Raw genomic sequence first — 54021 nt, forward strand, 5'->3', positions numbered from 1 at the left:
CCACCACCCGGCCAGCTGCCGCGCCAGCGGCCGCGATCCACAATCTTCACATTCACCCCCACGCGGAGGAGACACCTGTGGCACAAGACGTGCTCACCGACCTGAGTAAGGTCCGCAACATCGGCATCATGGCCCACATTGATGCTGGCAAGACCACCACCACCGAGCGCATCCTGTTCTACACGGGTGTCAACCACAAGCTGGGCGAGACCCACGATGGCGCCTCGACCACCGACTGGATGGAGCAGGAGAAGGAACGCGGCATCACGATCACCAGCGCCGCGGTGACCTGCTTCTGGAACAAGAACCAGATCAACATCATTGACACCCCCGGCCACGTTGACTTCACCGTTGAGGTGGAGCGCTCGCTTCGCGTGCTCGATGGTGCCGTTGCGGTGTTCGACGGCAAGGAGGGCGTGGAGCCCCAGTCGGAGACCGTCTGGCGTCAGGCCGACAAGTACGGTGTGCCCCGCATCTGCTTCGTCAACAAGATGGACAAGATGGGCGCCGACTTCTACTTCACGGTCGACACCATCATCAACCGACTCGGTGCACGGCCGCTCGTGATGCAGCTGCCCATCGGTTCGGAGTCGGAGTTCACCGGCGTCGTTGACCTGCTCACGATGAAGGCCTTCGTCTGGGAGGGTGACTCTAAGGGTGATGTCACCCTGGGTGCGAACTACGAAACCCAGGAAATCCCGGCCGACCTGCAGGAAAAGGCCGAGGAATACCGCGCCAAGCTCGTCGAGACCGTCGCCGAGACCGACGACGCGATGCTTGAAAAGTACTTCGGTGGAGAAGAGCTGTCGATCGACGAACTGAAGGCGGGCATCCGCAAGATGGTCGTCAACAGCGAGATCTACCCGGTCTTCTGCGGCTCCGCCTTCAAGAACCGCGGCATCCAGCCGATGCTCGACGCCGTGGTGGATTACCTCCCGAACCCGCTCGATGTGGGTGCGATCGAGGCACACGATCCCCGCGACGAGTCGATCGTCATCGAACGCCGCCCCTCGTCAGAGGAGCCGTTCTCTGCGCTTGCGTTCAAGGTCGCAGTGCACCCCTTCTTTGGTCGTCTGACCTACGTGCGCGTGTACTCCGGTTACGCGGAGTCGGGTGCCCAGGTCGTCAACACGACCAAGGGTAAGAAGGAGCGCATCGGCAAGATCTTCCAGATGCACGCCAACAAGGAGATCCCGGTCGAGAGCGTTACCGCAGGCAACATCTACGCGGTGATTGGTCTGAAGGACACGACCACGGGTGACACCCTGTCGGATCCCAACAACCAGGTCGTTCTCGAATCGATGACCTTCCCCGAGCCCGTGATCGAGGTGGCAATCGAGCCGAAGACCAAGGGTGACCAGGAAAAGCTGTCGCTCGCGATCCAGAAGCTTGCCGAAGAGGATCCCACCTTCCGTGTCAGCCTGAACCCCGAGACCGGCCAGACCGTGATCGCCGGTATGGGCGAGCTTCACCTCGACATCTTGGTCGATCGCATGAAGCGCGAGTTCAAGGTTGAGGCCAACGTGGGCAAGCCCCAGGTCGCCTACCGCGAGACCATCCGCAAGACGGTCGAGAAGCACGACTACACCCACAAGAAGCAGACCGGTGGATCCGGCCAGTTCGCGAAGGTGCAGATCGCCATCGAGCCGCTCGCGGCAGATGCCGAAAAGGTCTACGAGTTCGAGGACAAGGTGACCGGTGGTCGCATTCCTCGCGAGTACATCCCGTCGGTCAACGCAGGCATCCAAGACGCGATGCAGTACGGCATTCTTGCCGGCTTCCCCGTCGTGGGTGTCAAGGCGAGCCTGCTCGACGGCCAGTACCACGATGTCGACTCTTCGGAGATGGCGTTCAAGATCGCTGGCTCAATGGCATTCAAGGAGGCTGCCCGTAAGGCTGGCCCGGTTATCCTTGAGCCGATGATGGCCGTCGAGGTTCGTACTCCTGAGGAGTACATGGGCGACGTGATCGGCGACTTGAACTCCCGTCGTGGGCAGATTCAGGCGATGGAGGATGCAAGTGGCGTGAAGGTCATTCGCGCGCTTGTGCCGCTGTCTGAAATGTTCGGGTACATCGGTGACTTGCGGTCGAAGACCAGCGGTCGTGCGGTGTTCTCGATGACCTTCGACTCCTATGCTGAGGTGCCGAAGGCTGTGGCCGAAGAAATCGTTCAGAAGGCTCAGGGCGCGTAACAGTGCCCCCGTGCTCGGGGGGAGAGCCCATGGGCTTCGCCCCCCGAGCAGTTCAGGTCGCAACATGCGGCGTGAGCAAGTAACATAGAAACACACCCCCCCGTGCTCGAACTCTCCGAAACCGTCGGAGGGAGAGGGTACTTTACGTCCTGAGGAGGACCACAGTGGCGAAGGCCAAGTTCGAGCGGAACAAGCCGCACGTAAATATCGGTACGATCGGTCACGTCGACCACGGTAAGACCACTCTTACCGCGGCGATCTCGAAGACCCTTGCCGACAAGTACCCGTCAGCCACTAACGTGCAGCGCGACTTCGATACGATCGACTCGGCTCCGGAAGAGCGCCAGCGCGGCATCACCATCAACATCTCGCACGTTGAGTACGAGACCCCGAAGCGTCACTACGCTCACGTTGATGCACCTGGCCACGCTGACTACATCAAGAACATGATCACCGGTGCTGCGCAGATGGATGGCGCGATCCTCGTGGTTGCCGCAACCGACGGCATGATGGCTCAGACCAAGGAGCACATCCTCCTCGCGAAGCAGGTTGGCGTTCCTTACCTCATGGTGGCACTGAACAAGTGCGACCAGGTTGACGATGAGGAAATCCTCGAGCTCGTCGAGATGGAGGTCCGCGAGGAACTCTCCAAGCAGGGCTACCCGGGAGACGACGTTCCCGTGGTGCGCGTTTCGGGCTATCAGGCTCTCCAGGGCGAAGAGAAGTGGGTCAACGCAATCGTTGAGCTCATGGACGCCGTTGACGAGTCGATCCCGGATCCCGTACGCGACAAGGACAAGCCGTTCCTGATGCCCGTTGAGGATGTCTTCACGATCACCGGTCGTGGCACCGTGGTGACGGGTCGCGCCGAGCGTGGCACGCTGAAGATCAACTCCGAGGTCGAGATCGTGGGTCTGCGTCCGACGCAGAAGACCACCGTCACCGGCATCGAGATGTTCCACAAGCAGCTCGACGAGGCATGGGCCGGCGAGAACTGTGGTCTGCTGCTTCGCGGCACCAAGCGCGAAGACGTTGAGCGTGGCCAGGTTGTCGTGCAGCCCGGTTCGATCACCCCGCACACCAAGTTCGAGGGCACCGCCTACATCCTCAAGAAGGAAGAGGGCGGCCGTCACAACCCGTTCGAGACGAACTATCGTCCCCAGTTCTACTTCCGTACGACTGACGTGACCGGTGTCATCACCCTTCCCGAAGACAAGCCGATGGTTATGCCCGGCGACACCACCGACATGGTGGTTCAGCTGATCCAGCCCATCGCTATGGAAGAGGGCCTCGGCTTCGCGATCCGTGAGGGTGGCCGCACCGTCGGCGCCGGCACGGTGACCAAGGTTCTCGAGTAGTCACTCGCTGAGTACAGGAACGGCCCCCGAGGATTCTCGGGGGCCGTTCCTGCGTGTAGGCAAATGGTTATTCATTCCCGATCTTGCCGTCGAGGTTCGCGCGCACATCTTCGATTTTTTCTGCGTGCTTCCCGCCGGTGATCTTGTTTGCGAGATCAGCGGCACCTCCGAGCAGCTTGTCGCTGATGCCCTCGGCCTGCTCGCTCTGCAGGGCGTCGTTGATCTTCGCAGAATTCTCCTTCGCGAAGTCGCTGGCCTTCTTTCCGAGATCCTCGATTGCCATGGTGTGTCCTCTCGCCTCTCCGCTCAGATGCGGACTTGCCACGGAGCGTGTGCACCGATGCTTCATTATTGCAATTGCGTCCGCACTTTGACAGGGCAGGTTGTGCTGCACCCTGCACCCTGCACCCTGCACCCTGCACCCTGCACCCTGCACCCCGCACACGTCGCCCAGATCCCGCACTGCTCGGGCACGCGGCCGACATGCGGCATTGGCGGCGCTCGCGCCGGTATCCTGTCAGTGACTGTCCCTCTGGCGAGTCAACCCTCATTTTCTGGAGATTTGGTGCCTCAACGACCCAGTGCTCGCATTTCGCACTTCGCCCGCCTGTACGGGCTGATCTTTGTGTGCGACGCCGCGGCGTGGGCCATTGGCATCCTGGCGGCGCTCGTGTTGAGATTCGACTTCAACGTCATGCGGATCCACTGGGGGTGGACGTTCGCGCTGATTGGAGTGACCGTTGCGCTCCAACTGGCATGGGGTTGGTTGTCTTGGCTGTATCGGAGCAGATACGAGATAGGCAGCTTTGATGAGGTACGGGCCCTCGTCTTCGATGTCATCGGTGTGATGGTGCTTGCCTGGGGATTCGCCTACTTGGTCGGCTATGGTAACGGGATCCCGCGCAGCACCATGATCATTGCCGCTCCGATCGCGTTTTCGATGATGGGGGTCGTGCGTTACCTGATGCGGCTCTCCGCGGAGCAGCGCATGAAGCCGGGCGTGGGCGCGGAACGCGTGATCCTGTACGGTGCCGGCTACCTCGGACATCAGACCGCGAAACGGCTCCTGACAGACCCCGTGGCCTCTTCTCTGCCTGTGGGCTTCCTCGACGAGGATCCGCTCAAACGAAACCTGGAGGTGCGCGGGGTTCGCGTGCTTGGCGGTCTTCGCGACCTCGAGCGTGCGGCGATGGAGACTCGTGCAACCGCGCTCATCGTCTGCATCGGAGATGCAGACGCCATGCTGATGCGCCAGATCGATGAGGCCGCCGACAAGATCGGTCTCAAGGTCATGGTGCTGCCGCCCCTTGAACAGCTGCTCAATAATAAGTCGTCGATCGCCGAGGTGCGTGAATTGTCGATCGAAGATCTGATCGGTCGCCACCCCGTGCGACTTGAAACGGAATCGATCGCACAGTATCTGCAGGATCGCACGGTGCTCGTCACCGGCGCTGGAGGATCGATCGGTTCGGAACTGTGCCGGCAACTCGCGAGGTTCGCTCCGAAGGAGCTGATCCTGCTCGATAGAGACGAAACGTCACTGCAGGCAACGCAGCTCGCCATCAGCGGACACGGTCTCCTTGACACCCGAGATGTTGTGCTCGCAGACATCCGTGATTCGGAGATGCTGATGCGCATCTTCGCCGAGCGGCAACCCGAGGTCGTCTTCCATGCGGCGGCGCTCAAGCATCTCCCCATGCTCGAGCAGTACCCGGACGAGGCTTGGAAGACGAATGTGCTGGGCACGCTCAATGTTCTCCGTGCGGCACAGTCGGTCGGTGTCACCACGTTTGTGAACATTTCCACCGACAAGGCGGCGAACCCAACGAGCGTGCTGGGCCATTCCAAGCGTGTCGCCGAGAAGCTCACGGCGTGGATGGCGGAATCGACTGGCCAGCGCTACCTATCGGTGCGATTCGGCAATGTGATCGGCAGTCGCGGCTCGATGCTTCCCACCTTCCGGGCACTCATCGACGCTGGTGGGCCGCTGACGGTCACACACCCCGATGTCACTCGGTTCTTCATGACGATTCCCGAAGCCTGTCAGCTCGTGATTCAGGCCGGCGGCATCGGTCGTCCCGGGGAGGTGCTGATCCTCGACATGGGTGAGCCGGTGCGCATCCTTGACGTGGCCAACCGTATGATCGCGCAATCGGGTAAACCGATCGAGATTGTCTTCACTGGCTTGCGTCACGGTGAGAAGATGCACGAGGAGCTCACCGGAACGGGAGAGGGCAACGAGCGGCCCTTCCACCCTAAGATCTCCCATGCAGTCGTGAGTTCGATGAGTCCTGAAGTGCTCGATCACGCTGGTTGGGTCGCCCGGCTCAATCTCACAGACGAAGCGGGGGAGCGGGTTCAGTGATCCCACTGATCGCAGGCCTGGTGACGTTGGGGCTCAGCCTCGCTTTGCCATTCGTTATCAAGCCGTTTCTCATGAAACTCGGTGTCATGGACGTGCCGTCCGAGCGATCTTCGCACGAGCGCCCAATTCTTCGCGGCCTGGGGCTCGCGGTGCTGCTTGCGATGCTCATAGGTGGCCTCGTCGCTCTCGGCTGGTTCCTCGCAGCCGACGCATCGAGGTGGTCGCTCCTGGCCGTGGTGGTGGCGACATCGCTGGCTGCCGGACTGCTTGGTTTTGCTGAAGATCTTCAGGGGCTCAGCGTGGCGGTGCGCAGCTTGCTTCTCCTCGCGATCGCTGGGTTGGCCATGGGTGCGCTGGTGTGGGTGGGCAGCACATTCCCCGAGTACTGGATTGCGGGCACCCCAATCTGGGTGCGCGCCCTCCTCGTTCTATACGGCGTGCTCTTCATCTCCAGCTTCATCAACGTCGCGAACTTCATGGATGGACTCAACGGGATTAGCGGCCTTCACGGTGCAGTCGCCGGGGCAACCTTCGCGTCGGCGGGCCTGATTTCCGAACAGGGATGGCTCGTTGCGGCTGGCCTCGTGCTCGCCGCTGGGTTCCTCGGGTTTCTCCCGTGGAACCTCACACCGCCCGGTGCCTTTCTCGGTGATGTCGGGAGTTACCTGCTTGGTGGCGCGATCGCGGTCACGAGCTTTGCTGCCCTCATGTCGGGCGTTCCAATTCTCGCGACCATCGGGCCCATGATTATCTACTTCGGCGACGTTGGGGTGACCCTCGCGAAGCGTATGCGGGCCGGCTACAGATGGGATGAGCCGCACAAGGAGCACGTCTACCAGCGCATTCAGCAGCTGGGCTACAGCCATGTGACGGCATCGGGCATGACCGCCGGATTTACCGCATTAGCCTCACTGCTTGGTCTCGCCTCGTTTTTCGTGCCGCCCATCTGGTGGATCGGCCTCCTCCTTGCCGGCCTCGCTGTCCTCGCGGTGTACCTCAGACTCCCGAGGCTCCTCCCCGCCAGATGATCGCGACAGCGATGCCAGCGGCATCGCGACACGCCCGGGTTGCACAACACCAGAATCCGTGCCAGAATGTACAGGTTCAGTACTTTCCGCGATGCGGGAATCACTGCCCTGCTGTGCATAGTCGTGGGACGCAATGCGATCCACTCTTTGACTAGGCCGCGGGTAGCGAACGCCACGCTCACCAGACTCGTGAGACCGGGCTTTGCCGGGTCTGTACTGCTGCGTGATCGTTTGACAGGTGAACAGCGAATGCGCATTCCTCCGCGGATGCCAGGGCACTGATAGCAAGACGTCCAATGCTGGGCGTGCTCGAGAGAGCGCGAACGGTAAGACGCACACAGAAAGAGAGAGTCACATGGCGGGACAGAAGATCCGCATCCGACTGAAGTCGTATGACCACGAAGTCATCGACAACTCGGCACGCAAAATTGTCGACACGGTCACCCGTGCTGGTGCCACAGTTATTGGCCCAGTGCCCCTTCCCACGGAGAAGAATGTGATCGCTGTGATCCGTTCGCCTCACAAGTACAAAGACAGCCGGGAGCACTTCGAGAAGCGCACCCACAAGCGTCTGATCGACATCATCGATCCCACCCCCAAGGCCGTTGACTCACTCATGCGTCTCGACCTGCCTGCCGATGTCAACATCGAGATCAAGCTGTAGGGGGGCCGGAAATGTCGAACGTAAATCGTAACGTCAAAGGCCTGCTGGGCATGAAGCTCGGTATGACCCAGGTGTGGGATGAGAACGGCAAGGTCGTTCCCGTCACCGTCATCGAGGTGTCCCCCAACGTGGTCACGCAGATTCGTACCCCCGAGGTCGACGGCTACAGCGCCGTGCAGATCGCCGCGGGTCAGATTGATCCCCGCAAGGTGAACCAGCCGAGTGCAGGTCACTTCGCGAAGGCTGGCGTCACACCCCGCCGCCACCTCACCGAGGTGCGCACGGCTGATGCCGCGGAGTACGCGCTGGGCCAGGAGCTCACGCTCGACGCCACCTTCGAAGCCGGTCAGAAGATCGACGTCGTCGGTACCTCGAAGGGCAAGGGCTTCGCTGGTGTCATGAAGCGTCACAACTTCAAGGGTGTCAGCGCCTCGCACGGTGCGCACCGTAACCACCGTAAGCCTGGCTCAATCGGTGGCGCTGCCACGCCGGGTCGCGTATTCAAGGGTCACCGTATGGCTGGCCGCATGGGCACCGATCGCGTGACCGTGCAGAACCTCACCGTCCAGGCAATCGACGCCGAGAAGGGCCTGCTGCTCGTCAAGGGTGCTGTTCCCGGTGGTCGTGGCCGTCTCGTATTCGTCCGCAACGCTGTAAAGGGGGCGTAGTACATGGCTACCGCAACCACGCTTGAGGTCATCGACGTACAGGGCAAGAAGGCTGGGTCGGTTGACCTGCCCGAAACTCTGTTTGCCGTCGAGACCAATGTCCCGCTCATCCACCAGGTCGTCACGGCTCAGCTCGCTGCTGCACGTCAGGGCACCCACAAGACCAAGAACCGCGGCGAAGTCAGCGGATCTGGTGTGAAGCCGTTCAAGCAGAAGGGCACCGGCCGCGCTCGTCAGGGTTCGGTTCGTGCTCCTGAGCACCGTGGCGGCGGAATCGTGCACGGCCCGGTGCCGCGCGATTACTCGCAGCGCACCCCGAAGAAGATGATTGCTGCCGCGCTTCGCGGTTTGCTGTCCGATCGCGCTCGCGGCGGACGCCTGCACATCATCGACACCTTCGGGATCGACGACAAGCCCAGCACGAAGGCTGCACGCGATGTGCTTGCCGCAGTCGCTCCGGGTCGCCGCGTTCTGGTGGTGCTCAACCGCGATGACGAGCTCAGCACGCTGAGCCTGCGCAACATCCCGAACGTGCACATCCTGCCGTGGGATCAGCTCAACGCGTACGACGTGGTCGTCAGTGATGACCTCGTCTTCACCAAGGGCGCTTTCGATGCCTTCGTGGCAGATCGCACCGCCAAAGACACCGCGAAGGGGGCCGCGAAGTGAGCCTGAACAAGTCGCCGCACGACGTCATCATTCGTCCGATTGTCTCTGAGAAGAGCTACGGGATGATCGATGCGAACGGTCAGTACACCTTCGAGGTCCAGCCCACTGCAAGCAAGACCGAGATCAAACTCGCAATTGAGCAGGTATTCAACGTGAAGGTTGACAAGATCAACACGCTGAACCGCAAGGGCAAGACCCGTCGCACCAAGTTCGGCGCTGGCAAGCGCAAGGACACCAAGCGTGCCATCGTCACCCTGAAGTCGGGCACCATCGACATCTTCACGGCTGCGCTGTAGCTCGGAAGCGAAGAGGAATAATCATGGCAATTCGTAAGTACAAGCCGACGACTCCGGGTCGTCGCGGATCAAGCGTCGCTGACTTCGCTGAGATCACGCGTTCGACCCCCGAGAAGTCCCTCCTGCGTCCGCTGTCAAAGACCGGTGGCCGTAACAACCAAGGCCGTATCACGACCCGTCACATTGGTGGTGGCCACAAGCGCCAGTACCGCGTGATCGACTTCCGTCGTCACGATAAAGACGGCGTGAACGCGAAGGTCGCTCACATTGAGTACGACCCCAACCGCACCGCGCGTATCGCGCTCCTGCACTACATCGACGGCACGAAGCGTTACATCATCGCGCCGAACAAGTTGAAGCAGGGCGACATTGTCGAGGCTGGGGCTGGTGCCGACATCAAGCCGGGCAACAACCTTCCGTTGAAGAACATCCCGACCGGTACCGTGATCCACGCGATCGAGTTGAAGCCCGGTGGCGGCGCGAAGCTCGCTCGTTCGGCTGGTGCCTCGGTGCGACTCGTCGCAAAGGATGGCCCCTACGCCCAGTTGCGTCTCCCCTCGGGCGAGATCCGCAACGTTGACGTGCGCTGCCGCGCAACCGTCGGCGAGGTTGGCAACGCTGAGCAGTCAAACATCAACTGGGGTAAGGCTGGCCGTATGCGCTGGAAGGGCGTTCGCCCGACCGTGCGTGGCGTCGTCATGAACCCGGTGGATCACCCGCACGGTGGTGGCGAAGGCCGCACCTCAGGTGGTCGTCACCCGGTTAGCCCGTGGGGCCAGAAAGAAGGCCGCACGCGCAAAGCCAACAAGGAAAGCGACAAGCTCATCGTTCGTCGCCGCAACGCTGGCAAGAAGCGTTAGCCGGCAGGTAGGAAAGAGTAGAAGATGCCTCGTAGTCTCAAGAAGGGCCCCTTCGTCGATAACCACCTGCTGAGCAAGGTGGTTACTCAGAACGAAGCCGGTACCAAACATGTAATCAAGACCTGGTCACGCCGTTCGATGATCATCCCAGCCATGCTGGGACACACCATCGCGGTGCACGACGGTCGTAAGCACATCCCGGTGTTCGTCACCGAAACCATGGTGGGTCACAAGTTGGGCGAATTTGCACCGACTCGTACCTTCCGCGGTCACGTGAAGGACGACAAGAAGGGCCGTCGCCGCTAGCGCGGTGACGTGAAGGAGGAAGAGAAATGGTGGAGTCGATCGCACGTGTGCGTCAAATCCGCGTTACCCCCCAGAAGGCCCGTCGTGTCGTTGACCTGATCCGTGGCAAGAACGCTCAGGAGGCCCTGGCCATCCTGAAGTTCGCCCCGCAGGCAGCATCGGAGCCCGTGTTCAAGCTGGTGGCAGCCGCCATCGCGAACGCACGAGTTAAGGCCGACAATGAGAACTTGCGCCTGAACGAAGACGAACTCGTCATCGCTCGTGCGTTCGTTGACGAGGGTGCAACGCTCAAGCGTTTCCGCCCCCGCGCTCAGGGTCGTGCATTCCGCATCAATAAGCGCACGAGCCACATCACCGTCATCTTGCAGACGGCTGATGAACTCGCCGCCGCGAAGAAGGGAGCCAAATAATGGGCCAGAAGATTCATCCCTACGGCTTCCGCCTCGGGATCACTACCGATCACGTGTCGCGGTGGTTCTCGGATTCAACGAAGCCGGGACAGCGTTACGCGGATTACCTCGCTGAGGACATCCACATCCGTCAGTACCTGACCAAGACCCTTGACCGTGCTGGCGTGAGCCGTGTGGAGATCGAGCGCACCCGTGACCGCGTGCGCGTTGACATCCACTCGGCACGCCCCGGCATCGTGATCGGCCGTCGTGGCGCCGAGGCTGAGCGGATTCGCGCAGATCTCGAAAAGCTCACTGGCAAGCAGATTCAGCTGAACATCCTCGAGGTGAAGAACCCCGAAGCCGACGCTCAGTTGGTTGCGCAGGGTGTTGCTGAGCAGCTCGCCGCACGTGTGGCGTTCCGTCGCGCGATGCGCAAGGGCCTGCAAGGCGCACAGCGCGCTGGTGCCAAGGGTGTGCGGATCCAGGTCTCCGGCCGTCTCGGCGGCGCCGAGATGAGCCGTTCGGAGTTCTACCGCGAAGGTCGTGTGCCGCTGCACACGCTACGCGCAAACATCGACTACGGCTTCTACGAGGCCAAGACCACCTTCGGCCGCATTGGTGTGAAGGTCTGGATCTACAAGGGTGACCTCACCAACAAGGAACTCGCTCGTGAGCAGGCGGCCCAGAAGCCGTCGCGCGATCGCGGCGACCGCCGCCGTGCCCCCCGTGGGGCACAGGCCGAGGCTGCGCCTGCCGCAGCAGGAGCGGAGAAGTAAGCATGCTGATTCCTCGTCGAGTCAAGTACCGCAAGCAGCATCACCCCGGCCGTAGCGGTCAGTCCAAAGGCGGAAACCAGGTCACCTTCGGTGAATTCGGTATCCAGGCGCTGACCCCCGCGTACGTGACGAACCGTCAGATCGAGTCCGCTCGTATCGCGATGACCCGTCACATCAAGCGTGGCGGCAAGGTATGGATCAACATCTACCCCGATCGCCCTCTCACCAAGAAGCCTGCGGAAACCCGCATGGGTTCCGGTAAGGGTTCGCCCGAGTGGTGGGTGGCCAACGTAAAGCCGGGCCGCGTCCTCTTCGAGGTCGCCGGTGTCGATGAGCAGCTTGCACGTGAGGCGCTCACCCGAGCCATTCACAAGCTGCCCCTCAAGGCCCGCATTATCAAGCGTGAGGAGGGCGACGCGTAATGTCTATTGGAAGCAAAGAGTTGGCAATTACCGAGCTCGATACTTTTGAAGACGAGCGACTGGCTGAAGAGCTGAAAAAGGCCAAGGCCGAGCTCTTCAACCTGCGCTTCCAGTCGGCCACCGGCCAGCTGGAAAGCCACGGGCGCGTGCGTCAGGTGAAGCGCGACATCGCTCGTATCTACACCGTATTGCGCGAGCGTGAGCTGGGCATTCGCCCGACCCCCGCTGCTGCTCCTGAGCCCGTAAAGGCCAAGAAGAGCACGAAGAAGACCGAGCAGGCGGACGCCGCCGCTGAGACGAAGGAGGCCGAGTAATGGCTGAGGTCGAGACTGTACAGCGCGGCTACCGCAAGGCTCGTCGCGGATACGTTGTCAGCGACAAGATGGATAAGACCATCGTCGTTGAGGTGGAAGATCGTGTGAAGCACCCGCTTTACGGCAAGGTCCTGCGCCGCACCTCGAAGGTGAAAGTCCATGACGAGCAGAACACCGCCGGCATCGGCGATCTCGTGCTCATCCACGAGACCCGCCCGCTGAGCGCCACCAAGCGCTGGCGCCTGGTCGAGATCCTCGAAAAGGCGAAGTAAGCCCCCGGCTTACGGAAGAAGGAGTAACAAGTGATTCAGCAGGAATCGCGACTCAAGGTAGCGGATAACACCGGCGCCAAGGAGTTGCTCACGATTCGTGTGCTCGGGGGTTCGAGGCGCCGCTACGCGGGTCTCGGTGACACCATCGTCGCGACCGTAAAGGACGCGATCCCCGGGGGCAACGTGAAGAAGGGCGAGGTCGTTAAGGCGGTCATCGTTCGTACCCGCAAGTCCACCCGCCGTGCTGATGGTTCGTACATCAGCTTCGACGAGAACGCGGCCGTCCTTTTGAAGGCGGACGGGGAGCCTCGCGGCACCCGTATCTTCGGGCCGGTTGGCCGCGAGCTTCGCGACAAGAAGTTCATGAAGATCGTTTCGCTCGCACCGGAGGTGATCTAGCACTATGGGTAGCAAGATCAAGAAGGGTGACCTCGTTGAGGTCATCTCGGGCCCCACGCAAGAGCGCGGTGGCTACAAGGGTAAGCAGGGCCGCGTCATTGCGGTGCTGACCGAGAGCGATCGCGTCGTCGTCGAAGGTGTCAATTACGTCACCAAGCACGTGCGTCAGGGTCAGTCGTCCCGCGGTACGAAGGAAGGCGGGATCGAGACTCACGAGGCTCCGATCCACGTCTCCAACGTCGCGGTCGTCGACCCCGAGACCAAGAAGCCGACTCGCGTTGGCTTCCGCGTCGAAGAGGTGGAGCGCAACGGTAAGAAGAAGACCGTGCGCGTTCGCTACGCCAAGAAGTCTGGGAAGGACCTCTAATGACTGAGACTGCTGCGTCCGCTGGCACTGTGTCAGCGGCGAAAGCCTTGCCGAGCCTGAAGCAGAAGTACCGCGCGGAAATCGTGCCGGCACTTCGCGAGGAGTTCGGTTTCGCCAACGTGCACCAGGTTCCCGGCGTCGTCAAGGTCGTCGTGAACACCGGTGTCGGCGAGGCCGCCCGCGACAGCAAGGTGATCGAGGGCGCAATCGCCGACCTCGTGAAGATCACCGGCCAGAAGCCCATGGTCACCAAGGCCCGCAAGTCCATCGCGCAGTTCAAGCTGCGTGAGGGCCAGGCCATTGGTGCACACGTCACTCTTCGTGGTGACCGTGCATGGGAATTCCTCGATCGCCTCATCTCCCTCGCCCTGCCCCGTATCCGCGATTTCCGCGGCTTGTCGGCCAAGCAGTTCGATGGAAACGGTAACTACACCTTCGGCATCACCGAGCAGAGTGTGTTCCACGAGATCGATCAGGATAAGATCGACCGGGTGCGTGGCTTCGACATCACCGTCGTAACCACCGCCAAGACCGACGACGAGGGTCGGGCGCTGCTGAAGGCGCTCGGTTTCCCGTTCAAGGAAGACAACTAAATAGACCAAGTGGAGAGGCGCCCCGTTCGCGGGGCGCCTGATCCACGTATCACCTAGGTCTGCAGTCGCGTAACGGCTGGAGAAACCAGGCGAAAAAGAAAGAGTCACTTATGACGATGACCGATCCGGTCGCAGATATGCTGACCCGGTTGCGCAACGCTAATTCCGCGCACCATGATGACGTTTCGCTCCCAGGCTCAAAGCTGAAGGAGCGGATCGCAGAGATCCTCAAGCGTGAGGGCTACATCGCAGACTGGAAGGTGGAAGACGCGCGCGTCGGAACCACCATCACCATGTCGCTGAAGTACGGCCCCAACCGCGAGCGTTCGATCGTAGGCATTAAGCGGGTTTCCAAGCCCGGTCTTCGTGTGTACGCAGGTTCGACCGAGATCCCGAGCGTACTCGGTGGCCTTGGTATTGCGATCCTTTCCACCTCCTCCGGGCTCTTGACCGACCGCGAGGCCGAGCAGAAGGGCGTAGGCGGAGAAGTTCTCGCCTACGTGTGGTAATCCGTCATGTCACGTATCGGTAAGCTTCCCATCGCCGTTCCCGGCGGTGTCACTGTCTCGATCGATGGCCAGCAGGTCACGGTCAAGGGTTCAAAGGGTGAGCTCGCGCTCGTCGTTTCCGAGCCCATTCGCGTAGCTCTCGAGGATGGCCAGGTGCTCGTCACCCGTCCGAACGATGAGCGCGACTCCCGAGCGCTGCACGGTTTGACCCGTACGCTCATCAACAACAACATCATCGGCGTGACCGAGGGCTACGTTAAGCAGCTTGAGGTTGTCGGCACCGGTTACCGCGTGCAGCAGAAGGGCACCGGCCTGGAGCTGGCGCTCGGCTTCTCGCACCCTGTACTCGTTGACGCTCCCGAGGGCATCTCGCTCGAGGTCGAAGGCAGCACTAAGATCACCGTTCGCGGGATCGATAAGCAGGCTGTCGGCGAGGCCGCAGCCAACATTCGCAAGCTGAAGAAGCCGGAACCCTACAAGGGCAAAGGCATTCGTTACGCCGGCGAGGTTGTCCGTCGCAAGGCTGGAAAGGCTGGTAAGTAACCCATGGCCGCTTCAATTTCACGGGCTAAGGGTCGTTCGGCAGCGCGTATTCGCCGCCACGTCCGCCTCCGCAAGAAGATCGTCGGCACCGAGGCGCGTCCGCGTCTCGTGGTCAACCGCTCCTCGCGTCACGTATTCGTTCAGGTCATCGACGATTCGAAGGGTTTCACCCTCGCATCGGCATCGACCATGGAAGCCGATTTGCGCTCCTTCGAGGGCGACAAGACGGCAAAGGCTCGCCGCGTTGGCGAGTTGGTAGCCGAGCGCGCAAAGAGCGCCGGAATCGACGCTGTGGTCTTCGACCGCGGCGGTAGCAAGTACGCCGGCCGCGTAGCCGCGATTGCCGACGGCGCACGCGAAGGGGGGCTGACCCTGTGAGCGAAGTAACGAAGGAGCAGGAAGTGAACGCAGAGGCCCAGGCCGAGACCCCGGCCGCTGAGGCACAGGGCGCCGCGGCTCCGGCTCAGGATCACCGCAGCGAGCCCCGCGAGGCTCGCCGTGGCAGCCGCGACCGCGGCACCCGCAACGAGCGCGGTGGACGCGACCGCAACGAGAGCCAGTTCCTCGAGCGCGTCGTCACCATCAACCGCGTCTCGAAGGTCGTCAAGGGCGGCCGCCGCTTCAGCTTCACCGCGCTCGTCGTGGTTGGAGATGGCAACGGCACCGTGGGTGTTGGCTACGGCAAAGCGAAGGAAGTTCCCCTCGCAATTGCCAAGGGCGTTGAGGAAGCGAAGAAGAACTTCTTCCGCGTCCCCCGCGTTGGCAGCACCATCCCGCACCCCGTGCAGGGTGAGGCCGCAGCAGGCGTTGTTCTGCTTCGTCCCGCAGCCGCCGGTACCGGTGTTATCGCCGGTGGTCCCGTTCGTGCCGTACTCGAGTGCGCAGGCATCCACGACGTGCTCAGCAAGTCGCTGGGTTCGTCGAACACCCTGAACATCGTGCACGCGACCGTTGCGGCGCTGCAGCAGCTGGAGGAGCCCCGCTCCGTCGCAGCTCGCCGTGGCCTCGACTTCGATCGTGTCGCTCCGGCTCGCCTCGTGCGCGCTGAGGCGAAGGCGATGGCCGATGCCGCTGCTCAGGCGAAGGCGGGTGCGTAATGGCTAAGGCGCTGAAGATTACGCAGACCAAGTCCGTTATCAGTGAGAAGCAGAACCAGCGCGACACACTTCGCAGCTTGGGTCTCAAGCGAATCGGCGATTCCGTCGTACGCGAAGACACCCGTGCGAACCGCGGGTACGTCCGCGCTGTTGCTCACCTGGTTCAGGTTGAGGAGATCGACGCATGAGCGAGAAGAACGAGGAAGGCCGTTCGCAGGTACTGAAGGCTCATCACCTTCGTCCTGCGCCCGGTTCCAAGAAGGCTAAGACCCGCGTGGGTCGCGGCGAAGGCTCCAAGGGCAAGACCGCTGGTCGAGGCACCAAGGGCCAGAAGGCGCGCTACCAGGTCAAGGCTGGGTTCGAGGGTGGGCAGATGCCCCTGCACATGCGCACCCCGAAGCTGCGCGGGTTTAAGAACCCGTTCCGCACCGAGTACCAGGTTGTCAATGTTGCGAAGCTGGCCGAGCTCTACCCCGAGGGCGGTGTCGTTACCGTTGCTGACCTCGTGGAAAAGGGCGCGGTTCGCAGGAACCAGCCCGTGAAGGTGCTGGGCAACGGCGACCTTCAGGTGAAGCTCACCGTGCAGGTCGACAAGGTCTCCGGCTCAGCTGAGCAGAAGATCGTTGCCGCCGGGGGCGAAATCAAGTAGTTAGACCCGAATATTTTCGGGTGGGGGCCGGGTGAATCCGCAGGTTGCGGGCGTCACCCGGCCCCTTTCGCGTACCGGGTACATTCTCTGCGTGTAGGCTGATGTCTTGGTCTATGTCCCCCGGGCGAGACCCATCACAAACTCTTCAGGAGGCAGGCTTTGTTCAGCGCCATCGGCCGGATTTTCAGAACGCCCGATCTTCGGCGGAAGATTCTCTTCACGCTCGGTATCGTGGCACTATTCCGGCTCGGCTCGTTCGTACCCGCGCCGTTCGTCAACTTCGACAATGTGCAGGCGTGTCTCGTGGCCAACCAGGGCACCTCAGGGCTGTACGAGATGATCAACATGTTCAGCGGGGGCGCGCTCCTGCAGCTGTCTATCTTTGCGCTCGGAATCATGCCGTACATCACGGCCTCGATCATCACGCAGCTGCTGCGCGTCGTAATTCCTCACTTCGAGACCCTCCACAAGGAGGGTCAGGCTGGCCAGGCCAAGCTGACGCAGTACACGCGCTACCTCACCATCGCGCTTGCCGTGCTGCAGGCCACCACGCTGATCACGGTTGCGCGCTCCGGCATGCTGTTTGGCGCGAACGCAGCCAGTGCAGCTTGTCAGAACCTGGTATCTCAGGAATGGTGGGCGATCATCATCATGATCCTTACGCTCACTGCAGGCACCGGCCTCATCATGTGGTTCGGCGAGCTAATCACCGAGCGCGGCATTGGCAACGGCATGTCGCTCTTGATCTTCACCTCGATCGCGGCCCTCTTCCCCAACGCGCTGTGGACGATTCAGACCACCCAGGGTTGGGAAGTCTTCCTGTTTGTGCTCGCAGTGGGCATGGTCGTGATCGCCGCGGTTGTGTACGTCGAGCAATCACAGCGACGGATCCCAGTGCAGTACGCAAAGCGGGTCGTCGGTCGCCGCACGTATGGGGGCAGTAGCACCTACATCCCCATCAAGGTCAACATGGCAGGCGTGATCCCGGTGATCTTCGCCTCGGCCATCCTCTACCTTCCGATGCTCATCGCGCAGTTCAACCAGCCCGGCATCGGCGAGGAGCCGAAGGTGTGGGTCGTATGGATCTCGAACAATCTGATGCAGGGTGATCAGCCGCTGTACATGCTCGTGTTCTTCTTGTTGGTCATCGGGTTCACGTTCTTCTACGTGCAGATCACCTTTAATCCAGAAGAGGTCGCCGACAACATGAAGAAGTACGGTGGCTTCATCCCGGGCATCCGTGCGGGGCGTCCGACGGCCGAGTACTTGAACTACGTGCTCACTCGCATCACCAGCGCGGGTTCGCTCTATCTCGGGCTGATCGCGCTCATTCCGCTTATCGCACTGTCGTTCTTCGGTGCGAACCAGAACTTCCCGTTCGGTGGAGCCTCGATCCTGATTATCGTGGGCGTCGGCCTCGAGACGGTGAAGCAAATCGACGCGCAGCTGCAGCAGCGCCACTACGAAGGGCTACTCAAGTAATGACTGAAACCCCCCAGGCACGGCTCCTCATCATCGGTGCCCCCGGCGCCGGTAAAGGCACTCAGGCCGCTCGCATCGCCGAGCGCTACCAGGTGCCTGCGATCTCCACCGGTGACATCTTCCGCGCGAACATCAAGGCGGGCACACAGCTCGGCACGAAGGTGCAGTCGATCATCGAGAAGGGCCAGTTGGTTCCCGACGAGCTCACCAACGAGATCGTGGCCGATCGCCTCCAGCGCGACGACGTCGACAATGGGTTTCTGCTTGACGGCTACCCGCGCACGGTCGATCAGGTGCACGCGCTCGACGCGGTGCTCGAGGGCGAGGCGCGGCGTCTCGACGCAGTGATCCTGCTGGAGGCTGACACTGACGCCGTCGTCGCGCGACTTCTGAAGCGCTCCGAGCTCGAAGGGCGCATCGACGACACCGAAGAGGTCATTCGTCATCGTCAAGAGGTATATGCCGAGCAGACTGCTCCGCTCATTGAGCTTTTCCGCGCTCGCGGTATCCTCGTCGTCGTCGATGGCCTGGGTGAGGTCGACGAAGTGGCGGATCGCATCGCCGTCGCGCTCGATGCGAAGCTGGGCGAATAGTCGTGAGTCGGGGTTTGCTGCGCCGGTCGATCTACAAGTCACCGGCGCAGTTGCGTTTGATGGTGGATCCGGGCGCCGCCACGGGGGCAGCCCTCGCCGCGATGGCCGCCGCCGTGCGGCCGGGCATCACCACGCTCGAGCTCGATGCGATCGCGGAGGACGCGATCCGCTCGCTCGGAGCTGAGCCGAACTTCATGCTGGAGCCAGGGTATCGTCACACGATTTGTGCGAACGTGAACGAGCACGTTGTGCACGCGATCCCCACCGATCGGCAGTTGGTTGCCGGAGACATCGTTGCGCTCGATGTCGGCGCGATTGTCGGCGGGTGGAATGGCGATGCTGCGATCACTGTCGCGCTGCCTGACCCGTCCCGCCCGGAGCGCACGGAGCTGATTCAGAAGCTTGATCACGTGACCGAGCAGGCCATGTGGCGGGGCATTGCCCGGCTCGCCACCGCCACGCACCTGAACGAGGTCGGCGAGGCAGTCTCGGAGTATGTGCGGGCGAACAGCGACTTTGGGGTGCTGGAAGATTACATCGGGCACGGAATCGGGCGAAAGATGCACGAAGATCCGCCGGTCTTCAACGTGCCTGTGTCACGCCGGGGGCCCGAGGTGAAGCCCGGGCTGGTCGTCGCGATCGAACCGATCATCTCGGCGGGCGGCATCGAGACGATCGTGCAAGACGACGACTGGACTGTCACGATGGCTGATGGTTCACTCAGCGCGCAGTGGGAGCACTCGGTCGCCGTGCACGCAGGCGGCATCTGGGTGCTCACCGCGCCCGATGGCGGCGCAGCGGGTCTCGCACCGCTTGGCATTACGCCGGTCCCGATTCCCTAGGGACCGATCTGGTTCGGGCATGGGAGGATACATTCCATGCAGCACAGGGTGTCGGGGGGCGGCGCGTGGCCGAGACGCGCGTTTTTGATTTCTGCAGTTGGCGGTGTCGCCACCCTGGCCTTCGGATGCGCGCCGGAGGTTAATGGTTCTCGCCCTCGCTCCGTGACATCGCCTACGCCTCCGGCATCGCTCTCGCCCGAGACCTCGGCTGATCCGCTCGCCGAGAAACCGGCCACTACAGCGCCCAGTCCTCCTGCACCTCCGGATCTGGAGGCGATTATTGCCGCCCACGAGGGCCAGGTGCCCCAGCACTGGGGCATCGACATTCCGGGAGTGGTACGCACCGGAATCGAAGCGGGTTCCGCGCAACCTGAGCGAGTGTTCCTGACGCTGGACGCGTGCGGTGGGCCGCACGGGTCTGGCGTCGACGAGCGGCTCATCGCAGGCTTACGCGAGGCATCGGTGCCCGCCACACTGTTCTTGAATCTGCGGTGGATCGAGGCACACGCGGGGCTGGCGGCGAGTCTCGCCGCCGATCCACTGTTTGAGCTTGCCAACCACGGCAGCGATCATCTGCCGCTCAGTGTGACTGGCAGGTCGGCATATGGCATCTCGGGAACCGCGACGGTACGTGAGGCTGCGCATGAAGTTTGGCAGAATCACGTCGCGCTGACCGAGCTCATGGGGCGGGTGCCGCGCTGGTTTCGGCCCGGCACCGCCCACCTGGATGATGTTGGTCTGCGCATCGCGGAGGCTATGGGGGAGCGGGTGCTGGGCTTCTCTGTGAACGGAGACGCGGGGGCGACGTTTCCCGCAGCGACGGTGGCCAGCGAGGTGGGAGCCGCCGGACCCGGGGCGATCATCATCGCCCACATGAACCAGCCCGGTTCGGGGACAGCCGACGGGGTGCGCGCTGCGGTCGATGTGGTGCGTGCGCGGGGGCTCGATTTCGGGCTGTTGTGAGAATTCTCTGTGCATTTTCTGGTGCAGTGGGAGAATGAAGTATGGATGAGAATACGAACCCGGTGAAGGTGCTCGACACTGCAGAGTGCTGGCGGCTGCTCGCGACTCAGGAGGTCGGGCGAATCGTCACGCATGTGGGGGAAGTGTTTGACATTTTTCCCGTGAACTACGTAGTCGACGGTGAGTCGATCGTGCTCCGCACGGCCGAGGGTAACAAGCTCGTCGAAATGGTCATATCGGGCGAGGTGCTCTTCGAGGCCGATGACCACACCGATGCTGAGGCCTGGAGTGTGGTGTTGCGCGGGAAGGCGCACAGGCTCGAGACCGAGGCAGAGATCATCGCTGCCGAGGCGCTACCGCTGAAACCTTACGTGCCGACAATCAAGCGTAACTTCGTGCGTATCGAGGCGGACTCGCTCAGCGGTCGCCACTTTCAGGTCGGGCCCGAGCCGGATCGTCACGGGGTGCAAGACTACTGAGCCGGTTCGCGGGTCGCACTGTGTGTCGAGTTCGGGTGCGGATCCGCTGTGACTCTGCGGGCTCGTGTTGGCCGCTCTGATGCGTGGTCTGAGGCCGCGCGAATTGTGGCTAAGATAGAGGGGTTGCCTGGTTCTTGTGACCAGAACAACGGGCTGTGGCGCAGCTTGGTAGCGCACTTGACTGGGGGTCAAGGGGTCGCAGGTTCAAATCCTGTCAGCCCGACCAAAAAATCGCGGAAACTCACGGGTTTCCGCGATTTTTTCGTTGGTGAGATTTGATCCGGCCATCTAATACCCATCTAAAACCCCTACTGAAACACCTTCTGACCAGTGCTTTGCTCGGTTCGCAAAGGTCGCTTGCGGGTGGTTTCGATTGCTTCGGGGCGTGTGGCGCACCTGGTCTGCATGACCAGCTCAACTTCGCTTCCGCTACCTCTGCCCGACTTGCCGCCTCTGCTCGATATCCGCGAGCTGTCGGCCTATCTCGGCGTGCCTGTCTCGACCATTTACGACTGGCGCTCGCGGGGCATCGGTCCGCGTGCGTACCGCTTCGGCAAACACCTCAAGTTCGCCGTCACGGACGTGACCGAGTGGATCGAAGCGCAGCGCGACCCCGCGCCGTCTTCACAGTCTTTGCCGCCTCAATTGCCTCGACGGTGACGCTGTGAGCCGCCCGCGCCTGACGATCGGCACCTACGGCGAGATCACGACCCGTCGTCGCCCGAGCGGGCGCATCGAAGCTCGCGCCCGCTACCGGGACTGGGATGGTGCCACCCGCCTCGTGCAGGCGAGCGGCGACACTGCAGCCGCTGCAACGCACGCGCTCAAGGCCAAGTGCGTCGACCGCAATCTGATTGCACCGAGTGCAGGCTTGCTCACGTCTGACAGCCCGTTCCCTGATCTGGTCGCGTACTGGCTCGAAGATATCGAGTTGGAGGATCGGCTCGCAACGGCCACCCGGCAACTGTATGAACGCGATATGCGCACGCTCGTACTGCCCGCATTCAAGGATCTGACGTTGCGCGAAATCGGAGTGGCCCGGTGTGACCAGTTCTTGAAGCGGCTCGCGAAGGATTCGTGCTCGAAGGCGAAGCATGCGCGCGTTGTGCTGCGACTCGCGCTCGCGTTGGCGGTGCGACACGAGGTGCTGCTGCGCAACCCCGTCGATCACGTTGCGCGGTTGCATCGCGACGTACGGATTCCCGACGCCTTCACGCCCGAGGAAATCACCGCAATCCGTGCGGCGATTGCGTATTGGGAAGCCGGACGCGACGTCTCGGGGCCGAAGCCCGACGGGCAACTCGGTGCAATCATCGAGGTCATGCTCGGCACGTCCGCGCGCATCGGCGAGGTGCTCGCGATCCGCCGACGGGATATTGATCTGAGCGTGCCGTCCGTACGAATCACTGGAACGATCATCAGCCCGAAAGGCGAACCGACGACGCGACAGGATCACCCGAAGACCGCGCGATCGCGACGCACGATTCAACTTCCTGGGTTTGCCGCGACGGCCGTGCAGTTTCGATTGAAGCAACTCGACACGATCGACCCCGACGCACTGCTATTCTGCTCGCGCGGAGGCACTCCGCTGACGACGAACAATGTGCGCCGCCAACTCCGCCATGTCATGAACCTGGCAGAGATTGAGGGCGTGACTCCGCACAAGTTCCGCCGCACTGTCGCGACCACGATCAACGAAAGCGCGGGTGTCGAATTGGCATCTCAGCTGCTTGGGCATACCGACCCGGCAATCACGATCAAGCACTACATCCGCCGCAACGAGACCGTCGACCCCACGACTGCGGGCCTGCTGGAAAAGGCGTTCGGATCATGATCAGTATTTTGGGTGGAAGATTTACCTCGCGAAACGAAACGTACTCAGATAACATTAGCTGTGTACGAAACGTATCAGGAGGTGATTACGTGAAAGCTCTAAGGCCAAAGGCTGCCGCCGAGAAGCGAAGTGCCTTGTACCGGGGGCATGCTGAGGGGCGGTGGGACCGCATCGGCCGAGGCATCTACTTGCCCGCAGACGCACCCGCGATCGATTGGGATCAGCTTGAAGCCGCAACCCGACGACCGGAAGCGACAATTTGTCTACTTTCTGCTCTCGCTCGCTACGACCTCACCGATGCGATTCCAGACGCCCTGGACGTCGCAATACCACGCGGAATGCGTACACCAATGACCGAGAGTGCAATTTGCTGGCATCGCTTCGATGCGGCGACGTTCAAGCTTGGGCGAGACGAGATCTTGATTCCGGGCAGCTCGCAGCACATCGGTTTGTACAGTGCAGAGCGCACGATTGTCGACTGCTTCCGCCTTCGATCGACTGTCGGGTACGAAGTAGTTCGCGACGCAACCAAAGAATGGCTCCGCCGCGGCGGCAAGCCCGCCGAGCTGATGGCATTCGCCACACAACTCCCTCGAGCTAAAGCCCCGCTCCTGCAAACCTTGGAGGTAATCACGTGACCGGCGGGGGGTTGTAACGCTGTGGTGGGCTTCGGCGCACTGATCCGCACCGCGCTGGCGGAGCTGGTTGCACGGAGGCCGGTGTTCCACTCAGAAGCTGACTTCCAGCATGAGCTCGCAGTGCAGATCGCGCGGCTTGACCGGGGCGTGGAACTGCGGTTAGAGCGGCCGGTGCGGGTGCCTGGAGCACGACCGATCAACCTCGACATCCTTCTACGCCGCGGCGATGTGCAGTACGCGCTCGAACTCAAATACATCACCGCAAGGCTTGAGGTGAGCGTCGGTGACGAAGAGTTCATGCTGAGGTCGCAGTCGGCCCAGGATCTGCGTCGCTATGACATCCTCAAGGATGTCATGCGAGTCGAAACGCTCATCGAAGCTGGTGTCGTCGCAGGTGGTATGTCCGTCACTATCACCAACGACCGTGGGATGTGGAGCGAGACCAGGAAGATCGGCCCCATCGACGAAGCCTTCCGGCTGCATCACGGCCGTACCGTCACCGGGAACCTTGCATGGGGTGCGCACGCCGCGGCTGGTACTGTTCGCGGTCGAGAATCGGCACTCGTGTTAGGCGGCAGCTACACGCTCGAGTGGGCGGCGTACTCGCGGGTCGATGCGCAGCGAAACGGGGAGTTTCGCATGCTCATCGCCGAGGTCGGGGCGGGGCGATAGGGCATCATGTCAGCACTCGGCCGCAGTCCGGGTCGGCTGAGTGCTGTGCAGCATTCTTGCGTTCGTGAAACCCCTCGTCTCCGCAAGCAGCGGAATCTATTAGTTTTCAGAACGCTATGATACGATGTTCTGAAAATGGCGTGATTCCGCTGACGTTGGAACGTCATAGTTATCAGAACGAGGTGAAGTATGAACCGTGACGAGCCTAAATCAGAGCGCGAAATCCTACGACGCGCCATCGAAGCTATCTCCAAGCGCTTGCCCACCGGGTGGTTACTTGAGGAACAGTATGACGTGGTCGGCGCGAACGATCTTCGAGCCGATGCAGCGCTTGCAATCGTCGCGCCTGACGGTGCGAACACGCGACTGGTTCTAGAAGCAAAGCGAATGGTCGAACGCCGAGATGTCGGCGTTATTGCCGACAGGCTAGAAAGCTTGGCGGGCATCGACGGCAGGCCCGTCTTGGTCGCAAAGTACCTCACAACGCAAGTGCGCGCCGACCTGACCGAAAAGGGCATTGGGTATGTCGATGCGACTGGGAATCTACTCATAACTGCCGGGCAACCGGCGATCTTCCTTGCTGATCGTGGCGAGGATCGCGACCCATGGCGGGGCACGGGTCGCCCACGGGGCACGTTGCGTGGTGACCCCGCTGCGCGGGTTGCGCGCGCTCTCCTGGACTTCGATCGCAAGTGGCGCATACGCGACCTTATCGACACCTCAAGCGCGTCGACCGGCGCTACTTACCGGGTGCTCGAATACTTGCAGCAAGAGGGACTTGCGGAGCGCGACGACGACGGCACAGTGCGAGTGCCTGACTGGCGACGCTTGCTCGAAGCCTGGGCAGAAGATGCCGCATTCTTGTCCACGAACCGTACTGTTAAGTGCATTGAACCGCGAGGAACCGAAGCGTTCCTGGGGAAGCTGCGCGAAACAAAGAGCATGCGCTATGCCGTAACAAGTTCTGCTGCCGCCGCCGAATGGGCTCCTTACGCACCAGCTCGCGTCATCTACGTGTACGTCGACTCTGTCGAGGAGGCCTCCAAAGAATGGAACCTTCGCTCGAGCGAGTCGTCTCCGAACGTCATTCTGGTGGAGCCGCGTAAGCCCAATGATGTCGCGTTCGACCGGGTAGCCGAGTCCCAGCGAGGATTCGCCATCGCGGCCCCGGCACAGGTTGCGGTCGATCTGTGGAACGGGCCGGGCCGTAACCCTTCAGAAGCGCAGGAACTGCTTGCGTGGATGTCGGCGAACGAGAGCGAGTGGCGCAAATGACCGACCCAGAGGTCGTAAAGGCGTGGCACGCCTTGCTAGATGCATTAGACGCGCTCGGCTCACATAAAGAGGCTGTCATCCTTGTTGGCGCACAGGCGATCTACCTGCACACCGGAAGCGCCGAAGTCGCACTTGCCGAGTTCACGACCGACGCCGACCTCGCTATCGATCCCGAACTTCTCACTGATCACCCGCTGATCGAGGCAGCGATGACCACGGCAGGATTCAGCCCCGATCCTGATCCATCAGCACTTGGAACCTGGCGGTCGCGCGACGGCGTACCAGTAGATCTGCTCGTTCCCGACGCCGTTGCAGGCGCAGGTCGACGATCAGCCGAACTGCCACCCCATGGAAAGCAGGCCATGCGTCGAGCAGTGGGCCTTGAAGCCGTGCTCAAAGACAATGCACCGATGCTGATCTCAGCACTCGATCCGGCTGATGCGCGATCGTTCACGATCAGAGTTGCCGGTCCAGCCGCGTTGCTAGTCGCAAAGACGCACAAGGTAGCTGAGCGCATCAACAGCCCAAAGCGATGGGACGCAAAGGACGCGCACGACATCTATCGACTCCTCCGAGCCATCGACACACACGTGCTGGTCGCCTCGCTAAAGGTGCTTGCCAGCGACCCGATCGCGGCGTCCGTCACGAAAGCTGCTATCGATTCGCTTCGCGACCTCTTCGCTGCAGGTGACGACGCGCCGGGGTCACGGTTCGCGGGGCAAGCCGAAGAGTTCATTGGAGACCCAGCCCAAGTCGCACTCGCGGTAAGCATTCTCGCCCAAGACCTGATAACCAGTCTCGATGCAGGAAGTGCCGAATAGGATCCATCCCATGCATCGTCATATGCCCGCTTCATATTCGGCTTAGCCCGGATTCACCGATGAGTCTTGGGCGGGGCAAGCTTGAATGCTCGGCGCGCGGTGACGTGTCAGGGGCAGGGGTGAACCCCGGGCGTCGCATCCCGGTCGTCCACTTTCTCCTCGGTCGTGCCGCGGTCGCGGCGATGGTCAGCTGATGGGGACTGGTGGCGGCGCATGTGTCGCGGTGAAGATGCTTACGAACGCTGCCTGCCATGGCCAGGCCTCCGGCAAGTGCAGTGTGATCCGACGCGCAGAGCACGCTAACCGTGCAGGCACTGAGATGAGAGTGCGGCGGATCGTCGCGGTCGTCGCTTTCGCGAGGCGTCCCGTGCGGTCGGCGATCACGCCGGCAGCACGTGTGAGGTTGAACGCGATCACGGCAAGAACCAGCCAAGGGTCTGCTGTCGGTTTTGTTGAGTCCAAGACTGCATAGCTTTTCGGGGCTGTGCTGGAAGGATGATGATCATGCCGATCAAGTACAGCGAGGAATTCAAGCGTGACGCTGTCGCGCTCGTGGAGTCCGGTATCGCGCAGAAAACCGTGTGTAAGGACCTCGGGATCTCGAAGTCAGCGCTCGGCGCGTGGGTGCAGGATTCCAGGTTCAAGACCTTTGGGATGACCCCATCGAAGGACCCTGATGAGCAACGTGAAATACGGGCTGCGTTGAAGCGTATCCGGGAGCTCGAGATGGAGAACGAGGTGCTCAGGCGTGCGGCAGCGTACCTGTCGCAGGTGCACATCACACCCCCAAAATGATTTACCCGCACTAATCGTGAGATGGCCGCGACCGGTGCCCGTGTCAGGGTGCCGGTCGCGGTGGCGTGCCGGGTGCTCGGGTTCAGTGAGCAGGCGTACTACCAGTGGCTAAAACGCCCAGTGTCAGCTCGTGAAGCCGAAGAGCAACACCTAATCGGGGTGCTGCGAAAGCTGCATATCGATGACCCCGAGGGAGGGTACCGGGTCCTCGCCGATGACCTCCAAGATCTGGGGTACGAGGTCTCGGAACGTCGGGTATGGCGTCTGTGCAAGGTTGCTGGCATCCAGTCGGTCATTACGAAGCGCAAGCGCCGTTACCGGCGGGCTGGGGCGCCGGTGGGTGATGATCTGGTGCAGCGTGATTTCACTGCGAGTGGGCTTGACGAGAAGTGGCTCGTGGACATCACCGAGCATTGGACCGGTGAAGGTCGCCTGTATATGTGCGCGTTCAAGGACGTGTGTTCGAACCGGATCGTGGGGTACGCGATCGATACGCGAATGAAGGCGTCACTCGCGGTTCGTGCGCTGCAGAACGCCGTCATGCAGCGCGGGTACCCGCAGCTGGCAGTGAGTGATTAACGGACACTCCGGGGGCGAAGTTGGCCTCGCTCGTGACCGAGGAATGCTGCGGCTAGAAAGGGAGGGGGACCTCCAAAAGGGGGTTACCGACCGAAACAGGTGGATACGGCCGGGCATGTCACCCTCTGCCAGCCCAGCCCAGCCCAGCCCAGCCCAGCCCTGCCGTTGCGTAGCCAGTCCGCTGATCCACACCGCAAGCTGATCGACGAGCTCGCCCGCGGCAAGAAGATGGAGAAGACCCTGCGCGCTTCAGACGAGTGGGCAGCGTCTAGGGTTATGACTGTGCTCAAGCGACTGGTAGTGATATCCCGACCTGTGCTGTGGATCAACACCATCGGAACCACGATGATCGCAGTGTGGTTGACTGGCGAACTGTGGCGGTGGGATGCCATTTGGTTGCTGCTCTGGGTCACGCTGCCATTCAACTTGCTGATCTACGGCATCAACGACATCTTTGATCAGGAGACCGACAACATCAACATCCGCAAGGGCGGATTTGGTGGTGCAAAAATTGCTCCGCGTGAGGTTCCCTGGATCGCCTGGGGTGTGGCGGTGACCAACATCCCGTTCCTGATCTTCTTCGGCCTGAACTACTCGCTCGAAGCGAACCTATGGATCTGGGCCTACACTCTTTTCTTCCTCTTCTATTCTGCGCCCCCTGCGCGTTTCAAAGGCCGGCCGTTTCTCGATTCAATCAGCAACGCCGACTACGCATTTCCGCTCGCGTTTGTGCCACTCGCGCTCGGGTATGAACCCGTCTGGTTGGCGCTGTTTGGGCTGATGGCGTGGAGTCTTGCGAAACACACCTACGACGCCATACAAGACATCGAGGAAGACAGCTTTGTGAATATCACCACCACGGCGGTCTTCCTGGGCGCGAAGAAATCGCTCGTCTACGTCTCGTTTTGGTGGCTCGTCTCGAGCGTGTTCTTCGCGTTCATTAACATTCCTCTTGCGGTAGCCAACATCGCATACGCCGCCTGGCTAGTCTGGTTGATCAACCGCGATGACACCCCGGAAACTGCGAAACGGGTCTACAAGTACTCAGTCGCGTATCCCTACGTGGTGGGCTCGGTTGCGGGCGCGCAGTTGATGATCGCTATTTTCTTCGGCTGGATCACCCCGTGAGCGCGATGGGGGAGCGCCCTCACGCTACGCCCAAGCGCATCGTCATTGTGGGCGCGGGACTCGGCGGTCTCTCCGCGGCAGCGCTCCTGGCACAGGCGGGGCATCGCGTTACGGTTCTGGAGAAGAACTCGTGGGTAGGGGGTAAGTCTCGTCGTATCGAGGTTGCGGGTCAACGCATCGATACGGGCCCTTCTCTCGTCACCTTTCCAGGGGTCATCAGGGAGCTATTTCGCCGCTACGATCAGCTCGGTGCCCAAACGGGTGATGCGGATCATGATCGCCTCTCCGCCGAACACATCGCTCACCTCACCTTCGAACGGCTCCCTGAACTGGGCAGGTATTTCTTTCGCGATGAAGTTGTGGATCTGCCGGTGCAGTCCGGGCATGCGTGGTCTGGTGCCTGGAAACGCTTCGACCGCGAACACGGCTCACTCAGCCCCGAAATCGTGAAGCTTCTGACCGCTGATCCCTTCGACGCAAAAACTCTGTCGTCGGTGACGACGCTCACACGGCGATACGGGCGGAGACTCTCAACCAGCTCGTATCTGTCGGCTCTCGAGTGGATGCCCGACGATCTCAAAGAAGTCATCGCGATCCACACGCTCAACGCCGGGATTGCCCCGCAGCGCACGCTGGCCCTCTACGCAACCATGCCCGCGGTGATGGCGCGCGAGGGAATCTTCGTGCCGCAGGGAGGTGTCTACGAACTGGCGCTGGCCCTTGAGCGGCTCGCAACGCAAGCCGGAGCGACCATTCATACGGATACTGACGTAACTGCAATCACCAAACACCGCGTGATGACACGCTCGGGTAGCTATCCCGCAGACGTGGTGGTCGGCGCGGCTGACGCTCAGGTCATCGACAAGCTCGCTGGAAACCGCGTGCACTCACCGAAACGAGTCTCATGCTCGGGCGTTGCCGTATTCGCGGTGCTCGATGAACCGCTGCCGAGCGGCACGGTGACGCACTCGGTGATTATGCCGAGAGACCCGGGTGAGCTGCATCGCTCGCTCGATGCCACGCAGGAACCACACGAGACCATGGCGTTCGTGAACTACTACAAACCGGGACACATCTACCCGAACGCCAAAGCCACTGCGGCTCTCCTGCTCACCGCACCCGCGAACGGCAAGCATTACGATCTGAATTCAACGTTCGTTCAGCGAGAGCTCTCCCGGATCAGCGCCATGATGGGACTCGAGCGCGGCCTTGCCGATCGCATCGTCGCCCACAAAATTCTCGACCCTGACTACTTCTCTCACTCTGGAGCCGCAGGCGGGGCTCTGTACGGTGCGACGAGACCGCTGTGGCAGGGGGGGCCGTTCCATCGTCCTGGCTATTCCTCGCTTTCGAAACCGTGGTTATGGAGGGTGGGTGCGTCGGTGCATCCTGGAGGAGGCATTCCCGCGGTGCTTGGCGGTGCAATGAACTCCGTCGGGCGGCTGCTGAAGAAGATCGGCACTGCAGTTGATGAGAGAAAACACGATGATGAAAGCGCTGCTCAATAATTCGGCTCCTTTCCTTGGCTGGTCAGCGGTTCAGCGCTTACGCTGTGGCTATTACCGACCGAAGGGATCGTCATGTCTCTCTCCCCTGAGCGCTTCCCGCAGAAACACATTCCCACGGCGGAGGAACATTCCGTCCCAGAAATAGAGGTGGATCAGACCATCGCGCCGCGTCCCGAGGAGGAGATTGCCGACTCCGTGCGAGCGGAGCCCGACCTCGAGGATCACAGAATTCATCCTGAGTGACGAGGCACCACACTCGGGGCACACTTGCGATAATGGGGTGTGATCTCCCAACGTGAACTGGCCCAGCGACTCGATATTTCGATCGAAATGGTGAGACGCCACGGTCTGCCCCTTCACATGACCGAGGAGGAGTTCGGGCGCTTCGAGGCCGATCCGCCGGCTTGGCTGGTGCAGTCGCGCGCCAATCGCACGGGCAAGCGACCCGTATGGGTGGAGTTGAACTGCGTCATATGTGGATTCTCCGAGATGACACGCCCGAAGAAGTGGTGGCCAGATTTCACCTACCTCTCCTGCTTTGAACATCCTTACAGCGAGCTGCCAGACATGGCCGCCGGGATGCGCCGGATGGAAGTCAACGGTATCGGGAGCCGTTTTATCGGGGTCGTCGACAGTCCCAGCGAGACAGCCACGGAGTAGGGATCGCCACGAACCGTTGCAGGCAGTCGTGAACTCTGGCGACGGCGGCCATGATCAGGTACCGGCACCGCGCGAAATCTGGGAGGGTGGGTGCATGGCTACTGCAGCAAGCAACATCGCACGCATGCGTCGCATGAGCGTGGCGAGCGTCTATCCCCTCTACGTCACGAAGGCGGAGCGCAAGGGTCGCACGAAGGCCGAGGTCGACGAGATTATCACCTGGCTCACGGGCTACGACGCGTCCGACCTCACGCGTCTACTTGCAGACGACACGAGCTTCGAGGCATTTTTCGCAGAGGCACCGAACCTGAACCAGTCGCGGATTCTGATCACCGGGGTCATCTGCGGGGTTCGCATCGAAGAGATCGAAGATCCATTCATGCGCGAGGTGCGTTATCTCGACAAACTCGTTGACGAGCTCGCCCGCGGGAAAAAGATGGACAAGATCCTGCGCGCACCCGCAGCCTAGCTTCGTCGCGACGCCTGGCGAGTGGCCAGGATCACAAGAGGCTGCGCGTCCGCAGGCCCCGGGTCGGCCGCCGCGCGAGTTTAGGATGTGCGTATGACTCCTCCGCGAGCAGCGCCCGAGCGCCGGTTCGCGATCCGAGGCAAGCGCGCGGCTCGGCACCGGCGGAAACACGCTGATCGCGGCGGCGCTCGCGGCGGGCAACGCCATGTGGGGCTTCGGGCTGTGGTGTTGCTCGCCGTGTGGGCGCTGGTGCTCGTGCGCACGCTGATGGGCGTGGTGCGCGGCACCATCTGGGAGTGACGACCGCGGTCGGTCGACGTTCCCGAGAGGGATCCGCAATCGCCGTCCGCGTCCACGTGCCCGACCGTTCCCCTATATCGTTCAGCCTTTCAGTGATATGTTGTTGAGTATCGTTCACGGTTCGTCGGAACGCAACACCGAGAAGGGCATTATGAGTCAATCATTCCCAGCCGGAGGGTTCGGCGCGGGTCTGAACACAGACAGCATGTGGCAGGCCATGGAGCAGCTGAAGACAGTGTTTGAGAAGCGCGTGGGCACCCGTGTCGGTAAGGGTGAGGTGCGCACCGCGGTGTTGGCCTTGCTCGCCGAGCAACCGATGCACGGCTACCAGATCATTCGCGAGATCGAGGAACGCACGGCGGGCGCGTGGAAGCCGAGCGCTGGCTCCGTCTACCCGACCTTGCAGCTTCTCGCAGATGAGGGTCTCGTGAGCGCCGAGAAATCCAACGGTCGCAAAACCTATTCCCTCACCGACTCGGGTCGTGCAGAAGCGGCAGAGCTCAGTGGATCAGCTCCGTGGGAATCCGCTGCCGAGGGGCAGAGTCACGGCTCTAAGTTTGCCGCGCTCCCGAAGGCGGGGGTCGAGCTTGCGCAGGCTGCCGCTCAGGTCAATCGCACGGGCACCCCGGAGCAGATCCAGCAGGCCGTTGCAGTGATTGACGAGGCGCGGCGCAGGCTCTACGCGATCCTCGCCCAGGACTGACGCGGGTGCCGCCGGTTCGACCGGGCTCCGAGCACTCGGGGCCCGGCGCTGCACGATATCGCGCGCGGTATCGTCGCATCCTCCGCTTCGCGGGATGGAATCTCGCGGTCACCTGGTGGTACGAGCTGTTCCTGCCCCGGATTGGCCTGGTGAAGATCGCGGAGCGCACCCGGGCCAGGCGCATGCGCCTCTTCGCTCGCCGGTTTCACGTGCTCGCGGTGGAGCTGGGTGGCCTGATGATCAAGGTCGGCCAGTTCATGTCGTCGCGGCTCGACGTGTTGCCGCCCGAGATCACGGCCGAACTTGAGGGGCTGCAAGACGAGGTGCCTCCGGTCGATTTTGCCCAGATCCGCGCACGCGCCGAGGCAGAACTGGGTATGCCGCTCGAACGGGTGTTTGGGTCGGTTGAGGAGGCACCGCTCGCCGCGGCTTCGCTCGGCCAAGCACACCGTGCAACGCTCGCACCCTCGGATGCCGAGGACGTTGGATTCGACGCTGTCGTGATCAAGGTGCAGCGGCCCGGGATTGATGAAATCGTAGATGTCGACCTGGCCGCGCTGCGCACGGTCGGCGGGTGGCTGAGCCGAGTGCGACTCGTGTCGAGCCGCGTCGATATGCCCGCGCTCGTCGAGGAATTTGCGGTGACCAGCCTCGAAGAGATCGATTACCTGCACGAGGCGCAGAACGCCGAGCGGTTTGCCACGAACTTCGCAGGTGACAGTCGGGTCGGGGTGCCAGCAATTGTGTGGGAGCGTTCGACTCGGCGCGTGCTCACCCTCGAAGACGTGACCGCGATCAAGATCACCGATGGGGAAGCCTTGCGCGCGGCCGGCATCGACCCGGCCGAAGTAGCCCACGTATTTGCCTCGGTGATGTTCGATCAGCTCTTCACCCACGGCTTCTTCCACGCAGATCCGCACCCCGGCAACGTCTTCGTGACACCACGCACCGCGAACGCCGACAGCGCACTCTGGCAACTCACGTTCATCGACTTTGGGATGATGGGCGAGGTTCCCGCGAGCACGCGCAGCGGCCTGCGCAAGCTGCTGTTCGCGGCCGCTTCCCGCGACGGAAAGGGGCTGGTGGAGGCGATCCGCAACGTCGGTGTGCTGCTTCCGTCGGCCGACACTCGGGAGCTCGAGCGGGCGATGACCGAGCTCTTCGCCCGCTTCGGGGGGATGGGGTTCGCTGAACTCCGAGAGGTGGATCCCCGCGAGTTTCGCGATTTTGCCGTGCAATTTGGCGACGTGATTCGGTCTCTGCCCTTTCAACTCCCCGAGAACCTCTTGCTCGTGATCCGAGCCATGTCACTCGTATCTGGAGTGTGCAGCGCGCTCGATGCCGAGTTCAACCTGTGGGACTCGGTCGAGCCCTACGCGGCACAGCTGCTGCGCGACGAACGCGGCAACGTCGTGATGGACGCTGCGCAACAGGTTCTCGAGGTCGCCGGAGTTGCCTGGCGGCTGCCGAAACGCCTCGATACGGTGCTCACGCGTATCGAGGAGGGATCACTTGAGGTGGTCAACCCCCGCCTGGAACGCAAGGTGGCCCGCCTGGAGCGCACCGGCCGCAGGGCCGTGTCGGCGCTGCTCTTCGGAGCCCTCCTGATCGCCGGCTCCGTGCTGCGTGCAGATGATGCGGTGCTCGGCACCGTGCTGATGGCTCTCTCAGCCCTTCCGCTCCTGCATGTGCTGTTTGCTCGCGGCGCGCGAGACGGTTCGTGATAATTTGAGCACTGTGGATCACAATCCTCCCGCCCTGGCCGTCGAGTTCCGGGGTGTTTCGAAACGCTTTCCCGATGGCACGCTCGCCGTCGATCAGCTCGACCTGGCATTGGGCCTCGGCACCATCACCTGCCTCGTGGGTTCCTCCGGCTGCGGCAAGACCACGGTGCTGCGGATGATCAACCGTATGATCGATCCGACGTCGGGGCACGTGTTGGTCGGCGGCATCGACGTGGCCGGCGTGGAACCGGTCGAACTGCGCCGCTCGATCGGATACGTGATGCAGCACGCTGGCCTGATGCCGCACCGAACCGTCATCGACAACATCGCGACCGTGCCGGTGCTACGCGGCGTGAAGCGTGCTGATGCGCGCGAACGTGCAGTCGCGTTAATGCACGATGTGGGGCTGGATCCGAAGCTTGCACGTCGATATCCCGCTCAACTCTCTGGGGGGCAACAGCAGCGGGTCGGGGTGGCGCGCGCGCTCGCTGCAGATTCCGACCTTCTGCTGATGGACGAACCGTTTGGCGCGGTCGACCCGGTGGTGCGCGCCGATCTGCAGCGAGAATTGCAGCGACTGCAGCGAGACCTGGGGAAGACTGTGGTGTTCGTGACGCACGACATTGACGAGGCCTTCGTGTTGGGGGATCGCGTCGCGCTGTTCAAGCCCGGAGGGGTACTCGCGCAATTCGGCAGCCCCGAGCAACTGCTGCACGAGCCCGCCGATGCGTTTGTTGCCGAGTTCATCGACGCGGGCAGACCGCGAAGCATTCTGAGATGAGCCTGCCGCGATGAACTGGGTGGTCGACAACTGGGTGCAAGTCGCGCAGTATGCCGGGCAGCACATGGTGCTCGCGATCGTGCCGATCATCGTCGGTACGGCGCTTTCGTTGCCGATCGGGTGGGTCGCGAACCGACGCCGCTGGAGCCGCGGCACGATCCTCGGTGCGGCGGGGATCCTCTACGCGATCCCATCCCTTCCCCTGTTCGTCGTCATGCCTGCCCTCATCGGCACGCGCATTCTTGACCCCATCAACGTGGTCGTCGCGCTCACCCTGTACGCGCTCGCGCTGATGGTGCGCACCACTGCCGATGCGCTGGCCTCGGTGTCGAACGAGCTCCGTCTCTCGTCGCAGGCCATCGGTTTTAGTGCCTGGCAACGATTCTGGGGGGTCGAGCTGCCCGCCGCCGGCCCAGTCCTGCTCGCGGGAATCCGGGTGGTCTCGGTGAGCACCGTGAGCCTGGTGACCGTGGGCGCGCTGATCGGTGTGCAATCGCTCGGCTACTTCTTTGTGAACGGGTACCAGCGGGCATTTCCAACAGAGATCGCCGTCGGAGTGATTGGCACCGTGGTCATTGCGCTGATATTCGACGCGTGCCTCGTGCTTCTGGGCCGCCTGCTGATGCCGTGGACCCGGGCGGGCCGCCGGGCACGGCCAGCCACCCGGGCAGCGGGCCGATCCACGATCGAACCCGCCGGAGCACACGCATGAACCCGCTCGAGAAGGCGTTTGTCTGGCTCGCCACCCCAGACAATTGGACGTCGCCGACCGGCATCTGGCAACGACTCATCGAACACGCCGGGTATTCGGGTCTCACGATCGTGATCGCCGCGTTGATCGCACTGCCCGTGGGGGTGGCGATCGGCCATACGGGTCGCGGGCGCGAAATTGTTGTGCCGTTCACCGGGGCACTTCGGGCGCTACCGACACTCGGGCTCGTCACCCTGCTCGCGCTGTTGCTCGGCACCGGCCTCGTGCCACCACTCATCGCGCTCGTGATCCTTGCGGTGCCACCGATCCTCGCGGGCGCGTACTCGGGCCTTGACGCAATCGACCCCGCCACCACGGGTGCCGCTCGAGCGATCGGTTTCACTCGTTGGCAAGTCATCTTTCAGGTCGAGCTGCCGCTCGCGCTCCCGCTGATCGTTGGCGGTATACGCGCAGCCGCCTTGCAGGTCATTGCCACCTGGACCGTCGCCGCGTTCCTGCCGCTGGGCGGCCTCGGTCGATTCCTCATCGACGGGCTCGCGGTGCGCGACTACGCACAGATGCTCGGTGGATCGCTGCTCGTCATCGCGCTCGCGCTTGTCGTCGATGTGCTGTTCGCCGCGATCGAGCGGTGGATCACGCCGCGTGGGGTGCGTGCCCGGTCGTCCGATCGCGGCACCAGTGTTCGAACCCCAGTACTGTCATAAACAACTCCGATGAAAGGAACGCGTCATGACTGCAGGAAAGAAACTCATGCTGGCAGGGGCGGCGCTCGCCGTGGTCGCGCTGACGCTGACGGGGTGTGCGTCGGGTGATCCGCTCGGGAACGAAGCGGGGAGTGGCGGCGAAGACACCGGCTCTGCGGGCAGCGTCACCGTTGGCTCGGCGGCGTTCGCCGAATCTGAGATCATTGCGTACATCTACGCGGGGGCGCTTGAGCGTTCGGGCGTTGAGGTGAGCGTGACCCCGGCGATCGGTGCACGAGACGTGTACATCGCCGCGCTTGAGGACGGTTCGATTGACCTGGTGCCCGAGTACACGGGAAACCTGCTGCAGTTCTTTGATGCGGAGGCCGAGGCACAGGGGAAAGACGAGGTGTATTCGGCGCTCGTCGCGGCGGTACCCGAGGGCTTCGAGGTGCTTGACCAGGCCGAGGCAGCCGATGCCGACTCGTACAACGTGACCGCCGAGTTCAGCGAGGAGTACGGGGTGACGAGTCTTGCCGATCTTGCGAACGTGCCCGTGCCGCTGTCGGTCGCCGCGAACCCCGAGTTCGCCGAGCGCCCGTACGGAATCCCGGGGCTGCGTGACATCTACGGCGCTGAGGTCGCCCTCGTGCCCATCAACGATGGGGGCGGGCCAAACACGCTGAAAGCGTTGCTCGACGGGCAGGTGCAACTGGCGAATATCTATTCGACCACTCCATCGATCGCCGAGAACAACCTGGTGACGTTGGCCGACCCAGAGAACATGATTCTTGCCCAGAACGTGGTGCCACTGATTTCGTCGGTGAAGGCTGAACCTGCGGTGGTAGAAGCGATCAACACGGTGCAGGGTGCCCTCACCACGGCGATGCTGATCGAACTCAACACGCTGAGCTCAGTCGACAAGCTCTCGGCACAGGTCATCGCCGAACGCTGGCTCGACGAGTCGGGCCTGTTCGATTAATCGGCCACGGAATTCGGATGCTCCGGGGAAGCGAGTGCAACATGACACACACTGATACCGTCATCGTGGGGGCCGGCATCGCCGGGCTCACCGCAGCTCGCCTGCTCGCGCGGGCAGGGCAACGAGTCGTGGTGCTCGAGGCGCGAGACCGCATCGGTGGGCGCGTGCACACCGACCGCACGGGTGCGTTTCCGGTCGACCGCGGTGCCTCGTGGATCCACGGCATCCACGAGGCACCGGTCGCCGCGGCCGCCCAAGCCTTCGGCATGCGCACACGCGAATTCACGGTCGGCAGCTTCCAGCCCGACGGTCGGCCCATCGCCTACTTCGGCCCCGACGGCACCCGGCTGAGCGACGAGGAGGCCGCCCGGTTTGCCGCTGACGTGCACGCCTTCGACACGGAGCTCGCCGTGACGATTGGCCGATCCGCCCGCGGCACCTCGTACGCCCAGGTGGTCGACGAGACGCTGGATCGGCTGCGCATGGGCGCGGCCCGCACCGCGCGAGTGCGCGAGTTCATGCAACACCGCACCGAGGAGCAGTACGGGGCGTGGATCGGCGACCTCGATGCGCACGGGCTTGACGACGACACGATTGACGGCGACGAGGTCGTGTTTCCCGACGGCTACGACGAGCTGGCGGGCCACTTGGCCGGAGGGCTCGACGTGCGACTCGATCACGTCGTGACCCGAGTCGACTGGCACCCGGCGGGGGTTGCCGTGTCGACCGCACGGGGCGAGTTCACAGCCGACCAGGCGATCGTCACCGCGCCCGTGGGGGTGCTGAAATCGGGGGAGCTTGAGTTTGAACCGCCCCTTCCCGAGAAGACCCGGGAGGCGCTCGACGGCCTCGAAATGAACGCCTTCGAGAAGGTGGTCTTGCGCTTTCCGCACCGCTTCTGGCCCGAAGATGTATACGCGCTGCGCAGGCAGGGTGTCACGGGGGAGTGGTGGCATTCGTGGTACGACCTCACCGAGCTGCACGGGGTGCCGACGCTGCTCACCTTCGCCGCCGGCCCCTGCGCGCGCGAGACCCGCGATTGGGCCGACGAGCGCATCGTGGGGTCGGTGATGCTGGGCCTGCGCGACCTCTTCGGTGACGCGGTAGTGGATCCGGTCGAGGCCGTGGTGACCCGCTGGCAAGACGACCCGTACGCGCACGGCTCGTATGCCTACATGACGGTCGGATCGCGCATCGAGGATCACGAGCGGCTTGCCGACCCAATTGGTGGGGTGCTGCACCTCGCCGGCGAGGCTACGTGGTCGGAGGATCCGGCAACCGTCACCGCGGCATTCATGTCGGGGCATCGGGCGGCCGAGCGCGTGCTACGTCGTGAGATCCCGATCGCCGCGGTGTGGGAGGCCGCGGGGGCCTGAGCCCGAAATCTCATATTGACATTCATCAATGCGTGGTGCACACTCGTACGTATTGACGTTCATCAATGGAAGTGAGACACGCCACATGCTCCCCACCGTCGTTATCGGAGCTGGCCCGCAGGGCCTTGCCGCAGCCGCGCACCTCATCGAGCGCGGTCTCGATCCGCTCGTGCTTGAATCAGGTGACACGCCCGCCGCGGCCGTCGCAGACTGGGCGCACGTGCGTCTCTTCTCGCCCTGGCCCGAGCTGGTCGACGAGGCGGCGCGTCGTCTGCTTGAGCCCACGGGCTGGGTGTCGCCTGAGCGCGGCTTTCCGACCGGTGCGCAGTGGATCAGCGAGTACCTTGCGCCACTTGCTGTGGCGCTCGGCGACCGCGTGCTCACCGGGGCGCGCGTGGTGGGAGTGGGGCGCAAGGGTCGCGACCTTTCGGTAGACGAGGGCCGGGCCGAGGCACCCTTCGTGGTGCACGTCGAGCGGTCGGACGGCGGCGAAGAGCGCGTTGAGGCCGCTGCCGTCATCGATGCCTCAGGCACCTGGCGTTCACCGACCCCCGCGGGTGCCGATGGCCTACCCGCGCTCGGCGAGCGCGCCGCGCAGGCGGCCGGCATCGTGAGCTACCGCATTCCCTCGTCCGACGAGATTCCGGCGTGCGCGGGTCGCCATGCTGTCGTCATCGGCAACGGCCATTCCGCGGCAACCGCGATCCTCGAGTTGGTGAAGGTCGCGAAGAAGCACCCCGACACCCGCATCACTTGGGTGCTGCGTCGCGGGCAGGTCGGGAATACCTTCGGCGGGGGCACCGCCGACGAGCTGCCCGAGCGCGGGGCCCTGGGCCAGAAGGCGAAGGAAGCCGTCGAGGCTGGCCTCGTCGATCTCGTCACCGGCTTTCGCACCGAGCGCTTCACGCTCGAAGGTGCCCGCGCGGTCGTGCACTCAGAAGACGGCCGATCCCTTGCACCAGCAGATCAGGTGATCGTGCTCACCGGCTTCCGACCCGACCTGTCATTCCTCTCCGAGGTGCGCCTCGAGCTTGACGTGCGCCTGCAGGCCCCCGTGCGGGTGGCCACCGAGGTGGACCCGAACCTGCACTCGTGCGGCTCGGTGCGCGCAACCGGCGCGGCGGATCTCGCACACCCCGAACCGGGGTTCTTTATTGTGGGCGCGAAGTCGTACGGCCGGGCCCCCACCTTCCTCGCGCTCACCGGGTTTGAGCAGGTGCGGAGCGTCGCGGCGGAGCTCTCCGGCGACCGCGAGGCGGCCGCCCGGGTCGAGCTCGTACTGCCAGACACCGGGGTGTGTGGCGGAGCTGGCGTGTTCGACGCGCCCGAGGCTGCCGGTGGTGGTGGTGGGTGCTGCGCGCCTGCGCCGCAGCCCATTGAGCTCGGTCTCATGCCTGTCCGGGTATAGACGACATGACCAGTGCGATGTTGCCCGTGGCCGCCGAGGTTCCCGCGTGCTGCGTGACCTCGGTGACTACGGTGCTCAGCCAGGACGAGGCTGAGCGCACGGCGCGCGTCTTCAAGGCCCTCGGGGACCCGACGCGTCTTCGTCTGATTTCCCTCATTGCCAACAGTGAATCGAGTGAGGCCTGCGTCTGCGATCTGACCGAGCCGATCGGTCTGTCCCAAGGCACAATTTCGCATCACATGAAGCTGCTCGTTGAGGCGGGACTCGTCACACGCGAGCAGCGCGGCAAGTGGGCGCACTACGCAATTAACCGCACGGCCTTCGCCTCGGTTGCCGCGGCGCTTAGCCTGTGAGCAGTGAGGCAGCGCGCCAAAGATAACCACTGGGTATCATTCCGGCCCGGATGTGGGCCCGGGGCATTACTCTTCGAGTATGCACCCACGTCGCTCGCTTGTCGCCCTCCTTGCCGCCGCGCTTCTCGTCGTGCCGCTCTCCGCGTGCACCAGCGGGCTTGCCGGGTCCGATTCCGCGGCCAGCCTCGACCAGTCCACGCGCAGTTCTGAGGGCGTCGCCATTTCGCCCGAGAGCGCTGAGATGGCGGATCAGGCCACAGAAGCGCAGCGCGTGGGGCAGCAGGTGATCCACTCGGGGGATGCGACCCTGGTGGTCGACGACCCCACTGGCGCAGCGGAGGAGGTGCGCGACCTCGCCGAGCGTCTCGGTGGGTACGTCGATTCGCAGACTGTCAGCGAGGCCGGCGAAGACTCGCGGGCCCGCGCAACCCTTTCAATTCGGGTGCCGGCCGACGAGTTTGACGCGGCATTCGACGCGCTCGGTGAGGTGGGTGAGGTGGTGAACCAAAGCCGATCGGCGACGGACATCACACTGCAATACGTCGACCTTGAGGCTCGCGTTGATGCGCTACAGGGTTCAGTGGATCGGCTCACGGAACTGATGTCGGGTGCCGCGACTACTGGCGAACTCATCGAGGCGGAGGCTGCGCTGTCGCAGCGTCAGCAAGAGCTCGACTCGCTGCGCGCTCAGCTGCAATCACTCGAGAGTCAGGTCAGCTATTCGAGCATCTGGATCTCGCTCGAGACCGAGAGCGTGCTGCCGGGTGGGCCGTCCAACTTCTGGGAAGGTCTCGTTGCCGGTCTTGATTCGCTTCTCAAAGCGGGTGCCGCGGCGCTGGTGCTCTTCGGTGTCTTGCTGCCGTGGACGATTCTGGTCGCCGCCATCGTACTGCTCGTGCTGTGGCTCGTGCGACTCGGGCGGAAGCGGCACACACTTCACGCCAGTCACACGGAGCAGGTGCCGGCGGCCCCGCCTGCGAGCCCAGCTGCACCGATCGAGTAGCCGAACAGCGCTCAGGCTGCCGGCTCCTCGCATCTCGGGTTAGCCGCGGCGGTACTCCGCGGTGATCGGGCACTCGAACGGGTCGCGTGCTGCAAGCCCGACGCGGTTCAAGTAGTCGATCACGATCGCGTAGGAGCGAAGCAGTGTGGTCTCGGTGTAGGGCACGTTCATAGTCTCGCAGTACTCACGCACGATCTCGCGTGCCTTCGCGAGGTGCGGACGAGGCATGTTGGGGAACAGGTGGTGCTCGATCTGGTAATTGAGGCCACCCATCAGCCAGGTTGCCCACCAGCCGCCGGAGATGTTTCGCGAGGTGCGCACCTGCTTCGTGAAGAAGTCAATGCGAATATCGCGCTCAAGGATCGGCATCCCTTTGTGGTTCGGAGCGAAGGAAGCTCCCATGTACACGCCGAAGACGGCAAGCTGTACACCCAGGAACGCGAAGGCCATGCCGATCGGCAAGAACATGAAGAGCGGCGTCAGGTACAGCGCGAAGCGGAGTGTGATCAGACCGAGCTCGGTCCAGCGACGTTTGATCGGCTCGCGGGAGACCAGGTACTTGATGCTCTGGAAATGCAGGTTCGCGCCCTCAAGGGTGAGCAGCGGGAAGAACAACCAGCCCTGCTTGCGGGTAATCATGCGTACCAGGCCGCGCGACTTCGCCGCGTCCTCCTGCACAAATGAGATCGTGTCGACGTCGATGTCGGGATCTTTGCCCACCACGTTCGGGTTGGAGTGGTGGCGACTGTGCTTCGAGTCCCACCACGAGTAGCTCAGCCCGACGAACCCGGCCAGCAGGCGAGCCAGACGATCATTCGCAGTGACCTTTGCGAGTACCTGACGGTGCGCAGCCTCGTGCGTGATGAAGGCGACCTGGGTGAAGAGCAATCCGAACGCTGCGGCGATGAGGAGCTGGAACCAGCTGTCACCGAGCAGGATGAAGCCGGTAATCGCCCCGCCGAAGCCGAGCGCGATCAGGGTGCCGACCATGGCGTAGAACAACGGTGCGCGGCGCAGCAGGCCGCTTTCCTTGACCGTCTGTGAGACCTGCGAGTATGCGCGGGCCATTTTGGGGAAGTCCTCGGTGCGCGAATAGGTCTGGCGCAAGGGTCCGAGATTTGAAAGCGTGGTGACCTGAGTAACAGAGATACTGAACATCCTTGGCATTCGGCGAACCGTGTGACGGTGCGCTTGTCTTACAGCCAAAGGCAGATGCCGATCGCTTCCTCTCAGGCTAGAGGGGGAAGCATACGCAGGGCTGTATGTAGTGAGGAACTCAGCACCTTCGCAGTATGTACCCATCGCGCGGCGGTCAAAAATGTGCGGATTGCTCCAAAAGCGCTGGAAATACACAGTCGATCGTGAGCGGTGCAAGATCTGCTCGTATGGCGGAGGGGTGGATCCACTCGAGATACTCAATTTCGGCACTGGCGTGAACCCCGGCGACGAAGGGGTGCTCGAACACGTGCGCGACAAGAGTATGGCCCGGCTCGTTCGCGGCATCGGCCCGGAATTCGCCGAGCGGTGTAAGTAGCTCGCTGTTGAGGGTGACCCCGAGCTCCTCCTGGAACTCCCGGATCGCGGTCTCCGCCGGGTTCTCGGTTTGCTCGGGCTTGCCACCGGGAAGCATCAACATCGTGGTGCCCCGCTTGCGCACATTGAGCACACATCCGAGGGGATCGCGCATGACGACAGCGCTAACCTGAATAACCTGCATGACCCCCAACCTAGCGGCGGCGACAAATTTGTTCGAGTGAGGGTGTGCGTGCGAGAGAATCAGGCACAGGCGCACCCTCCACAGTCGGTGCCGAGAGAGCGGGGAGCACATCAGTGAACGTACAAGGCAAAGTTTTCGTTGTGACGGGGGCCGGGAACGGTATTGGTCGCGAGGTCACCCTGCAGTTACTCGCGAAGGGCGCCCGGGTCGCCGGGATAGACCTCAATGAACAGGGGCTCGCGGAAACCGCAAAACTTGCAAACGCCGGTGCCCACTTCACCACGCACGCGGTGAATATCACCGACCGTGACGCCACAGCTGCGCTCCCCGCGGTAGTTCAAGAAGCGCATGGGCAGGTCGATGGGCTGATCAACATCGCCGGCGTGATCCAGCAGTTCGTTCGTGTGATCGACCTCCCCTTCAGCGAGATCGAAAAGGTCATGAACGTGAACTTCTGGGGTGTCATCAACATGGTGAAGGCGTTCCTGCCTGTGCTTGTTGAACGGCCCGAAGCGTCGCTGGTGAATATTTCGAGCATGGGTGCCTACGCGCCGGTGCCCGGTCAGGCCGTCTACGGCGCGTCCAAGGCGGCTGTCAGGCTGCTCTCCGAGGCCCTGTACGCAGAACTCATGGACACGGACGTGGCGGTCTCCGTCGTGTTCCCGGGCGCGATCGGCACAAATATCGCTCAGAACTCGGGTGTGCGCATCGGAAGCGGTGCCGAATCGGCCGCAGAATCCACGCACAAGACGACGGCCCCGTCTGAGGCGGGACGAGTCATTGTTGAAGAGGCCATTGAGAAGGGCAAGTTCCGCGCCACGATCGGTAAGGATGCGGCGATCATGGACAAGCTCGCGCGGCTGAGCCCCAAGAAGGCAGCCGAGACGATCGCCAAGCAAATGGGTGACCTGCTCGGCTAATTCTTCCGGGTGGATCGATGGGTGAGGGGTGGGCAGACAATGTCGGCCCACCCCTCACCCATCTGTGCCGATCGTGCTAGAGCGCGACCCCGCGCTTCGCCAGGTGGTTTCGGTGAGACACTCGGTGCCCCACCCAGAACCCCACGGCGATGAGGCCCGCGAATACGATCCCCGCGACCCATGGCAAGATCGTCGGCCCGATGCCGGCGGTCGCCTCGGCGAGAGTGCCCGCGCCCTCGTTGACTTGTGTGCTGCCGTCCGCCAGGGTGGTGGCACCCTCGGAAAGTTCTCCGGTGCCGTCTTTGAGTGTCGTCGCCCCCTCCAAGAGATCGCTCGTACCCCCGCTCAGCGTGTCGGTGCCGTCTGCCAGGCTCGCGGCACCGTCGCGCAACGTACCGGTCCCTTCGGCCAGTGTGGTCGCACCGGTGTTCAACTCTGAGGCGCCAGCAGCGAGACGCGAGTTACCCGCAGCGAGGTTTGCGGCGCCCGCTGCGAGCGTTCCGGTCCCAGCCGAAAGGCTTGCCGCCCCAGTTGCGAGTTGGTTGGTGCCGGCAGCAAGACTCGAGGCGCCTGCAGAGACGCGACTCGCACCATCGCTGCCCGAGATGATGCCATTGGCGAGCGACGTGATTCCCGCTTCAATCGCGGGACCCTTGGTGGCGAGAGTGCCAGCGCCAGTGGACACCAGGGCAGCTCCTCCTCCGAGAGTGCTCGACGGAGCCGTGCCGGCCCGAAGCGATTGAATGGTGGCATTGAGCGTCACCACTTGCGTCTGGAATGCGGGGTCATTGAGGATTCCCTCCAACGCGGCCAACTTGGAAGCATCATCAAGTAGCGGGTGGTTGATTGTTCCGATCATGGTGGCGATCTTGCTGACGCTCGCGTCGACGTTGGTTGCGGGCTGGCCCGGGACGTTCAGGAGGGTGCTCGAGAGACTCTGCGCGCTCCCGAGACCTGCATGAACCTGCTGAATGCCGGCATCTACCTGAGCCGCGCCCTGACCCAGGGCAACGGTCTGCGCCCCGAAGCCCACAATGTCCTGCTTGGCTTGGCTAGCGGCAGGTATACCCGCAGCGAGCTTGGTCGCGAGCTCAGTCGCACCTGCGGCGAGCGACTGTGCGCCTGCGGCTGCCGTGCTGGCCCCACCCGCGAGGGTGCCCGCACCCGCAGCGGCCGAGTTTGCACCGTTCGCGAGCGTTTCTGCTCCGATCGCAGCGGTGCCGGCCCCGGTGTTCAGGGTGCCCGCCCCAGTGAGGAGCCGTGCGGCCCCATCGGCGGCCGAGGTAGCTCCCGCAGCGACGCGGCTTGCGCCAGCGTTCGCCGACGTGGCACCGGTGTTGAGGCGCTCGGCGCCAGCGGCGAGGTCAGAGGCTCCTGCCTCAAGGCGTGCTGCGCCAGCGGCGAGCGTCGCCGCTCCGTCGTTGGCCTGCACCGTGCCTCTGGCAAGCTGCCCCGCACCGCCCGCGACCGTCGAATGTGTGACGAAGAAGAGCGCGGTCATCGCGATCAGGAGGAGGCTGAGTACCACGACGGTGATGCGCATTCCCGCTCCGTGAGTGTGGACAGGTGTGTCAGTGCTCGACATTGAGGACTCCATTGCTTGGGCCGCGTGTGCCCCCTCCATTGGGAGCGCACGCCCTGCGGACGCAGACGTGGCTCTGATTGTTGGGCATGCGACCCAGCTGGGAAATCGCTTTGCGTTCTCGCTGCGCTACGCACAGCAAATCATCGCTCAGCTTGTCAGTAACCTCTAAAAAGTCGGAGAGAATATATACTCACACCATGCCCATAACACTGCGACCGAGCAGTCTGCTGTGGGTGTTCCTGGGGGGCGCTGCAGGCACTGGAGCCCGCGCGCTGATCCTCCACTGGTTCCCGGCCACTCACGGTTTCCCATGGGCCGTAATGGGTATCAATGTGCTGGGAGCCTTCCTGCTGGGCGTGCTTCTCCAGGCGCTCATCAGCCGGGGGCTTTCAGTGGGAGGCTGGCTGAAGCTTCGACTCCTCCTGGGAACCGGAGCGCTCGGTGCGTTCACGACGTACAGCGCGCTCAGTGAGGGCATCCTCGCACTGATCCATGCGGGCGATGTGCTGGGTGCATCACTGTACGGTCTCGGCACAGTGATCGTGAGTGCCGCAGCAACCTTGTTGGGGATCTCCATTGGCGCAGCTCGTCGCGGACCGAGCGACCCTGCCACTGATCCCGATATTTCCGAGGGGGCGTCGAATGCCTGACCTGTTCTGGCTGGTGACGATCACCGCATTACTGGGCGGGGTAGGTGCGGTCTGCCGCTTCGTGCTTGACGCGTCCGTGATGTCTCGCGCGGTCCGGTCCGCGCGTAGCCCGCGGCTGCCGTGGGGCACGCTCGTGGTTAACGTTGGGGGTTCACTCGCCATTGGTATTGTGGCGGGCTTTGCCATCAGAGGCGCGCTTCCCGAAGCGTGGACCTGGGCGCTGGGCATCGGGTTCTTGGGCGGATTCACTACGTTGAGCACGGCCAGCTTCGAGACGGTCACGCTGCTCCAACGCGGCCAGTGGAAAGCTGCGCTGGCGACTGGATTTGGTCAGTTGCTCGCGGCAACGGTTGCGGCTGCGCTCGGCTGGTGGATCGGGGCCTTTGTCTTCCTGAGCGTCTGAGTCGGGGCCCGAATCAGACGCTGAAAGTCTGGGTGCGAATTCATCACTGACCGCACACATGGCGAACGCCCGATCCACTGAGTGGATCGGGCGTTCGCGGTGTTACAAAGCGTGCGATTTAGAGCGCGCGGATGTTGGTTGCCTGCAGGCCCTTTTGGCCCTGCTCGGTGTCGAATTCGACGCGCTGCTCTTCGAAGAGATCGCGGCGGCCGTTGCCGGAGATCGCGCTGAAGTGCGCGAACACGTCGGCGGACCCGTCATCGGGAGCGATGAAGCCGAAGCCCTTTTCGGAGTTGAACCATTTCACAGTGCCAGTGGCCATGCTGTATTTCCTTATTTCATTTGTGGGCCGATTTTCTGACCCGGGTGCCACGGCGACGGCGCCGACGTGGAGCTTGGCGCAAGTTCGCGACAGATACGCGATTTCACGATGCACACAACTGTAGCCCATGAAGGGCCCCGTGTCACTGCCGAGTTTCCGTGAACTTGCCTGGGGTTGCCGAGAGGTGGAGCGACACGGGCTTTTTGACATTCGCCAATAACGGCGTACGCTTACTTATAGTCAGATTGACCATAAGTCGAGATTGGCGAGACCTGCGTGCAGACCATCGCCGGTGATCATCGCCGAGAGACATAAGGAGTGGGCGTGGAATTCTCACGTGCGAGTGCGAATGAGCGCCGCTTCCTGCCTCCGGCCGTTGCGGTCTCGAGCGTGGCCTTCGCGCTGACTCCGCCCGCTGAGGCGCGGAAGGATTCCCGCGAGCCTGTTGACACGGCGGTGACGCTCTGGATCCCGCTCGTGCGGAGAACGCGCCCGCCGTTTGAAGGAATCTGGGCGCTTCCTGGCGGTCCGATCCCGTGGGATGAGGCTCTCGTTGACACCGCACTGCGCACCCTGCATGCCGCCGTGCACCGGGCCCCGGGGTACCTGGAGCAGCTGTACTCCTTTGGTGAGATTGAGCGATCTGCGCAGGCGCAGCGGTTGGTGACGATTGCCTACTGGGCGTTGTACGGTGAGCGGGAACTTGCCCAGGTGCCCAGCCTCCCGGAGCGTGCCACGGCGGCGCCGGGGCACGGATCCACTCGCCGCTGGGACGACCCAGAGCCGCCACAGCCACCGCAAACGAGCGCCGAGCGATTGCAGCAACGCACGACGCAGGCCACGCTGGCGTCTGCCGATTCGCTGGATGCCGACCGAAACGTCGCCTGGTTCTCGGCCGACCGGTTGCCTGAGCTTGCCTTTGATCACGCCGACATTGTTGCCACCGCGCTGTGGCGCCTGCGCAGCAAGACCGAGTACTCGGCGCTCGCGCATCGTTTTCTCGGGCCAACCTTCACGCTTGCGCAGCTGCGCGTGGTGCACGAGGCAATACTGGGCGAACCGGTTGACCCGGCGAATTTTCGCAGGCAAGCCCTCGCGCAGGGCAACCTCATCGACACCGGCGAGACCACTACAGGCACGGGGCATCGGCCCGCGCGCCTGTACCGCTTCCGCAGCGATCCAGGGGCTCCAGATGTCGGCGCAAGACCGCTCGCATTCACCTCCGAACAAAGGAAATCCGCATGACCAGCGTTGCCGAACTCATTCGCCAGGCGGCAGAGACCGAAGCGGCGCAGGCTGAGCGTGCCGTTCCCGCTCCCGCTCCCGTTTCCGCGCCCGCGCACCGGCGCCCCATTGTGCTGCAGTCGACGGGGCTCTCGAGCTGCGACACCGATCTCGTCCGTGATCCTTGGGCCATCGACCGCGCGCCCGGGTACGGCCCCGGGGCATCTACCGCCGACCCGGTTCCCGGGGACGCACCCAGGCAGGGCCCGCTGCCCGCCCGATACACACAGGCGAGTGATGCCGAACTCGACCAGTGGATCCGCGATGCGAAGGCGCAGCTCGGGAAACGCGTGCAGATTCTCGGCCACTTCTACCAGCGCGATGAGATCGTCAAGTACGCAGATTTCGTGGGTGACTCGTTTATGCTGGCGCAGGCCGCGAAAGACCACCCCGAGGCCGAAGCATTCGTGTTCTGCGGTGTGCATTTCATGGCCGAGACCGCCGATATTCTTTCGGGCCCAGAACAGGCCGTGGTGCTTCCGAACCTCGCGGCCGGCTGCTCGATGGCCGACATGGCCACCATTGATCAGGTCGAAAGCTGCTGGGATCAGTTGATGTCGGTGCTGGAACCCGAGGCGCGCGAAGACGGGCTTGCGTCGGTGATCCCCGTGACGTACATGAACTCTTCGGCCGCGATCAAGGCTTTTTGCGGCCGCAACGGTGGCATCGTGTGCACCTCGTCGAACGCTCGCACCGTGCTGGAGTGGGCTTTCGCTCGTGGTCAGCGCGTCGTGTTCTTCCCCGATCAGCATCTCGGGCGCAACACCGCGAAGGCGATGGGCATCACCGAGGCAGAAATGCCGCTGTGGCGACCTCACCTCCCGCTCGGTGGCAACACTGCCGAAGAGCTGCGCGATGCACGGGTGATCTTGTGGAACGGTTTCTGCTCGGTGCACAAGCGCTTCACGGTGAATCAGATTGAGCAGGCCCGGGCCGACTACCCTGGCGTGCGCGTGATCGTGCACCCAGAGTGCCCGGCGGCGGTCGTGGAGGCGGCGGACGGGAGCGGATCCACCGAATACATCAGGCGTGAGATCGAATCTGCCGCCCCGGGCTCCGTGTTTGCTGTCGGCACCGAGATCAACCTGGTGAACCGTCTGCAGCAGCAGCATCCCGAGCTCACGATCTTCTGCCTGGATCCGGTCGTGTGCCCGTGCTCCACGATGTACCGGATCCACCCCGCCTACCTTGCGTGGACCCTCGAATCGCTGCTTGCGGGTGAAGTGCCCAACCAGATTCGGGTCGCTGACGAGGTTGCCACGGATTCGAGGGTCGCACTCGAGCGGATGCTTGCGGCCCGGCCATGATGCTCATCGTCGGAGCAGGTGTCGCGGGGTTGAGCTGCGCGATCGCGGCGGCCCGGGCCGGGGTCGAAGCCACGCTGGTGACACCCGGGGTGTTGCGGCCTTCCGCGGATGCGGGCCTCGCCGCGCTCGCCGGAGGCAACACCGCGATGGCGCAGGGTGGCATTGCCGCGGCCGTCGGAGAAGACGATACGGCTGCAGATCACGCCGCTGACACGGTCGCCGCCGGCGCTGGCCTGGTGGATCCGCGCGCCGCTCACGTGCTCACCGCAGAGGGCGCCGAAGCGATGCGTGCAATGCTCGCGGGCGGCTTCCCCGCCGATCGAGACGCGAGCGGTCGGCTGTCGCTGGGGCTCGAAGCCGCGCACCGACGCGCCCGGATCGTGCACGCCGGCGAGGATCGCACGGGGGCCGCGCTACACGCCTTCCTCGCGCGAGAGGTACTGGAATTCGTTCGGCGCGGCCTGATCCGGCTGACCGAGCGCACCTCTCTGGATTCGCTTCTTACCGACTCGGGTGCGGTGAGTGGCGCAGTGCTGCGCGATGCGGCCGGGCACAGGGTGACCGTTCGTGCGGGCGCCGTGGTGCTCGCGACCGGAGGCTACGCGGCGCTCTACCCGCGCACGAGCAACCACGCGGGGGCGCGCGGCGAGGGCATCGTACAAGCCGCGCACGCTGGAGCCGTGGTTGCCGACCTGGAGTTCGTCCAGTTCCACCCCACCGTGCTCGCGGGCACCGGCTTCCTAATCTCGGAGGCGGTGCGGGGTGCGGGCGCGGTGCTGCGCGATGGCAGTGGTGAACGGTTCATGACCGCAGTGCATGCCGCCGCGGAGTTGGCCCCGCGCGACGTGGTGGCCCGCACCATGCACCGCGTGCTGCGTCAACGGGGGGAAGACGCCGTGTGGCTCGACGCGACCGGCATCGAAGTGGCGGGCGGGAGCGGTACCCTCGCGCGCCGCTTTCCGAGTATTACCGCGGCAACCCGCGCGCAGGGGTTCGATTGGACCCGCGAACCGGTGCCCGTGGCCCCGGCGGCTCACTACACGATGGGTGGGGTCGCGACCGATCTCGAAGCCCGGACCACAGTGCCGGGCCTGTTTGCCGCGGGGGAGGTCGCTTCCACCGGGGTGCACGGGGCGAATCGCCTCGCATCAAACTCCCTGCTCGAGGGTCTCGTCTTCGGCGCTCGCGCGGGGCGCGCGGCGGCCGACTACCTCGACGCCGGGGGGTCAGGTGCGGGTTCCTGGGCAAACGACACGGGCATGCTCGCCGAGCTTTCTGCGGCTGCCTCTGTGTTCGAGGAGGTCCCGGTTACCGTAGCCGACCCATCGTGGGATCTGGCTCCGACCGGGGCAGATGCGCGCGGCCCGAACTCACAGATCGCAGCCGTTTCGGAACTGTCAGCGGTCTCGGCCGCGGTCGCCGCGGGGCTCGGAATCGAACGGGACGCGACCGGGATTGACGCGGTGCGTCGCGACTGTGCCTCGTTACCCGGGCACGCCGCGCAACTGGCAACCATGGTCGCCCAGTCTGCGGCGTCCCGCACGGAATCGCGCGGCGCGCACCAGCGCGCGGATCACCCCGCCACCGACCCCGCCCAGGCAGTTCGCCAGGGGTGGGTGGCGCGATCCACACCGCACCGAAGCGCGGGGGACGACCACCGTGCGCAATTCGCCACACCATTGAGGAGCCTCGCCGCATGTTGACCCCGCAAATTGTTTCCGACTCGGTGCGTCGGGCGCTCGCCGAAGATGCGCCATGGGGTGACCTGACCGTCGAACTGACGATCCCGCAAGAGGCGCGGCTCGACGTGGTGCTCGCGGCGCGAGAGCCCGGGGTCTTTGCCGGTGGGCCTCTCGTCGTTGAGGCGTTCCGGCAGGTAGATGCCGAGATATCGGTCAGCGAGTTGGTCGCTGAGGGGCACGTCTTCGGTGCGGGGGAGGCGCTCGCTCGAATCACGGGTCCGGCGCGGGGAATCCTGACCGCCGAGCGTGTTGCCCTGAACTTCAGCCAGCGCATGAGCGGCATCGCGACCCTGACGTCGCAGTTTGTCGCCGAGGTGGCGGGGACGCGCGCGCGCATCGCGGACACGAGAAAGACCACACCCGGGCTGCGTGCGTTGGAGAAGCACGCGGTACGCGCGGGTGGCGGATCGAACCATCGGTTCGGGCTCTCAGACGCCATCATGGTGAAAGACAACCATCTGGCGGCGCTCGGCGCGATGGACGGGGCGGCCATTACTGCGGCGTTGCGGGGCCTGCGCGAGCGGGCCGGGCATACCGTTTCGATCATCGTCGAGGTGGATCGCATCGAGCAGCTCGAACCCGTACTTGCCGCGGGGGTAACGGGCGTGCTGCTCGACAATTTCTCGGTTGATGAGCTCGTCGAGGGTGTGCGGATCGTCGCGGGGGGTGCGATTTGCGAGGCGAGCGGGGGTGTGACACTCGAATCCGTCGGCGCCATCGCCCGCACCGGAGTGGACGTGATTGCGGTCGGTAAGCTCACCCACGGGGCGACGGCACTCGACCTCGGCCTTGATGCGATCTCCTGATGAGTGACGCAGGCGGGTCATCGGGATACCTCGATGCCGCAGCCACCGCGCCAATGCGGGCGGAGGCGCGTGACGCGATGATCGCGGTGCTCGCTGGCGAGCAGGCGAATCCCTCGAGCGTGCACCAGTCGGGGTTTCGGGCGCGAGAGATCGTGGAAGGGTGCCGCAAGCGGATCGCAAGCGCACTGGGCGCGAGGCCCGCGGAGGTGATTTTCACCTCGGGGGGCACGGAGGCCAATAACCTCGCGATCATCGGGCTGGCCCTGGCGAACCCTCGGGGTCGCCACCTGGTCACGACCCCGATCGAACACCCCTCGGTCATCGAGAGCTGCCGCTTCCTTGAACGTGTGCACGGCTTCGAACTGAGCCTGGTTCCAGTTGATGCGGATGGCGTGGTGGATCCCGCCGACGTTGCATCGGTGCTGCGTGACGACACCACGCTCGTGAGCGTGGGGCTCGCCAACGGCGAGATCGGCACGGTACAGCCGGTCGTGGAAATCGGTGAGTCGGTGCGAAGCAGGGGCGCGATCATGCACACCGACGCGGTGCAGGCCGCGGCGACGCTACCGGTGTCATTCGCTGCGGGTGGGTGGCCTGGAGCGAGCGTTGATTCGCTGACCGTGGCGGCCCACAAGTTTGGTGGGCCCCAGGGTGCGGGAGCGCTGCTCGTGCGCCGCCACCTCGCGCTGGAACCCGTGCTGCACGGCGGCGGACAGGAGGGCGGCGCGCGCTCGGGCACCGAGAACGTGGCCGCAATTGCGGGCTTCGCGGCCGCGGTGACCGCCACCGTTCGGGAGGTGGGAACGCGTGCGCTCGCGCTGACGATCAGCCGTGATGCGCTGATCGCGCGGGTGCTCGCGGAGGTGCCGGGAGCGGATCTGACCGGGCATCCCAGCGAGCGGCTGCCGGGCCACGCGTCGTTCGTGGTGCGCGGGGTCAGCGGAGAATCGCTGCTCGTCGCACTGGACGCGGCAGGGATCGCCGCGTCGTCCGGCTCAGCCTGCGCGGCCGGAAAAGACGAGCCCTCGCCCACGCTTCTTGCGATGGGATACACGCCCGAAATCGCACAGACCGCGATTCGTTTCACCCTGCCCGAGCCGATCATCGGTGACGGCGGTGACGGCGGTGCTACATTGCTCGAGCGACTCGTGCGGGTGCTCGCGCAGGAGGTTACGGCTGCCGCGGGAATGCGACGCGGGGAGCTGCCGGCTCGTTAGCGCGCCGCTCCGCGGTTCAGATGCCACGCAGGAACCGACCGGTTCAGTCTCTGCACCATCGAAGCAAGCTCGTGGCCCGCATGGATCTCGAGCGCTTGAGTGACGAGGCGCTCCGCGACGGTTTGCATGCCGAGCATCCACCAAGCCCAGGCGAGGAGCGCGAGAAGGGCGGGCCGCTGATCCACCGGAGCGTGCGCGGTGCAGTGCGAAACCGCAGCGATGGCTTGGCGCAGCTTCTGTTGGTCGGGCGCTTCTTCGGCGGTCGAGGCGAGCAGCCCACGAATTGACCAGCCCCGTCGGCCTGCCTCGGATGCTGCAGGCTCGAAATCTATGGCAAATTCCTCAAACCGTTCGGCCCCGACCGTCGCCGCGAGCTCGAACACGAACTCTGGGCGAGTGATTGCCGAGAATGCGAGAAGCAGCCAAGGCGCGGGGCGCTGGGCGCTCCCGATGAACTGAGCCAACGCCACCGGATCGTTCGAAGTCTCCTGCTCCTGCAGGATGACGCGCGCGCACTCCATCGTGCGGTGCACCCAGTCGAGTTCATCAAGGGTACCCGCGCCAGC

66 protein-coding genes, 1 tRNA gene and 2 pseudogenes (1 of these 69 only partly in view) are annotated in these 54021 nt (G+C 63.4%); 62 read left to right on the top strand and 7 right to left on the bottom strand.

Translation table 11 applies throughout. The features are described 5' to 3' along the window. Nucleotides 1-77 precede the first annotated feature (77 nt). Complete coding sequence (gene fusA, locus ACR0R4_RS07875; protein ID WP_433646950.1) at nucleotides 78-2192, top strand: elongation factor G; 2115 nt, start codon at nucleotides 78-80, stop codon at nucleotides 2190-2192. Nucleotides 2193-2356: 164 nt separating this feature from the next. After that, nucleotides 2357-3550 (top strand): elongation factor Tu, encoded by a 1194-nt coding sequence (gene tuf / locus ACR0R4_RS07880; RefSeq protein WP_433646795.1) that lies wholly within the window; start codon nucleotides 2357-2359, stop codon nucleotides 3548-3550. A 67-nt stretch (nucleotides 3551-3617) separates the two neighbouring features. Here the strand turns inward: tuf and ACR0R4_RS07885 are convergent, their stop codons facing one another. Then, nucleotides 3618-3833, bottom strand: a complete 216-nt coding sequence (locus ACR0R4_RS07885; protein WP_433646796.1) for an antitoxin — start codon at nucleotides 3831-3833, stop codon at nucleotides 3618-3620. Between the two features lie 282 nt (nucleotides 3834-4115). On the opposite strand from ACR0R4_RS07885, the gene ACR0R4_RS07890 reads away from it, so the two are divergent. The 35 genes from ACR0R4_RS07890 to ACR0R4_RS08060 all read left to right on the top strand — a co-directional run bounded on the left by ACR0R4_RS07890 (nucleotide 4116) and on the right by ACR0R4_RS08060 (nucleotide 26532). Beyond that, nucleotides 4116-5915 (top strand): polysaccharide biosynthesis protein, encoded by a 1800-nt coding sequence (locus tag ACR0R4_RS07890; RefSeq protein WP_433646797.1) that lies wholly within the window; start codon nucleotides 4116-4118, stop codon nucleotides 5913-5915. Next, a complete protein-coding gene (locus ACR0R4_RS07895; protein WP_433646798.1) occupies nucleotides 5912-6943 on the top strand; it encodes an MraY family glycosyltransferase in 1032 nt (343 codons plus the stop codon). Before ACR0R4_RS07890 ends, ACR0R4_RS07895 begins: the two co-directional genes overlap by 4 nt. Nucleotides 6944-7298: 355 nt before the next feature. Beyond that, nucleotides 7299-7607 (top strand): 30S ribosomal protein S10, encoded by a 309-nt coding sequence (gene rpsJ / locus ACR0R4_RS07900; protein ID WP_433646799.1) that lies wholly within the window; start codon nucleotides 7299-7301, stop codon nucleotides 7605-7607. An 11-nt stretch (nucleotides 7608-7618) separates the two neighbouring features. Continuing rightward, nucleotides 7619-8275, top strand: coding sequence for a 50S ribosomal protein L3 (gene rplC, locus ACR0R4_RS07905; RefSeq protein ID WP_433646800.1), 657 nt, complete (start codon nucleotides 7619-7621; stop codon nucleotides 8273-8275). Between the two features lie 3 nt (nucleotides 8276-8278). Beyond that, a complete protein-coding gene (gene rplD, locus ACR0R4_RS07910; RefSeq protein ID WP_433646801.1) occupies nucleotides 8279-8944 on the top strand; it encodes a 50S ribosomal protein L4 in 666 nt (221 codons plus the stop codon). Continuing rightward, on the top strand, nucleotides 8941-9240 hold the full coding sequence (gene rplW / locus ACR0R4_RS07915; protein WP_433646802.1) for a 50S ribosomal protein L23: 300 nt from the start codon (nucleotides 8941-8943) through the stop codon (nucleotides 9238-9240). Before rplD ends, rplW begins: the two co-directional genes overlap by 4 nt. Before the next feature lie 23 nt (nucleotides 9241-9263). Beyond that, nucleotides 9264-10100, top strand: coding sequence for a 50S ribosomal protein L2 (rplB, locus tag ACR0R4_RS07920; protein ID WP_433646803.1), 837 nt, complete (start codon nucleotides 9264-9266; stop codon nucleotides 10098-10100). Nucleotides 10101-10124: 24 nt separating this feature from the next. Continuing rightward, a complete protein-coding gene (rpsS, locus tag ACR0R4_RS07925; protein WP_433646804.1) occupies nucleotides 10125-10406 on the top strand; it encodes a 30S ribosomal protein S19 in 282 nt (93 codons plus the stop codon). Nucleotides 10407-10432: 26 nt separating this feature from the next. Further along, a complete protein-coding gene (gene rplV / locus ACR0R4_RS07930) occupies nucleotides 10433-10816 on the top strand; it encodes a 50S ribosomal protein L22 (RefSeq protein WP_433646805.1) in 384 nt (127 codons plus the stop codon). Next, the gene (rpsC, locus tag ACR0R4_RS07935) at nucleotides 10816-11574 is read left to right on the top strand and encodes a 30S ribosomal protein S3 (RefSeq protein WP_433646806.1); all 759 of its coding nucleotides are present in this window, start codon (nucleotides 10816-10818) and stop codon (nucleotides 11572-11574) included. The genes rplV and rpsC overlap by 1 nt, the downstream gene beginning before the upstream one ends. Before the next feature lie 2 nt (nucleotides 11575-11576). After that, nucleotides 11577-11996, top strand: coding sequence for a 50S ribosomal protein L16 (gene rplP / locus ACR0R4_RS07940; RefSeq protein ID WP_433646807.1), 420 nt, complete (start codon nucleotides 11577-11579; stop codon nucleotides 11994-11996). Then, on the top strand, nucleotides 11996-12310 hold the full coding sequence (rpmC, locus tag ACR0R4_RS07945) for a 50S ribosomal protein L29 (RefSeq protein ID WP_433646808.1): 315 nt from the start codon (nucleotides 11996-11998) through the stop codon (nucleotides 12308-12310). Before rplP ends, rpmC begins: the two co-directional genes overlap by 1 nt. Then, the gene (rpsQ, locus tag ACR0R4_RS07950) at nucleotides 12310-12582 is read left to right on the top strand and encodes a 30S ribosomal protein S17 (RefSeq protein WP_433646809.1); all 273 of its coding nucleotides are present in this window, start codon (nucleotides 12310-12312) and stop codon (nucleotides 12580-12582) included. Before rpmC ends, rpsQ begins: the two co-directional genes overlap by 1 nt. A gap of 30 nt (nucleotides 12583-12612) precedes the next feature. Next, nucleotides 12613-12981 carry a 50S ribosomal protein L14 gene (gene rplN, locus ACR0R4_RS07955; RefSeq protein ID WP_433646810.1) on the top strand — a complete coding sequence of 123 codons (369 nt, stop codon included), beginning with the start codon at nucleotides 12613-12615 and terminating at the stop codon, nucleotides 12979-12981. 4 nt (nucleotides 12982-12985) lie between these two features. Beyond that, the gene (gene rplX / locus ACR0R4_RS07960; protein WP_433646811.1) at nucleotides 12986-13348 is read left to right on the top strand and encodes a 50S ribosomal protein L24; all 363 of its coding nucleotides are present in this window, start codon (nucleotides 12986-12988) and stop codon (nucleotides 13346-13348) included. After that, a complete protein-coding gene (rplE, locus tag ACR0R4_RS07965) occupies nucleotides 13348-13941 on the top strand; it encodes a 50S ribosomal protein L5 (RefSeq protein ID WP_433646812.1) in 594 nt (197 codons plus the stop codon). The genes rplX and rplE overlap by 1 nt, the downstream gene beginning before the upstream one ends. Before the next feature lie 110 nt (nucleotides 13942-14051). Next, nucleotides 14052-14450: a 30S ribosomal protein S8 gene (gene rpsH, locus ACR0R4_RS07970; protein ID WP_433646813.1), complete on the top strand. Its 399-nt coding sequence runs from the start codon at nucleotides 14052-14054 to the stop codon at nucleotides 14448-14450. A gap of 6 nt (nucleotides 14451-14456) precedes the next feature. Continuing rightward, nucleotides 14457-14993, top strand: a complete 537-nt coding sequence (rplF, locus tag ACR0R4_RS07975; protein ID WP_433646814.1) for a 50S ribosomal protein L6 — start codon at nucleotides 14457-14459, stop codon at nucleotides 14991-14993. Nucleotides 14994-14996: 3 nt separating this feature from the next. Beyond that, nucleotides 14997-15371 (top strand): 50S ribosomal protein L18, encoded by a 375-nt coding sequence (rplR, locus tag ACR0R4_RS07980; RefSeq protein ID WP_433646815.1) that lies wholly within the window; start codon nucleotides 14997-14999, stop codon nucleotides 15369-15371. Further along, nucleotides 15368-16090: a 30S ribosomal protein S5 gene (gene rpsE / locus ACR0R4_RS07985; RefSeq protein ID WP_433646816.1), complete on the top strand. Its 723-nt coding sequence runs from the start codon at nucleotides 15368-15370 to the stop codon at nucleotides 16088-16090. The genes rplR and rpsE overlap by 4 nt, the downstream gene beginning before the upstream one ends. Then, nucleotides 16090-16278 (top strand): 50S ribosomal protein L30, encoded by a 189-nt coding sequence (gene rpmD, locus ACR0R4_RS07990; protein WP_433646817.1) that lies wholly within the window; start codon nucleotides 16090-16092, stop codon nucleotides 16276-16278. The genes rpsE and rpmD overlap by 1 nt, the downstream gene beginning before the upstream one ends. After that, nucleotides 16275-16739 (top strand): 50S ribosomal protein L15, encoded by a 465-nt coding sequence (gene rplO, locus ACR0R4_RS07995; RefSeq protein ID WP_433646818.1) that lies wholly within the window; start codon nucleotides 16275-16277, stop codon nucleotides 16737-16739. The genes rpmD and rplO overlap by 4 nt, the downstream gene beginning before the upstream one ends. Before the next feature lie 159 nt (nucleotides 16740-16898). Then, nucleotides 16899-18221: a preprotein translocase subunit SecY gene (gene secY, locus ACR0R4_RS08000; protein ID WP_433646819.1), complete on the top strand. Its 1323-nt coding sequence runs from the start codon at nucleotides 16899-16901 to the stop codon at nucleotides 18219-18221. Then, the gene (locus ACR0R4_RS08005; protein WP_433646820.1) at nucleotides 18221-18814 is read left to right on the top strand and encodes an adenylate kinase; all 594 of its coding nucleotides are present in this window, start codon (nucleotides 18221-18223) and stop codon (nucleotides 18812-18814) included. The genes secY and ACR0R4_RS08005 overlap by 1 nt, the downstream gene beginning before the upstream one ends. A 2-nt stretch (nucleotides 18815-18816) precedes the next feature. After that, nucleotides 18817-19656 carry a type I methionyl aminopeptidase gene (map, locus tag ACR0R4_RS08010; protein ID WP_433646821.1) on the top strand — a complete coding sequence of 280 codons (840 nt, stop codon included), beginning with the start codon at nucleotides 18817-18819 and terminating at the stop codon, nucleotides 19654-19656. A gap of 36 nt (nucleotides 19657-19692) precedes the next feature. Beyond that, entirely contained in the window at nucleotides 19693-20619 is a 927-nt protein-coding gene (locus ACR0R4_RS08015; protein WP_433646822.1) for a polysaccharide deacetylase family protein, read from the top strand. A 41-nt stretch (nucleotides 20620-20660) separates the two neighbouring features. After that, the gene (locus ACR0R4_RS08020) at nucleotides 20661-21098 is read left to right on the top strand and encodes a pyridoxamine 5'-phosphate oxidase family protein (protein WP_433646823.1); all 438 of its coding nucleotides are present in this window, start codon (nucleotides 20661-20663) and stop codon (nucleotides 21096-21098) included. Nucleotides 21099-21247: 149 nt separating this feature from the next. Next, nucleotides 21248-21324, top strand: a tRNA-Pro gene (locus ACR0R4_RS08025). Between the two features lie 179 nt (nucleotides 21325-21503). Next, nucleotides 21504-21758 carry a helix-turn-helix domain-containing protein gene (locus ACR0R4_RS08030; protein ID WP_188046753.1) on the top strand — a complete coding sequence of 85 codons (255 nt, stop codon included), beginning with the start codon at nucleotides 21504-21506 and terminating at the stop codon, nucleotides 21756-21758. A 4-nt stretch (nucleotides 21759-21762) separates the two neighbouring features. Beyond that, complete coding sequence (locus ACR0R4_RS08035; protein ID WP_433646824.1) at nucleotides 21763-22932, top strand: tyrosine-type recombinase/integrase; 1170 nt, start codon at nucleotides 21763-21765, stop codon at nucleotides 22930-22932. Nucleotides 22933-23021: 89 nt separating this feature from the next. Next, the gene (locus ACR0R4_RS08040; RefSeq protein ID WP_433646825.1) at nucleotides 23022-23570 is read left to right on the top strand and encodes a type IV toxin-antitoxin system AbiEi family antitoxin domain-containing protein; all 549 of its coding nucleotides are present in this window, start codon (nucleotides 23022-23024) and stop codon (nucleotides 23568-23570) included. Between the two features lie 21 nt (nucleotides 23571-23591). Continuing rightward, the gene (locus ACR0R4_RS08045; protein WP_433646826.1) at nucleotides 23592-24242 is read left to right on the top strand and encodes a hypothetical protein; all 651 of its coding nucleotides are present in this window, start codon (nucleotides 23592-23594) and stop codon (nucleotides 24240-24242) included. A gap of 189 nt (nucleotides 24243-24431) precedes the next feature. Beyond that, a complete protein-coding gene (locus ACR0R4_RS08050; protein ID WP_433646827.1) occupies nucleotides 24432-25517 on the top strand; it encodes a hypothetical protein in 1086 nt (361 codons plus the stop codon). Then, nucleotides 25514-26338, top strand: coding sequence for a GSU2403 family nucleotidyltransferase fold protein (locus ACR0R4_RS08055; protein WP_433646828.1), 825 nt, complete (start codon nucleotides 25514-25516; stop codon nucleotides 26336-26338). Before ACR0R4_RS08050 ends, ACR0R4_RS08055 begins: the two co-directional genes overlap by 4 nt. Before the next feature lie 59 nt (nucleotides 26339-26397). Then, a complete protein-coding gene (locus ACR0R4_RS08060) occupies nucleotides 26398-26532 on the top strand; it encodes a hypothetical protein (RefSeq protein WP_433646829.1) in 135 nt (44 codons plus the stop codon). Here the strand turns inward: ACR0R4_RS08060 and ACR0R4_RS08065 are convergent. Beyond that, nucleotides 26525-26770, bottom strand: a pseudogene (locus ACR0R4_RS08065) (transposase); the annotation flags it as partial. The gene ACR0R4_RS08060 and the pseudogene ACR0R4_RS08065 sit on opposite strands and share 8 nt — an antisense overlap. 72 nt (nucleotides 26771-26842) lie before the next feature. On the opposite strand from ACR0R4_RS08065, the pseudogene ACR0R4_RS08070 reads away from it, so the two are divergent. The 17 genes and pseudogenes from ACR0R4_RS08070 to ACR0R4_RS08150 all read left to right on the top strand — a co-directional run bounded on the left by ACR0R4_RS08070 (nucleotide 26843) and on the right by ACR0R4_RS08150 (nucleotide 41502). Then, nucleotides 26843-27712: pseudogene (locus ACR0R4_RS08070) on the top strand (IS3 family transposase). A gap of 99 nt (nucleotides 27713-27811) precedes the next feature. Next, complete coding sequence (locus tag ACR0R4_RS08075; protein WP_433646830.1) at nucleotides 27812-28840, top strand: UbiA family prenyltransferase; 1029 nt, start codon at nucleotides 27812-27814, stop codon at nucleotides 28838-28840. 5 nt (nucleotides 28841-28845) lie between these two features. After that, nucleotides 28846-30348 (top strand): phytoene desaturase family protein, encoded by a 1503-nt coding sequence (locus ACR0R4_RS08080; RefSeq protein WP_433646951.1) that lies wholly within the window; start codon nucleotides 28846-28848, stop codon nucleotides 30346-30348. A 72-nt stretch (nucleotides 30349-30420) separates the two neighbouring features. Beyond that, a complete protein-coding gene (locus ACR0R4_RS08085; protein WP_433646832.1) occupies nucleotides 30421-30591 on the top strand; it encodes a hypothetical protein in 171 nt (56 codons plus the stop codon). A gap of 39 nt (nucleotides 30592-30630) precedes the next feature. Further along, on the top strand, nucleotides 30631-31008 hold the full coding sequence (locus ACR0R4_RS08090; protein ID WP_433646833.1) for a DUF5997 family protein: 378 nt from the start codon (nucleotides 30631-30633) through the stop codon (nucleotides 31006-31008). A 94-nt stretch (nucleotides 31009-31102) separates the two neighbouring features. After that, the gene (locus ACR0R4_RS08095) at nucleotides 31103-31477 is read left to right on the top strand and encodes a DUF2200 domain-containing protein (protein WP_433646834.1); all 375 of its coding nucleotides are present in this window, start codon (nucleotides 31103-31105) and stop codon (nucleotides 31475-31477) included. Between the two features lie 93 nt (nucleotides 31478-31570). Beyond that, nucleotides 31571-31777 (top strand): hypothetical protein, encoded by a 207-nt coding sequence (locus tag ACR0R4_RS08100; RefSeq protein ID WP_433646835.1) that lies wholly within the window; start codon nucleotides 31571-31573, stop codon nucleotides 31775-31777. Nucleotides 31778-31928: 151 nt separating this feature from the next. Next, nucleotides 31929-32480: a PadR family transcriptional regulator gene (locus tag ACR0R4_RS08105; protein ID WP_433646836.1), complete on the top strand. Its 552-nt coding sequence runs from the start codon at nucleotides 31929-31931 to the stop codon at nucleotides 32478-32480. Nucleotides 32481-32485: 5 nt separating this feature from the next. After that, a complete protein-coding gene (locus ACR0R4_RS08110) occupies nucleotides 32486-34204 on the top strand; it encodes an ABC1 kinase family protein (RefSeq protein ID WP_433646837.1) in 1719 nt (572 codons plus the stop codon). Nucleotides 34205-34217: 13 nt separating this feature from the next. Continuing rightward, nucleotides 34218-34985 carry an ABC transporter ATP-binding protein gene (locus ACR0R4_RS08115; protein WP_433646838.1) on the top strand — a complete coding sequence of 256 codons (768 nt, stop codon included), beginning with the start codon at nucleotides 34218-34220 and terminating at the stop codon, nucleotides 34983-34985. A 10-nt stretch (nucleotides 34986-34995) separates the two neighbouring features. Beyond that, the gene (locus ACR0R4_RS08120) at nucleotides 34996-35697 is read left to right on the top strand and encodes an ABC transporter permease (RefSeq protein WP_433646839.1); all 702 of its coding nucleotides are present in this window, start codon (nucleotides 34996-34998) and stop codon (nucleotides 35695-35697) included. After that, nucleotides 35694-36401, top strand: a complete 708-nt coding sequence (locus ACR0R4_RS08125) for an ABC transporter permease (protein ID WP_433646840.1) — start codon at nucleotides 35694-35696, stop codon at nucleotides 36399-36401. Before ACR0R4_RS08120 ends, ACR0R4_RS08125 begins: the two co-directional genes overlap by 4 nt. Nucleotides 36402-36426: 25 nt before the next feature. Continuing rightward, complete coding sequence (locus ACR0R4_RS08130; RefSeq protein ID WP_433646841.1) at nucleotides 36427-37362, top strand: ABC transporter substrate-binding protein; 936 nt, start codon at nucleotides 36427-36429, stop codon at nucleotides 37360-37362. A gap of 41 nt (nucleotides 37363-37403) precedes the next feature. Beyond that, on the top strand, nucleotides 37404-38738 hold the full coding sequence (locus ACR0R4_RS08135) for a flavin monoamine oxidase family protein (protein ID WP_433646842.1): 1335 nt from the start codon (nucleotides 37404-37406) through the stop codon (nucleotides 38736-38738). A gap of 85 nt (nucleotides 38739-38823) precedes the next feature. Next, a complete protein-coding gene (locus tag ACR0R4_RS08140; protein ID WP_433646843.1) occupies nucleotides 38824-40146 on the top strand; it encodes an NAD(P)-binding domain-containing protein in 1323 nt (440 codons plus the stop codon). 5 nt (nucleotides 40147-40151) lie between these two features. Then, the gene (locus ACR0R4_RS08145) at nucleotides 40152-40499 is read left to right on the top strand and encodes an ArsR/SmtB family transcription factor (RefSeq protein ID WP_433646844.1); all 348 of its coding nucleotides are present in this window, start codon (nucleotides 40152-40154) and stop codon (nucleotides 40497-40499) included. A gap of 79 nt (nucleotides 40500-40578) precedes the next feature. Continuing rightward, nucleotides 40579-41502 (top strand): DUF4349 domain-containing protein, encoded by a 924-nt coding sequence (locus ACR0R4_RS08150; RefSeq protein WP_433646845.1) that lies wholly within the window; start codon nucleotides 40579-40581, stop codon nucleotides 41500-41502. Nucleotides 41503-41541: 39 nt separating this feature from the next. Here the strand turns inward: ACR0R4_RS08150 and ACR0R4_RS08155 are convergent, their stop codons facing one another. Next, on the bottom strand, nucleotides 41542-42669 hold the full coding sequence (locus ACR0R4_RS08155; RefSeq protein WP_433646846.1) for a fatty acid desaturase family protein: 1128 nt from the start codon (nucleotides 42667-42669) through the stop codon (nucleotides 41542-41544). A 145-nt stretch (nucleotides 42670-42814) separates the two neighbouring features. Continuing rightward, the gene (locus ACR0R4_RS08160) at nucleotides 42815-43219 is read right to left on the bottom strand and encodes an NUDIX hydrolase (protein ID WP_433646847.1); all 405 of its coding nucleotides are present in this window, start codon (nucleotides 43217-43219) and stop codon (nucleotides 42815-42817) included. 113 nt (nucleotides 43220-43332) lie between these two features. On the opposite strand from ACR0R4_RS08160, the gene ACR0R4_RS08165 reads away from it, so the two are divergent. After that, complete coding sequence (locus ACR0R4_RS08165; RefSeq protein WP_433646848.1) at nucleotides 43333-44139, top strand: SDR family NAD(P)-dependent oxidoreductase; 807 nt, start codon at nucleotides 43333-43335, stop codon at nucleotides 44137-44139. A gap of 76 nt (nucleotides 44140-44215) precedes the next feature. Here the strand turns inward: ACR0R4_RS08165 and ACR0R4_RS08170 are convergent, their stop codons facing one another. Continuing rightward, nucleotides 44216-45724, bottom strand: coding sequence for a hypothetical protein (locus ACR0R4_RS08170; RefSeq protein WP_433646849.1), 1509 nt, complete (start codon nucleotides 45722-45724; stop codon nucleotides 44216-44218). A 197-nt stretch (nucleotides 45725-45921) separates the two neighbouring features. Here ACR0R4_RS08170 and ACR0R4_RS08175 point away from each other — a divergent pair, with 197 nt between their 5' ends. After that, nucleotides 45922-46374: a fluoride efflux transporter FluC gene (locus ACR0R4_RS08175; protein WP_433646850.1), complete on the top strand. Its 453-nt coding sequence runs from the start codon at nucleotides 45922-45924 to the stop codon at nucleotides 46372-46374. Then, the gene (locus ACR0R4_RS08180) at nucleotides 46367-46777 is read left to right on the top strand and encodes a fluoride efflux transporter FluC (RefSeq protein ID WP_433646852.1); all 411 of its coding nucleotides are present in this window, start codon (nucleotides 46367-46369) and stop codon (nucleotides 46775-46777) included. Before ACR0R4_RS08175 ends, ACR0R4_RS08180 begins: the two co-directional genes overlap by 8 nt. A gap of 118 nt (nucleotides 46778-46895) precedes the next feature. Here the strand turns inward: ACR0R4_RS08180 and ACR0R4_RS08185 are convergent, their stop codons facing one another. After that, nucleotides 46896-47099: a cold-shock protein gene (locus ACR0R4_RS08185; RefSeq protein WP_433646853.1), complete on the bottom strand. Its 204-nt coding sequence runs from the start codon at nucleotides 47097-47099 to the stop codon at nucleotides 46896-46898. Between the two features lie 324 nt (nucleotides 47100-47423). On the opposite strand from ACR0R4_RS08185, the gene ACR0R4_RS08190 reads away from it, so the two are divergent. From ACR0R4_RS08190 to ACR0R4_RS08210, 5 genes are read left to right on the top strand one after another with little or no spacing between them, the layout of a single operon-like run. Continuing rightward, nucleotides 47424-48344, top strand: coding sequence for an NUDIX hydrolase (locus tag ACR0R4_RS08190; protein ID WP_433646854.1), 921 nt, complete (start codon nucleotides 47424-47426; stop codon nucleotides 48342-48344). Further along, nucleotides 48341-49690, top strand: coding sequence for a quinolinate synthase NadA (gene nadA / locus ACR0R4_RS08195; RefSeq protein ID WP_433646855.1), 1350 nt, complete (start codon nucleotides 48341-48343; stop codon nucleotides 49688-49690). Before ACR0R4_RS08190 ends, nadA begins: the two co-directional genes overlap by 4 nt. Beyond that, nucleotides 49687-51393 carry an L-aspartate oxidase gene (locus ACR0R4_RS08200; RefSeq protein WP_433646856.1) on the top strand — a complete coding sequence of 569 codons (1707 nt, stop codon included), beginning with the start codon at nucleotides 49687-49689 and terminating at the stop codon, nucleotides 51391-51393. The genes nadA and ACR0R4_RS08200 overlap by 4 nt, the downstream gene beginning before the upstream one ends. After that, the gene (nadC, locus tag ACR0R4_RS08205) at nucleotides 51387-52238 is read left to right on the top strand and encodes a carboxylating nicotinate-nucleotide diphosphorylase (protein ID WP_433646857.1); all 852 of its coding nucleotides are present in this window, start codon (nucleotides 51387-51389) and stop codon (nucleotides 52236-52238) included. Before ACR0R4_RS08200 ends, nadC begins: the two co-directional genes overlap by 7 nt. Further along, nucleotides 52238-53455: a cysteine desulfurase family protein gene (locus ACR0R4_RS08210; RefSeq protein WP_433646858.1), complete on the top strand. Its 1218-nt coding sequence runs from the start codon at nucleotides 52238-52240 to the stop codon at nucleotides 53453-53455. The genes nadC and ACR0R4_RS08210 overlap by 1 nt, the downstream gene beginning before the upstream one ends. Here the strand turns inward: ACR0R4_RS08210 and ACR0R4_RS08215 are convergent. Beyond that, on the bottom strand, nucleotides 53452-54021 hold the 3' end of the coding sequence (locus ACR0R4_RS08215) for a DUF4192 family protein (protein WP_433646859.1). The gene runs 585 nt beyond the window's last position; only the last 570 of its 1155 coding nucleotides appear in the window; its start codon lies off the right edge, out of view; the stop codon is at nucleotides 53452-53454. The two genes, ACR0R4_RS08210 and ACR0R4_RS08215, sit on opposite strands and share 4 nt — an antisense overlap.

Origin of the sequence: Leucobacter fengyongliangi (assembly GCF_050971685.1) — a bacterium.
GTDB lineage: Bacteria > Actinomycetota > Actinomycetes > Actinomycetales > Microbacteriaceae > Leucobacter.

Bases quoted from the DNA above. Each gene is read 5' to 3' on its own strand.
- rpsH (WP_433646813.1), top strand. From the start codon at position 14,052: ATGACGATGACCGATCCGGTCGCAGATATGCTGACCCGGTTGCGCAAC.
- ACR0R4_RS08125 (WP_433646840.1), top strand. From the start codon at position 35,694: ATGAACCCGCTCGAGAAGGCGTTTGTCTGGCTCGCCACCCCAGACAAT.
- ACR0R4_RS08160 (WP_433646847.1), bottom strand. From the start codon at position 43,219: ATGCAGGTTATTCAGGTTAGCGCTGTCGTCATGCGCGATCCCCTCGGA.
- ACR0R4_RS08135 (WP_433646842.1), top strand. From the start codon at position 37,404: ATGACACACACTGATACCGTCATCGTGGGGGCCGGCATCGCCGGGCTC.
- rplF (WP_433646814.1), top strand. From the start codon at position 14,457: ATGTCACGTATCGGTAAGCTTCCCATCGCCGTTCCCGGCGGTGTCACT.
- ACR0R4_RS08030 (WP_188046753.1), top strand. From the start codon at position 21,504: ATGACCAGCTCAACTTCGCTTCCGCTACCTCTGCCCGACTTGCCGCCT.
- ACR0R4_RS08210 (WP_433646858.1), top strand. From the start codon at position 52,238: ATGAGTGACGCAGGCGGGTCATCGGGATACCTCGATGCCGCAGCCACC.
- nadA (WP_433646855.1), top strand. From the start codon at position 48,341: ATGACCAGCGTTGCCGAACTCATTCGCCAGGCGGCAGAGACCGAAGCG.
- ACR0R4_RS08175 (WP_433646850.1), top strand. From the start codon at position 45,922: ATGCCCATAACACTGCGACCGAGCAGTCTGCTGTGGGTGTTCCTGGGG.
- rpmD (WP_433646817.1), top strand. From the start codon at position 16,090: ATGGCTAAGGCGCTGAAGATTACGCAGACCAAGTCCGTTATCAGTGAG.
- ACR0R4_RS08020 (WP_433646823.1), top strand. From the start codon at position 20,661: ATGGATGAGAATACGAACCCGGTGAAGGTGCTCGACACTGCAGAGTGC.
- ACR0R4_RS08050 (WP_433646827.1), top strand. From the start codon at position 24,432: ATGAACCGTGACGAGCCTAAATCAGAGCGCGAAATCCTACGACGCGCC.
- rplR (WP_433646815.1), top strand. From the start codon at position 14,997: ATGGCCGCTTCAATTTCACGGGCTAAGGGTCGTTCGGCAGCGCGTATT.
- rplX (WP_433646811.1), top strand. From the start codon at position 12,986: ATGGGTAGCAAGATCAAGAAGGGTGACCTCGTTGAGGTCATCTCGGGC.
- rplB (WP_433646803.1), top strand. From the start codon at position 9,264: ATGGCAATTCGTAAGTACAAGCCGACGACTCCGGGTCGTCGCGGATCA.
- ACR0R4_RS08140 (WP_433646843.1), top strand. From the start codon at position 38,824: ATGCTCCCCACCGTCGTTATCGGAGCTGGCCCGCAGGGCCTTGCCGCA.
- ACR0R4_RS08145 (WP_433646844.1), top strand. From the start codon at position 40,152: ATGACCAGTGCGATGTTGCCCGTGGCCGCCGAGGTTCCCGCGTGCTGC.
- ACR0R4_RS08130 (WP_433646841.1), top strand. From the start codon at position 36,427: ATGACTGCAGGAAAGAAACTCATGCTGGCAGGGGCGGCGCTCGCCGTG.
- ACR0R4_RS08085 (WP_433646832.1), top strand. From the start codon at position 30,421: ATGTCTCTCTCCCCTGAGCGCTTCCCGCAGAAACACATTCCCACGGCG.
- ACR0R4_RS08200 (WP_433646856.1), top strand. From the start codon at position 49,687: ATGATGCTCATCGTCGGAGCAGGTGTCGCGGGGTTGAGCTGCGCGATC.
- ACR0R4_RS08080 (WP_433646951.1), top strand. From the start codon at position 28,846: ATGGGGGAGCGCCCTCACGCTACGCCCAAGCGCATCGTCATTGTGGGC.
- nadC (WP_433646857.1), top strand. From the start codon at position 51,387: ATGTTGACCCCGCAAATTGTTTCCGACTCGGTGCGTCGGGCGCTCGCC.
- ACR0R4_RS08170 (WP_433646849.1), bottom strand. From the start codon at position 45,724: ATGTCGAGCACTGACACACCTGTCCACACTCACGGAGCGGGAATGCGC.
- rplC (WP_433646800.1), top strand. From the start codon at position 7,619: ATGTCGAACGTAAATCGTAACGTCAAAGGCCTGCTGGGCATGAAGCTC.
- ACR0R4_RS08095 (WP_433646834.1), top strand. From the start codon at position 31,103: ATGGCTACTGCAGCAAGCAACATCGCACGCATGCGTCGCATGAGCGTG.
- rpsS (WP_433646804.1), top strand. From the start codon at position 10,125: ATGCCTCGTAGTCTCAAGAAGGGCCCCTTCGTCGATAACCACCTGCTG.
- ACR0R4_RS08105 (WP_433646836.1), top strand. From the start codon at position 31,929: ATGAGTCAATCATTCCCAGCCGGAGGGTTCGGCGCGGGTCTGAACACA.
- ACR0R4_RS08005 (WP_433646820.1), top strand. From the start codon at position 18,221: ATGACTGAAACCCCCCAGGCACGGCTCCTCATCATCGGTGCCCCCGGC.
- ACR0R4_RS08060 (WP_433646829.1), top strand. From the start codon at position 26,398: ATGAGTCTTGGGCGGGGCAAGCTTGAATGCTCGGCGCGCGGTGACGTG.
- rpsQ (WP_433646809.1), top strand. From the start codon at position 12,310: ATGGCTGAGGTCGAGACTGTACAGCGCGGCTACCGCAAGGCTCGTCGC.
- rplD (WP_433646801.1), top strand. From the start codon at position 8,279: ATGGCTACCGCAACCACGCTTGAGGTCATCGACGTACAGGGCAAGAAG.
- rpmC (WP_433646808.1), top strand. From the start codon at position 11,996: ATGTCTATTGGAAGCAAAGAGTTGGCAATTACCGAGCTCGATACTTTT.
- ACR0R4_RS08120 (WP_433646839.1), top strand. From the start codon at position 34,996: ATGAACTGGGTGGTCGACAACTGGGTGCAAGTCGCGCAGTATGCCGGG.
- rpsJ (WP_433646799.1), top strand. From the start codon at position 7,299: ATGGCGGGACAGAAGATCCGCATCCGACTGAAGTCGTATGACCACGAA.
- ACR0R4_RS08055 (WP_433646828.1), top strand. From the start codon at position 25,514: ATGACCGACCCAGAGGTCGTAAAGGCGTGGCACGCCTTGCTAGATGCA.
- rplO (WP_433646818.1), top strand. From the start codon at position 16,275: ATGAGCGAGAAGAACGAGGAAGGCCGTTCGCAGGTACTGAAGGCTCAT.
- rplV (WP_433646805.1), top strand. From the start codon at position 10,433: ATGGTGGAGTCGATCGCACGTGTGCGTCAAATCCGCGTTACCCCCCAG.
- ACR0R4_RS08100 (WP_433646835.1), top strand. From the start codon at position 31,571: ATGACTCCTCCGCGAGCAGCGCCCGAGCGCCGGTTCGCGATCCGAGGC.
- ACR0R4_RS08150 (WP_433646845.1), top strand. From the start codon at position 40,579: ATGCACCCACGTCGCTCGCTTGTCGCCCTCCTTGCCGCCGCGCTTCTC.
- ACR0R4_RS08155 (WP_433646846.1), bottom strand. From the start codon at position 42,669: ATGCCAAGGATGTTCAGTATCTCTGTTACTCAGGTCACCACGCTTTCA.
- rpsC (WP_433646806.1), top strand. From the start codon at position 10,816: ATGGGCCAGAAGATTCATCCCTACGGCTTCCGCCTCGGGATCACTACC.
- ACR0R4_RS08185 (WP_433646853.1), bottom strand. From the start codon at position 47,099: ATGGCCACTGGCACTGTGAAATGGTTCAACTCCGAAAAGGGCTTCGGC.
- ACR0R4_RS08015 (WP_433646822.1), top strand. From the start codon at position 19,693: ATGCAGCACAGGGTGTCGGGGGGCGGCGCGTGGCCGAGACGCGCGTTT.
- rplP (WP_433646807.1), top strand. From the start codon at position 11,577: ATGCTGATTCCTCGTCGAGTCAAGTACCGCAAGCAGCATCACCCCGGC.
- ACR0R4_RS07885 (WP_433646796.1), bottom strand. From the start codon at position 3,833: ATGGCAATCGAGGATCTCGGAAAGAAGGCCAGCGACTTCGCGAAGGAG.
- rplE (WP_433646812.1), top strand. From the start codon at position 13,348: ATGACTGAGACTGCTGCGTCCGCTGGCACTGTGTCAGCGGCGAAAGCC.
- ACR0R4_RS08180 (WP_433646852.1), top strand. From the start codon at position 46,367: ATGCCTGACCTGTTCTGGCTGGTGACGATCACCGCATTACTGGGCGGG.